The 55,473-nt window shown below is 72.9% G+C and carries 55 protein-coding genes and 1 tRNA gene (2 of these 56 only partly in view); 37 read left to right on the top strand and 19 right to left on the bottom strand.

Going from position 1 to position 55,473, the window contains the following annotated elements:
• The 9 genes from HDG68_RS02440 to HDG68_RS02400 form a co-directional block, all read left to right on the top strand.
• A protein-coding gene (locus tag HDG68_RS02440; RefSeq protein WP_343037392.1) for a PH domain-containing protein crosses the window boundary here: on the top strand, positions 1 to 295 show its 3' portion. It extends 1,346 nt beyond the left edge of the window; 295 of the gene's 1,641 nt are visible here — the last part of the coding sequence; the start codon falls outside the window, past its left edge; it ends in the stop codon at positions 293 to 295.
• Positions 292 to 1,275 (top strand): Rossmann-like and DUF2520 domain-containing protein, encoded by a 984-nt coding sequence (locus tag HDG68_RS02435; protein WP_172148877.1) that lies wholly within the window; start codon positions 292 to 294, stop codon positions 1,273 to 1,275. Before HDG68_RS02440 ends, HDG68_RS02435 begins: the two co-directional genes overlap by 4 nt.
• Positions 1,272 to 2,219 (top strand): pantoate--beta-alanine ligase, encoded by a 948-nt coding sequence (panC, locus tag HDG68_RS02430; RefSeq protein WP_172148876.1) that lies wholly within the window; start codon positions 1,272 to 1,274, stop codon positions 2,217 to 2,219. The genes HDG68_RS02435 and panC overlap by 4 nt, the downstream gene beginning before the upstream one ends.
• A gap of 97 nt (positions 2,220 to 2,316) precedes the next feature.
• Positions 2,317 to 2,829, top strand: a complete 513-nt coding sequence (gene panD / locus HDG68_RS02425; protein WP_246253528.1) for an aspartate 1-decarboxylase — start codon at positions 2,317 to 2,319, stop codon at positions 2,827 to 2,829.
• The gene (locus tag HDG68_RS02420; protein ID WP_172148875.1) at positions 2,826 to 4,496 is read left to right on the top strand and encodes an L-aspartate oxidase; all 1,671 of its coding nucleotides are present in this window, start codon (positions 2,826 to 2,828) and stop codon (positions 4,494 to 4,496) included. Before panD ends, HDG68_RS02420 begins: the two co-directional genes overlap by 4 nt.
• 163 nt (positions 4,497 to 4,659) lie before the next feature.
• Positions 4,660 to 5,187, top strand: a complete 528-nt coding sequence (locus HDG68_RS02415; RefSeq protein WP_172148874.1) for a toxin-antitoxin system HicB family antitoxin — start codon at positions 4,660 to 4,662, stop codon at positions 5,185 to 5,187.
• Between the two features lie 54 nt (positions 5,188 to 5,241).
• Positions 5,242 to 6,108 carry a DUF4097 family beta strand repeat-containing protein gene (locus HDG68_RS02410; RefSeq protein ID WP_172148873.1) on the top strand — a complete coding sequence of 289 codons (867 nt, stop codon included), beginning with the start codon at positions 5,242 to 5,244 and terminating at the stop codon, positions 6,106 to 6,108.
• Between the two features lie 23 nt (positions 6,109 to 6,131).
• Complete coding sequence (locus HDG68_RS02405; protein WP_172148872.1) at positions 6,132 to 6,905, top strand: ABC transporter ATP-binding protein; 774 nt, start codon at positions 6,132 to 6,134, stop codon at positions 6,903 to 6,905.
• On the top strand, positions 6,902 to 7,732 hold the full coding sequence (locus tag HDG68_RS02400) for an ABC transporter permease (RefSeq protein WP_172148870.1): 831 nt from the start codon (positions 6,902 to 6,904) through the stop codon (positions 7,730 to 7,732). The genes HDG68_RS02405 and HDG68_RS02400 overlap by 4 nt, the downstream gene beginning before the upstream one ends.
• Positions 7,733 to 7,783: 51 nt before the next feature.
• Here HDG68_RS02400 and nadC read toward each other — a convergent pair whose 3' ends face one another.
• Positions 7,784 to 8,722 (bottom strand): carboxylating nicotinate-nucleotide diphosphorylase, encoded by a 939-nt coding sequence (gene nadC / locus HDG68_RS02395; RefSeq protein ID WP_343037391.1) that lies wholly within the window; start codon positions 8,720 to 8,722, stop codon positions 7,784 to 7,786.
• Positions 8,723 to 8,781: 59 nt separating this feature from the next.
• Between nadC and lysS the strand changes: the two genes are divergently transcribed.
• From lysS to HDG68_RS02360, 7 genes are all read left to right on the top strand, one after another.
• Positions 8,782 to 10,308: a lysine--tRNA ligase gene (gene lysS / locus HDG68_RS02390; RefSeq protein ID WP_172148866.1), complete on the top strand. Its 1,527-nt coding sequence runs from the start codon at positions 8,782 to 8,784 to the stop codon at positions 10,306 to 10,308.
• 10 nt (positions 10,309 to 10,318) lie between these two features.
• The gene (locus HDG68_RS02385; protein WP_172148864.1) at positions 10,319 to 10,489 is read left to right on the top strand and encodes a hypothetical protein; all 171 of its coding nucleotides are present in this window, start codon (positions 10,319 to 10,321) and stop codon (positions 10,487 to 10,489) included.
• Between the two features lie 101 nt (positions 10,490 to 10,590).
• Positions 10,591 to 10,926 (top strand): Lsr2 dimerization domain-containing protein, encoded by a 336-nt coding sequence (locus tag HDG68_RS02380; protein WP_172148862.1) that lies wholly within the window; start codon positions 10,591 to 10,593, stop codon positions 10,924 to 10,926.
• 174 nt (positions 10,927 to 11,100) lie between these two features.
• Entirely contained in the window at positions 11,101 to 12,168 is a 1,068-nt protein-coding gene (locus HDG68_RS02375) for a lactonase family protein (RefSeq protein ID WP_172148860.1), read from the top strand.
• A gap of 29 nt (positions 12,169 to 12,197) precedes the next feature.
• On the top strand, positions 12,198 to 13,532 hold the full coding sequence (gene mshA / locus HDG68_RS02370) for a D-inositol-3-phosphate glycosyltransferase (RefSeq protein ID WP_172149149.1): 1,335 nt from the start codon (positions 12,198 to 12,200) through the stop codon (positions 13,530 to 13,532).
• 139 nt (positions 13,533 to 13,671) lie between these two features.
• A complete protein-coding gene (locus HDG68_RS02365) occupies positions 13,672 to 14,106 on the top strand; it encodes a nitroreductase family deazaflavin-dependent oxidoreductase (RefSeq protein WP_172148858.1) in 435 nt (144 codons plus the stop codon).
• Between the two features lie 95 nt (positions 14,107 to 14,201).
• Entirely contained in the window at positions 14,202 to 14,942 is a 741-nt protein-coding gene (locus HDG68_RS02360; RefSeq protein WP_172148856.1) for a phosphoglyceromutase, read from the top strand.
• 72 nt (positions 14,943 to 15,014) lie between these two features.
• Here the strand turns inward: HDG68_RS02360 and phoU are convergent, their stop codons facing one another.
• A complete protein-coding gene (phoU, locus tag HDG68_RS02355; protein ID WP_172148854.1) occupies positions 15,015 to 15,674 on the bottom strand; it encodes a phosphate signaling complex protein PhoU in 660 nt (219 codons plus the stop codon).
• Between the two features lie 156 nt (positions 15,675 to 15,830).
• Here phoU and HDG68_RS02350 point away from each other — a divergent pair, with 156 nt between their 5' ends.
• The 6 genes from HDG68_RS02350 to pstB all read left to right on the top strand — a co-directional run bounded on the left by HDG68_RS02350 (position 15,831) and on the right by pstB (position 22,064).
• Positions 15,831 to 17,132: an ATP-binding protein gene (locus HDG68_RS02350; protein WP_172148852.1), complete on the top strand. Its 1,302-nt coding sequence runs from the start codon at positions 15,831 to 15,833 to the stop codon at positions 17,130 to 17,132.
• A complete protein-coding gene (locus HDG68_RS02345; RefSeq protein ID WP_172148850.1) occupies positions 17,129 to 17,845 on the top strand; it encodes a response regulator in 717 nt (238 codons plus the stop codon). Before HDG68_RS02350 ends, HDG68_RS02345 begins: the two co-directional genes overlap by 4 nt.
• Before the next feature lie 172 nt (positions 17,846 to 18,017).
• On the top strand, positions 18,018 to 19,157 hold the full coding sequence (locus HDG68_RS02340) for a phosphate ABC transporter substrate-binding protein PstS (protein ID WP_172148848.1): 1,140 nt from the start codon (positions 18,018 to 18,020) through the stop codon (positions 19,155 to 19,157).
• 135 nt (positions 19,158 to 19,292) lie between these two features.
• Positions 19,293 to 20,279, top strand: coding sequence for a phosphate ABC transporter permease subunit PstC (pstC, locus tag HDG68_RS02335; RefSeq protein ID WP_172148846.1), 987 nt, complete (start codon positions 19,293 to 19,295; stop codon positions 20,277 to 20,279).
• Positions 20,279 to 21,238 carry a phosphate ABC transporter permease PstA gene (pstA, locus tag HDG68_RS02330; protein ID WP_172148844.1) on the top strand — a complete coding sequence of 320 codons (960 nt, stop codon included), beginning with the start codon at positions 20,279 to 20,281 and terminating at the stop codon, positions 21,236 to 21,238. The genes pstC and pstA overlap by 1 nt, the downstream gene beginning before the upstream one ends.
• A gap of 46 nt (positions 21,239 to 21,284) precedes the next feature.
• Positions 21,285 to 22,064, top strand: coding sequence for a phosphate ABC transporter ATP-binding protein PstB (gene pstB, locus HDG68_RS02325; protein ID WP_172148842.1), 780 nt, complete (start codon positions 21,285 to 21,287; stop codon positions 22,062 to 22,064).
• A gap of 341 nt (positions 22,065 to 22,405) precedes the next feature.
• Here the strand turns inward: pstB and HDG68_RS02320 are convergent, their stop codons facing one another.
• The gene (locus HDG68_RS02320; protein WP_172148840.1) at positions 22,406 to 22,876 is read right to left on the bottom strand and encodes a hypothetical protein; all 471 of its coding nucleotides are present in this window, start codon (positions 22,874 to 22,876) and stop codon (positions 22,406 to 22,408) included.
• 251 nt (positions 22,877 to 23,127) lie between these two features.
• Between HDG68_RS02320 and HDG68_RS02315 the strand changes: the two genes are divergently transcribed.
• The 3 genes from HDG68_RS02315 to ispF are packed head-to-tail and all read left to right on the top strand — an operon-like array spanning position 23,128 to position 24,805.
• Positions 23,128 to 23,610, top strand: coding sequence for a CarD family transcriptional regulator (locus HDG68_RS02315; protein WP_172148838.1), 483 nt, complete (start codon positions 23,128 to 23,130; stop codon positions 23,608 to 23,610).
• Positions 23,611 to 23,663: 53 nt separating this feature from the next.
• On the top strand, positions 23,664 to 24,326 hold the full coding sequence (locus tag HDG68_RS02310) for an IspD/TarI family cytidylyltransferase (RefSeq protein WP_343037389.1): 663 nt from the start codon (positions 23,664 to 23,666) through the stop codon (positions 24,324 to 24,326).
• Positions 24,323 to 24,805 carry a 2-C-methyl-D-erythritol 2,4-cyclodiphosphate synthase gene (gene ispF, locus HDG68_RS02305; protein WP_172148836.1) on the top strand — a complete coding sequence of 161 codons (483 nt, stop codon included), beginning with the start codon at positions 24,323 to 24,325 and terminating at the stop codon, positions 24,803 to 24,805. Before HDG68_RS02310 ends, ispF begins: the two co-directional genes overlap by 4 nt.
• Before the next feature lie 88 nt (positions 24,806 to 24,893).
• On the opposite strand, the gene HDG68_RS02300 is transcribed toward ispF, so the two are convergent.
• A complete protein-coding gene (locus tag HDG68_RS02300) occupies positions 24,894 to 26,252 on the bottom strand; it encodes a D-arabinono-1,4-lactone oxidase (protein ID WP_172148834.1) in 1,359 nt (452 codons plus the stop codon).
• Positions 26,253 to 26,297: 45 nt separating this feature from the next.
• Between HDG68_RS02300 and HDG68_RS02295 the strand changes: the two genes are divergently transcribed.
• The 3 genes from HDG68_RS02295 to rlmB all read left to right on the top strand — a co-directional run bounded on the left by HDG68_RS02295 (position 26,298) and on the right by rlmB (position 29,996).
• Entirely contained in the window at positions 26,298 to 27,518 is a 1,221-nt protein-coding gene (locus HDG68_RS02295) for an alanine racemase (protein ID WP_172148832.1), read from the top strand.
• 61 nt (positions 27,519 to 27,579) lie between these two features.
• Entirely contained in the window at positions 27,580 to 29,010 is a 1,431-nt protein-coding gene (cysS, locus tag HDG68_RS02290; protein ID WP_172148830.1) for a cysteine--tRNA ligase, read from the top strand.
• The gene (gene rlmB, locus HDG68_RS02285) at positions 29,010 to 29,996 is read left to right on the top strand and encodes a 23S rRNA (guanosine(2251)-2'-O)-methyltransferase RlmB (protein WP_172148828.1); all 987 of its coding nucleotides are present in this window, start codon (positions 29,010 to 29,012) and stop codon (positions 29,994 to 29,996) included. Before cysS ends, rlmB begins: the two co-directional genes overlap by 1 nt.
• A 163-nt stretch (positions 29,997 to 30,159) precedes the next feature.
• Here rlmB and HDG68_RS02280 read toward each other — a convergent pair whose 3' ends face one another.
• From HDG68_RS02280 to HDG68_RS02265, 4 genes are all read right to left on the bottom strand, one after another.
• On the bottom strand, positions 30,160 to 31,443 hold the full coding sequence (locus HDG68_RS02280) for a DUF4032 domain-containing protein (RefSeq protein ID WP_172148826.1): 1,284 nt from the start codon (positions 31,441 to 31,443) through the stop codon (positions 30,160 to 30,162).
• Between the two features lie 153 nt (positions 31,444 to 31,596).
• Positions 31,597 to 32,712 carry an ABC transporter ATP-binding protein gene (locus HDG68_RS02275; RefSeq protein ID WP_172148824.1) on the bottom strand — a complete coding sequence of 372 codons (1,116 nt, stop codon included), beginning with the start codon at positions 32,710 to 32,712 and terminating at the stop codon, positions 31,597 to 31,599.
• 178 nt (positions 32,713 to 32,890) lie between these two features.
• Positions 32,891 to 33,778, bottom strand: coding sequence for a trehalose-phosphatase (gene otsB / locus HDG68_RS02270; RefSeq protein WP_172148822.1), 888 nt, complete (start codon positions 33,776 to 33,778; stop codon positions 32,891 to 32,893).
• Positions 33,771 to 35,231, bottom strand: coding sequence for an alpha,alpha-trehalose-phosphate synthase (UDP-forming) (locus tag HDG68_RS02265; protein ID WP_172148820.1), 1,461 nt, complete (start codon positions 35,229 to 35,231; stop codon positions 33,771 to 33,773). The genes otsB and HDG68_RS02265 overlap by 8 nt, the downstream gene beginning before the upstream one ends.
• A gap of 178 nt (positions 35,232 to 35,409) precedes the next feature.
• Here HDG68_RS02265 and HDG68_RS02260 point away from each other — a divergent pair, with 178 nt between their 5' ends.
• The 3 genes from HDG68_RS02260 (at position 35,410) to HDG68_RS02250 (ending at position 38,540) form a co-directional block, all read left to right on the top strand.
• On the top strand, positions 35,410 to 37,377 hold the full coding sequence (locus HDG68_RS02260; RefSeq protein ID WP_172148818.1) for a protein kinase domain-containing protein: 1,968 nt from the start codon (positions 35,410 to 35,412) through the stop codon (positions 37,375 to 37,377).
• Positions 37,378 to 37,490: 113 nt separating this feature from the next.
• Complete coding sequence (locus HDG68_RS02255) at positions 37,491 to 38,348, top strand: DsbA family protein (RefSeq protein WP_172148816.1); 858 nt, start codon at positions 37,491 to 37,493, stop codon at positions 38,346 to 38,348.
• Between the two features lie 119 nt (positions 38,349 to 38,467).
• A tRNA-Thr gene (locus HDG68_RS02250) sits at positions 38,468 to 38,540 on the top strand.
• Positions 38,541 to 38,639: 99 nt separating this feature from the next.
• Here the strand turns inward: HDG68_RS02250 and HDG68_RS02245 are convergent.
• Together HDG68_RS02245 and HDG68_RS02240 are read right to left on the bottom strand one after the other, a co-directional pair.
• Positions 38,640 to 39,470 carry an SGNH/GDSL hydrolase family protein gene (locus HDG68_RS02245; protein ID WP_343037388.1) on the bottom strand — a complete coding sequence of 277 codons (831 nt, stop codon included), beginning with the start codon at positions 39,468 to 39,470 and terminating at the stop codon, positions 38,640 to 38,642.
• Between the two features lie 35 nt (positions 39,471 to 39,505).
• On the bottom strand, positions 39,506 to 40,156 hold the full coding sequence (locus tag HDG68_RS02240) for a uracil-DNA glycosylase (protein ID WP_172149145.1): 651 nt from the start codon (positions 40,154 to 40,156) through the stop codon (positions 39,506 to 39,508).
• Positions 40,157 to 40,366: 210 nt separating this feature from the next.
• Here HDG68_RS02240 and HDG68_RS02235 point away from each other — a divergent pair, with 210 nt between their 5' ends.
• The 4 genes from HDG68_RS02235 to groL all read left to right on the top strand — a co-directional run bounded on the left by HDG68_RS02235 (position 40,367) and on the right by groL (position 43,826).
• Positions 40,367 to 40,675 carry a DUF3263 domain-containing protein gene (locus tag HDG68_RS02235; RefSeq protein WP_246253524.1) on the top strand — a complete coding sequence of 103 codons (309 nt, stop codon included), beginning with the start codon at positions 40,367 to 40,369 and terminating at the stop codon, positions 40,673 to 40,675.
• A gap of 68 nt (positions 40,676 to 40,743) precedes the next feature.
• Positions 40,744 to 41,448: a LytR C-terminal domain-containing protein gene (locus tag HDG68_RS02230; protein ID WP_172148810.1), complete on the top strand. Its 705-nt coding sequence runs from the start codon at positions 40,744 to 40,746 to the stop codon at positions 41,446 to 41,448.
• Between the two features lie 124 nt (positions 41,449 to 41,572).
• Entirely contained in the window at positions 41,573 to 41,776 is a 204-nt protein-coding gene (gene cspE / locus HDG68_RS02225) for a transcription antiterminator/RNA stability regulator CspE (protein WP_172148808.1), read from the top strand.
• 418 nt (positions 41,777 to 42,194) lie between these two features.
• A complete protein-coding gene (groL, locus tag HDG68_RS02220; protein ID WP_172148806.1) occupies positions 42,195 to 43,826 on the top strand; it encodes a chaperonin GroEL in 1,632 nt (543 codons plus the stop codon).
• 98 nt (positions 43,827 to 43,924) lie between these two features.
• Here the strand turns inward: groL and HDG68_RS02215 are convergent, their stop codons facing one another.
• The 4 genes from HDG68_RS02215 to HDG68_RS02200 all read right to left on the bottom strand — a co-directional run bounded on the left by HDG68_RS02215 (position 43,925) and on the right by HDG68_RS02200 (position 47,646).
• A complete protein-coding gene (locus HDG68_RS02215; RefSeq protein WP_172148804.1) occupies positions 43,925 to 44,215 on the bottom strand; it encodes a WXG100 family type VII secretion target in 291 nt (96 codons plus the stop codon).
• Between the two features lie 250 nt (positions 44,216 to 44,465).
• Complete coding sequence (locus HDG68_RS02210) at positions 44,466 to 45,194, bottom strand: HD domain-containing protein (protein ID WP_172148802.1); 729 nt, start codon at positions 45,192 to 45,194, stop codon at positions 44,466 to 44,468.
• 101 nt (positions 45,195 to 45,295) lie between these two features.
• Positions 45,296 to 46,906: a sensor histidine kinase gene (locus tag HDG68_RS02205; RefSeq protein ID WP_172148800.1), complete on the bottom strand. Its 1,611-nt coding sequence runs from the start codon at positions 46,904 to 46,906 to the stop codon at positions 45,296 to 45,298.
• On the bottom strand, positions 46,903 to 47,646 hold the full coding sequence (locus HDG68_RS02200; RefSeq protein WP_172148798.1) for a response regulator transcription factor: 744 nt from the start codon (positions 47,644 to 47,646) through the stop codon (positions 46,903 to 46,905). Before HDG68_RS02200 ends, HDG68_RS02205 begins: the two co-directional genes overlap by 4 nt.
• A 117-nt stretch (positions 47,647 to 47,763) precedes the next feature.
• Here HDG68_RS02200 and HDG68_RS02195 point away from each other — a divergent pair, with 117 nt between their 5' ends.
• On the top strand, positions 47,764 to 49,194 hold the full coding sequence (locus HDG68_RS02195; protein ID WP_172148796.1) for a hypothetical protein: 1,431 nt from the start codon (positions 47,764 to 47,766) through the stop codon (positions 49,192 to 49,194).
• Positions 49,195 to 49,305: 111 nt separating this feature from the next.
• On the opposite strand, the gene HDG68_RS02190 is transcribed toward HDG68_RS02195, so the two are convergent.
• The 4 genes from HDG68_RS02190 to HDG68_RS17305 form a co-directional block, all read right to left on the bottom strand.
• Positions 49,306 to 49,908: an NYN domain-containing protein gene (locus tag HDG68_RS02190; RefSeq protein WP_172148794.1), complete on the bottom strand. Its 603-nt coding sequence runs from the start codon at positions 49,906 to 49,908 to the stop codon at positions 49,306 to 49,308.
• Positions 49,909 to 50,070: 162 nt separating this feature from the next.
• The gene (locus tag HDG68_RS02185; protein ID WP_343037387.1) at positions 50,071 to 50,868 is read right to left on the bottom strand and encodes a type 1 glutamine amidotransferase; all 798 of its coding nucleotides are present in this window, start codon (positions 50,866 to 50,868) and stop codon (positions 50,071 to 50,073) included.
• 146 nt (positions 50,869 to 51,014) lie between these two features.
• The gene (locus HDG68_RS02180) at positions 51,015 to 51,755 is read right to left on the bottom strand and encodes a PspA/IM30 family protein (protein WP_172148793.1); all 741 of its coding nucleotides are present in this window, start codon (positions 51,753 to 51,755) and stop codon (positions 51,015 to 51,017) included.
• Positions 51,756 to 51,862: 107 nt separating this feature from the next.
• Entirely contained in the window at positions 51,863 to 54,001 is a 2,139-nt protein-coding gene (locus HDG68_RS17305; RefSeq protein WP_172148792.1) for a TPM domain-containing protein, read from the bottom strand.
• A gap of 325 nt (positions 54,002 to 54,326) precedes the next feature.
• Here HDG68_RS17305 and HDG68_RS02170 point away from each other — a divergent pair, with 325 nt between their 5' ends.
• Positions 54,327 to 55,091, top strand: coding sequence for a hypothetical protein (locus HDG68_RS02170; RefSeq protein ID WP_172148791.1), 765 nt, complete (start codon positions 54,327 to 54,329; stop codon positions 55,089 to 55,091).
• A 50-nt stretch (positions 55,092 to 55,141) separates the two neighbouring features.
• On the opposite strand, the gene HDG68_RS02165 is transcribed toward HDG68_RS02170, so the two are convergent.
• Positions 55,142 to 55,473, bottom strand: partial view of an AI-2E family transporter gene (locus tag HDG68_RS02165; RefSeq protein WP_246253426.1) — the 3' end only. It continues 913 nt past the right edge of the window; the window shows 332 of its 1,245 coding nt (coding positions 914-1,245); its start codon lies beyond the right edge, outside the window; it ends in the stop codon at positions 55,142 to 55,144.

Genomic DNA, 55,473 nt, shown 5'->3' with positions numbered 1-55,473 from the left:
CACCGGGCGCCTGACCCGGAGCCTCGTCGTGGTGCCCCACGAGCGCACGCAGTCCCTCGGCGTCGAGCAGGGTCCGTGGCAGCGGCGTCGAGGCGTGGCCTCGTTCGCGGTGCACTCCACCCCCGGGCCCGTGGGTCCCCGCGTCCCGCACCTGGCCTCGGGCGTGGTCGCCGGTCTCCTCGACGAGCAGTCCGTGCGCGCCCGCACGGCCCGCGCCCACCAGCCGCCCGAGCGCTGGATGGAGCAGGTCACCGCGCTGCCCGAGGTGGCCGACGGCCGGGACGGCACGGCATGACCGCCGTGCCACCGGGAGGCCCCGGGGCTCCTGCGGGTGACCCCGCGGCCCGTCCCGGCCGGCTGGGTGTGGGCGTGGTCGGTGCCGGGCGGGTCGGTGCGGTGCTCGGCAACGCCCTGCGCTCGGCCGGGCACGCCGTCGTCGGCGCGTCGGGGGTGTCGGAGGACTCCCGCGAGCGCATCGCCACCCTGCTGCCCGGGGTGCCCAACCTGACCGTCCAGGAGGTGGTCGAGCGCGCGGAGCTGGTGCTGCTCGCCGTGCCCGACGACGCGCTGGCCGACCTGGTCGGGGGGCTCGCGGAGGTGGGGGCGTGGCAGCCGGGACAGCTCGTGGTGCACACCTCGGGCCGCTTCGGTGCCGTGGTGCTGGCGCCCGCGCAGGCGGCCGGGGCGATCCCGCTGGCGGTGCACCCGGCGATGACGTTCAGCGGCACCTCCCTGGACCTGGCGCGGCTGACGGGCTGCACGTTCGCCGTCACGGCGCCGGCGGCGGTGCTGCCCATCGGGCAGGCGCTCGTCGTCGAGGTCGGGGGCGAGCCCGTCGTCGTGGCCGAGGAGGCGCGCGACCTCTACCACGCGGCGCTGGCGCACGGCGCGAACCACCTGGTGGTGCTGGTCGCCCAGGCCGCCCAGGCGCTGGAGGCGGCCGGGATCGAGCGTCCCGGACGTGTGCTGGGCCCCTTGCTGGGTGCGGCGCTCGACGGCGCGACCCGGTCCGCGGACGTGCGTGACGGCGTCGGGCCGGGCGCGATCGCGGCGCTGACCGGCCCCGTATCGCGGGGGGACACCGGGACGGTGACCGCGCACCTGGGCGCGCTCGGCGATCTCGCCGCCCGCACCGGCGCCACCGACGTCCCCGCCGCCTACGCCGAGCTCGCCCGCGGGGCCACGCGCCGCGCGCTGGCGAGCCACCGGATCGAGGACGAGGCCGCGCGCCGGCTGCTCGACGTCCTCGACGCACCACCCGAGGAGCACGCATGAGCACCCCCGACGCGCCGACGCCTCCCGTCGTCGTGCGCACCCGCGACGAGCTGCGCGACGCCCTGACCGACTGGGCGCTCGGCGCGCCCGCCCCGACCGACCGCCGCGCCGTGGTGATGACCATGGGCGCCCTGCACGACGGGCACCTCGCGCTGGTGCGCCGCGCGCGCGAGGAGGCGGGGCCGGGCGGCCAGGTCGTGGTCACGATCTTCGTCAACCCGCTGCAGTTCGGCCAGGGCGAGGACCTGGACGCCTACCCGCGCGACCTGGACGCCGACCTGGCCCTGCTCGCCGGCGTCGGTGCCGATGTGGTCTTCGCCCCGACGCCGGACGTGGTGTACACCGACGGGGACCCGGTGGTGCGGGTGTCGGCCGGTCGCATCGGCGAGGTCCTCGAGGGTGCGTTCCGCCCGGGCCACCTGGACGGCGTGCTGACCGTGGTGCTCAAGCTGATCCAGCTCACCCGCCCGGACGTGGCGCTGTTCGGGCAGAAGGACGCCCAGCAGCTCCTGGCGGTGCGGCGCATGACGCGCGACCTCGACCTGCCGGTGCAGGTCGTCGGGGTACCGACGGTGCGGGACGACGACGGGATGGCGCTGTCGTCGCGCAACGCCTACCTGTCGGACGGCGAGCGGAGGGCCGCGCTGGCGCTCTCGCGGGCGCTGCAGACCGGATCGGCGGCCGCGGCGAGCGGAGACGGTGTCTCCGCCGTCCTGGCGAGCGCGTCGGGAATCCTCAACGAGGCCTCCGACGTTGTGGTGGACTACCTGGCACTCGTCGACCCGGATACCGTGGACGAGGTGCCCACCGGGCACACCGGCCCGGCGCTGCTGCTCGTGGCGGCGCGCGTGGGCACCACCCGACTGATCGACAACCAGGCCGTGGACGTCGTCGCGCCCGCAGCAGAGAACGAACCTGCAGGCCAGGAGGAGACCCGTGACTGACCAGACCTCGCCGCACACCGTCGGGGAGCCCGGGACGGGCGCCGCACCCGGCACCCACCGGGCGCCGGTGCGCCGGCCGGCGTCGCTGCAGCGGCCCATGATGATCGGCAAGATCCACCGCGCGACGGTCACCCAGGCCGACCTGCACTACGTGGGATCCATCACGGTCGACACCGACCTGCTGGACGCCGCGGACCTCATCCCGGGTCAGCAGGTCGACGTCGTGGACGTCACCAACGGGGCACGCCTGACCACCTACGTCATCCCCGGCGAGCCCGGCGCCGGCGAGATCAGCATCAACGGCGCCGCCGCGCACCTCGTCAGCCCCGGCGACACCGTGATCATCATCGCCTACGGCATGATGTCGGACCACGACGCGCGCACGTTCCTGCCGCACGTGGTGTTCGTCGACGGGGACAACAAGATCGTCGAGCTGCACGACGACCCGGGGCACGCCCCGGACGGGTACGGCCTGTACGACTCGGGCGTGCCCATCGAGCCGTACCAGTCCGCCGGGCTCGTGCGCACCGCCGCGGGCCGCGCCGTCGCCGGGGAGCCGGTGCCCGCCGAGGCCCCGGGCGCCGCCCCGGAACCCGCGCCGGCTCGGTGACGCCGACCCGTCTGGCCCGGACCCTCGCCGCACCCGAGCCGGGCTGGACGACCCGCGCGGACGCCGTCGTCGTCGGCTCCGGCATCGCCGGGCTGACCGCGGCGCTGGAGCTGCGCACGCGGGTGCCGCGCGTGCTGCTGGTGACCAAGGCCGAGCTGTCCTCCGGGTCGACGGTGTGGGCGCAGGGCGGCATCGCCGCCGCGCTGCACCCCGACGACACCCCGGCCGCCCACCTGCACGACACGCTGGTGGCCGGCGGCGGGCTCAGCGACCCGGCGGCAGTCGAGGTGCTGGTCACCGAGGGTCCGGACCGGGTGCGCGAGCTCGTCGCCCGCGGGGCGTCGTTCGACGTCGGTGACGACGGCGACATCGCCCTGACCCGCGAGGGCGGTCACCGCGCCGACCGGATCGCGCATGCCGGCGGGGACGCGACGGGGGCGGAGATCTCCCGTGCGCTGGTGGCCCAGATCGAGGCCGTGCAGGACGACCCGGGCATCGAGGTGATCGAGAACGCCCTGGTTCTCGACGTGCTGACCGGTGCGCCCTCGCCGTCCGGGCAGCGACCCGTCGCCGGGGTGACCCTGCACGTGCGCGGGGCCGGGTCCCGCGACGGCGTCGGGGCGGTGCTCGCCCCGGCCGTGGTGCTGGCCACCGGGGGAGTGGGGCAGGTGTTCCGCTCCTCGACCAACCCGCCCGGCGCCACCGCCGACGGCATGGCCGCCGCGCTGCGTGCCGGCGCCACGCTCGGCGACCTGGAGTTCGTCCAGTTCCACCCCACGGTGCTGTGGCTCGGGGCCGGCGCCCGCGGCCAGCTGCCCCTGATCAGCGAGGCGGTGCGCGGCGAGGGTGCGCTGCTGCTGGACGTCGACGGGCACCGCTTCATGCCGGCCGTGCACGAGCTGGCCGAGCTGGCTCCCCGCGACGTCGTCGCCCACGCCATCGTGCGGCAGATGGACGCCACAGCCGCGGACCACGTGCTGCTGGACGCGCGCTCGCTCGGCGCGGACTTCCTGCGCCGCCGGTTCCCGGGGATCACCGCGCGACTGCTGACGCAGGGCATCGACTGGACCGAGGAGCCGGTGCCGGTCGCGCCCGCCCAGCACTACCACTCCGGCGGCGTGGTGACCGACCTGCAGGGGCGCACCTCGGTGCCCGGGCTGTACGCCGTGGGCGAGGTCGCCTGCACCGGGGTGCACGGCGCCAACCGGCTCGCGTCGAACTCCCTGTTGGAGGGGCTCGTGTTCGCGCACCGTGCCGCGCACGACGTCGTGGCCCGGTATCCCGGAGCGGCGGGCGCGCCGGAACCGGTGGACCGCCCCGGGGACGCCGGGCTCGTGGCGGCCGCGGCCCGCTCGCGCGTGCAGCGGGTGACCTCCGAGGGGGCGGGGCCGCTGCGCTCGGCGCCGTCGCTGGAGCGCGCCGACGATCTGCTCGCCCGGGTGACGACGACGGCGCACCGGGACGGTGGTGTCGTCGCCGACCCGCAGGCCGCCGAGTGGGAGACGACGAACGTCCACCAGGTGGCCCGGGCCCTGGTGCGGGCCGCGTGGGTGCGGTCCGAGAGCCGCGGCGGACACTTCCGCACCGACTTCCCCGACCGGGATCCTGCCTGGGAGCGCCGGGTCACGGTGTCGCTCGACGACGACGGCACCCTCACCGCGACGTAGGCAACTCTCCCGCGACGTAGGCAACCCCTGCGCGAAGTAGGCAACTTTTCCGCGAGGTAGGCGCCCTTCCGTCCGCGCGAGCACCGCGTCGGGAGCGTCCGGTCCGACGGCGGTGCACGGCCGGATCTTGCGCCTGACGTCATCATGGTGTCATAGTGGTGTCATGGAACTGACGCCCTATGTCGAAGAGCTGCGTCGCCAGCTCGCCACCGCAGCCGCCGCCGGCGGGGACGAGGCGCGCGCGGTCGCCGACCGCCTGACCGCGCCCCTCGACGCCGCCGTCCGGCTCGTCCTGCTCGACGCCCTGTCCGCGGCGACCGGCGAGATCTCCGCCGAGCTGGCTCCCGGGTCCGTCGACGTCCGCCTGCGGGCGGGAACGCCGGAGTTCGTGGTGACGGCCGGCGACGTCGCCGCCGCCCGCGAGCACGACGCCCCTGAGCCGCCGTCGGCCCCTGCACCGCCGCCCCCGCCCGCCGAGGCCGACGCCGGTGGCAGCACCCGCACCACGCTGCGACTGCCCGAGCACCTCAAGTCCCAGGCCGAGGCCGCCGCCGCCCGCGACGGCGTCTCGGTCAACACGTGGCTCGTGCGGGCCGTCGCGGCCGCGCTCGAGCAGTCCACCGGCCGCCCCGCCCCGCAGGGTCGGCCGGCACCGCGCGGCAGCGGCCGCGTCACCGGCTGGGTGCGTTGACACCCCGCCCGCCCGTCGACGACACCATCGTGACACCACCACCGGAGCCCCGCCATGCCCACCTTCCCCGCACCGCACCCCGTCCTCGTCTCCGTGGACGTGCCCTTCGCCCACGTGCACGTCGTCGCCTCCGAGCGTGACGACGTCGTCGTGACCGTCCTGCCCACGGACGCCTCCAGGTCCGGCAGCGTCCGGGCCGCCGAGGAGGTCCGCGTCGACCGCACCGCGGACGCGATCGCGATCACCTACCCGGGTTCCTGGCGGCAGTGGGTCCTGCCCTTCGCCGCCGGCACGGTCGACGTCACCGTCGAGCTGCCCCGCGCCTCGCAGGTCCGGGGCAAGGCGGGGACCCTCTACGCCGAGGGCCTGCTCGCCGCCGTCGACATGGCCCTGTCCGCCGGGGACGTGCGCGTGGACGACGCCGGTCGGCTGGCCGTGAAGGTCTCGGCCGGGTCCGTGGTCGCGGGCCGGGTCGACGACGTGGACGTGTCCGTCGCCGCCGGCAGCGTGCGGCTCGGCGAGGTCACCGGGCACGGCCGCGTCCGCGCGACCAACGGGACCGTCGCCGTGTCGGCCGTGACCGGGACGCTCGACGTGCACGGCGCGCACGGCGACCTCGTCGTCGACCACGTGTCCGGCACGCTCTCCGCGCGGTCGGCGCACTCGGGGATGCGCGTCGGGGCGTTGGTGTCCGGCAGCGTCGACCTGACCACGTCGTTCGGGTCGATCGAGGTCGGGGTGCCGCAGGGCACCGCCGCCTACCTCGACCTGTCCTCCCAGCGTGGCGCGGTGCGCAACCAGCTCACGCCGACCGAGGGGCCCGTCGAGGACGAGTCCACCGCAGAGATCCACGCCAGCACCGGGTTCGGCGACGTCGTCGTGCGTCGCCCGCTCGCCGGTGCCGGCGACACCGCCGCCTGAGGGCCCGACGACCGGGAGCGCCCATGACCGCCGCCACCGGTCCCGCGATCGAGATCGCGGGACTGTGCAAGACCTACCGTTCGAGGTCGGGCGACCGCCCCGTGCTGGACGGCCTGGACCTGACCGTGCCCGCGGGCACGGTGACCGCCCTGCTCGGCCCCAACGGGGCGGGCAAGACCACCACCGTCGGTGTCCTGTCCACGCTGCTGGCCCCCGACGCCGGGACCGTGCGCGTCGCCGGCCACGACGTGACCACCGACGCCGGTGCGGTCCGTGCCGCCATCGGCGTGACCGGGCAGATCACCGCCGTCGACGAGCTGCTCACCGGCACCGAGAACCTGCGCCTCATGGCGGCGCTGCACCATCTCGGCCGGGCCGAGGGCCGGCGTCGGACGGCGGAGCTGCTGGACCGCCTCGCCCTCGCCGAGGCGGCCGACACCCCGGTCGCCACCTGGTCCGGCGGCATGAAGCGCAAGCTCGACCTGGCCATGACGCTCGTCGGCACGCCGTCGGTCGTGTTCCTCGACGAGCCGACCACCGGCCTCGACCCGCGCAGCCGCCGCGCGCTGTGGGACGAGGTGCGCCGGCTCGTCGCGGACGGCACCACCATCCTGCTCACGACGCAGTACCTCGAGGAGGCGGACCGGCTCGCCGACGACGTCGCGGTGCTGCACGAGGGCCGGATCGTCGCCCGGGGCGCGCCGGACGAGCTCAAGGCCGTGCACGACGCCGGCACGCTCGACGACGTCTTCCTCGCCCTGACCGCACCGCCCGCCGACCAGGAGGACCCCCGATGAGCGCCGTGACCGCCCCCGCGACCGCTTCCGCGGGCCCTCGCCCGCTGGCCGACGTCGCCACGATGCTGCGCCGCAGCCTCCTGCGGGCCGTGCGCTACCCCGGGCTGACCGTCTTCCTCGTGGCCGGACCGCTGGTGATGCTGCTGCTGTTCGTCCACGTTTTCGGCGGCGCGTTCGGCGCCGGCGTCGCACCCGGCGTCACCCCGGGCGCCGAGGGGCGCGCCGCCTACCTCGACTACATCACGCCGACCCTGCTGGTCCTGACGGTCGTCGGGGGCGCCACGTCCGTGGCCACGAGCGCTGCGATGGACGCCGCGGGCGGCATCATGGCGCGGTTCCGCACGATGGCCATCGCACCCGGGTCGGTCCTGTCCGGGCAGGTGCTGGGCTTCACCGTGCAGGCGCTGGCCGCCCTGGTGCTGCTGCTCGGCGCCGCGGTCGCGACGGGGTACCGGCCCGACGCGGGCGTGGCCGGGTGGTTCGCCGTCGTCGGCCTGCTGGTGCTGCTCAGCCTCGCGCTGAACTGGCTGTGCGTGGCGATGGGACTGCACGCCCGCAGCGTGGAGACCGCCAGCAACCTGCCCATGATCCTGCTGCTCCTGCCGTTCCTCGGCAGCGGGTTCGTGCCCGTCGACACCATGCCCGGCGCGGTGCGCTGGTTCGCCGAGCACCAGCCGTTCACCCCGGTCATCGAGACCCTGCGCGGGCTGCTGACCGGCACGGGGACCGAGACCGCCGTCGTCCAGGCCGTCGCCTGGTGCCTGGTGATCGGCGTCGCCGGATACCTCTGGGCGCGCTCGCTGTTCCGCCGCGAGCGCCGGCTCTGACGCCTGCCCCGCTGTCGTCGCGCGCGCCGGACCCGACGCGCGCGACGCGGCTCAGCGCAGGTCGAGCGCGAGGTCGAGGATCGGCGCCGAGTGCGTCAGCGCCCCGACGGACAGGTGGTCGACGCCGGTCAGCGCGACCTCCCGCGCCCGGTCGAGCGTGAGGGTGCCGGTGGCCTCGAGCTCCACGTGCGCCGGGACCCCGTCGCGGCCCTGGCGCTCGCGGACGGCGGCGACGGTCGCGGCGAGGACGTCGGTGGGCATGTTGTCGAGCAGCAGGAAGTCCGCGCCGGCGTCGAGGGCCTCCATGGCCTGGGCGGTGGTGTCGGCCTCGACCTGGACGAGCACGTCGGGGAAGGCCGCGCGGATGGCGTGGATCGCGGGGGCGACGCCGCCGGCGGCGACGACGTGGTTGTCCTTGACCATGGCGACGTCGTGCAGGCCCATGCGCTTGTTGGTGCCGCCGCCGGCGCGCACGGCGTACTTGTCGAGCGCGCGCAGGCCGGGCGTGGTCTTGCGGGTGTCGAGGACCTGTGCGCCGGTGCCGGCGAGCTCGCGGGTGAACGCGGCGGTGGCGGTGGCGACGCCGGAGGCGCGGGAGGCCAGGTTGAGCAGGGTGCGTTCGGCGACGAGCAGCACCTGCGTGCGGCCGGTGAGGGAGGCCAGCACCTGTCCCGGGACGACGGCGGACCCGTCCTGGGTGTGGAACGTCACCTCGGGCGCGGGCAGGGCGAGGCGGGTCGCCGTCTGGCGCAGGGTCTCGGCGACCACGACGAGTCCGGCGACGGTCCCTGCCGCGCGGGCGACGAGGTGGGCGGTGCGGGTGTCCGACGGCGGCACGGTGGCCTGTGTGGTCACGTCGCGGCCGGGTGCGGGGCCGAGGTCCTCGTCGAGGGCGGTCTGCACGGTGCGGGCGATCCAGCCGTCGTCGAGCGGGGGTTCGACGGCGGAGGGGGACGCGTGGACGGGCAGGTCGGGTGGGGGCGTGCTCACGGGCGTCACGGTACCGGGGGCGGGTCGGGGGGCCGCCGGCCGGATCGTAGAATCGACGGGTGACATCTCCCGAGAACGCCGACTCCGCCGTGCCCGACGTCCCCTCCGACGACCTGCCCGAGCAGCTGCGTGTCCGCCGGGAGAAGCGTGACCGCATCGTCGCCGCGGGTGGTGAGGCCTACCCGGTCGGGGTGCCGATCACCAGCACGATCGCGGCGGTGCGCGAGCAGTACGAGCACCTGGGCACCGGCGAGGAGACCGACGACGTCGTGGGCGTCGCCGGCCGGGTGGTGTTCCTGCGCAACACGGGCAAGCTCTGCTTCGTGGCGCTGCAGGACGGTGAGGGCAACCGTCTCCAGGCGATGCTGAGCCAGAAGGTCGTGGGGGAGGACGCCCTGGCGGCCTTCAAGGCGGACGTGGACCTCGGGGACCACGTGTTCGTCCGGGGTCGCGTGGGTGTCTCGCGCCGCGGCGAGCTGAGCATCTTCGCCGAGGAGTGGCAGCTCGCCTCGAAGGCGCTGCGTCCGCTGCCCGTGCTGCACAAGGACCTGTCGGAGGAGGCGCGGGTCCGGCAGCGGTACGTGGACCTGATCGCCCGCCCGGCCGCGCGCGACATGGTCCGCCGTCGTGCCGCCGTCGTGCGCTCGCTGCGGGAGAACTTCCACCGCCGCGACTTCGTCGAGGTGGAGACGCCGATGCTGCAGGCGGTCGCGTCGGGGGCTTCGGCACGTCCGTTCTCGACGCACATGAATGCCTACGACATGGATCTGTTCCTGCGGATCGCGCCGGAGCTGTTCCTGAAGAAGGCCGTCGTGGGCGGTGTGGAACGCGTCTTCGAGATCAACCGCAACTTCCGCAACGAAGGTGCCGACTCGTCGCACTCCCCGGAGTTCGCGATGCTGGAGGCCTATGAGGCCTACGGTGATTACGACACGATGGCGGAGCTGACGAAGGATCTGGTGCAGAAGGCCGCGCTGGACGCATTCGGCACCACGACCGTCACCCTGGCCGACGGCGAGGAGTACGACCTCGGCGGGGAATGGGCCGACATCACGATGTACGGGTCGCTCTCGGACGCCCTGGGGGAGCAGATCACGCCGGAGACGAGTGTCGATCATCTCGTCGTGCTCGCCGAGAAGGCGGAGATCTCGTTCGACCCGAAGAAGGTCAATCACGGCAAGCTCGTCGAGGAGCTGTGGGAGCACCACGTCGGCGACGGCCTGTACGCGCCGACGTTCGTGCGCGACTTCCCGGTCGAGACCTCGCCGCTGACCCGCGAGCACCGCACCACCCCGGGCATCGTGGAGAAGTGGGACCTGTACGTGCGCGGTTTCGAGCTCGCCACCGCCTACTCGGAGCTGGTCGACCCGGTGGTCCAGCGCGAGCGCTTCGCCGAGCAGGCGCGGCTCGCCGCGGCCGGCGACGACGAGGCGATGGCGCTCGACGAGGACTTCCTGACGGCCATGGAGTTCGCCATGCCACCGGCCGGTGGCATGGGAATGGGGCTCGACCGGTTGCTGATGGCGCTCACCGGAGCGGGAATCCGCGAGACGATTCTGTTCCCGCTCGTCAAGCCGTCCCACTGAGGAGCGTGAGATGGACACTTTCTGGGCGGTGATCGCGGGACTCGTCCCGTCGATCGGTGTGGGTCTGCTCTTCTGGTTCGCGATGCGCAAGATCATCCGGGCCGATCGCAACGAGCGTGCCGCCACCGAGCTGCACGAGGCGCAGGCGCGTGACCGGGTCAATGGGTCCCGGTCCGACTGAGGAATTCTTCGTGACGCGACCGAACAACTGAGTTGACATTTCATTGTGGTACGAGCATGCTCGTTTCGACGGTGAATGTGGAATCTCAGAAAGGTGGCAGCGTGGTTCAGAAGACCAAGGTCGTGCTGATCGACGACATCGACGGCAGCGACGGTGACGAGACGGTCACTTTCGGTCTCGACGGCGTCTCCTACGAGATCGACCTCACGGAGGCGCACGCCACCGAGCTGCGCGAGGCGCTCTCGACGTGGATCGGGCACGCCCGCAAGTCGGCCGGCCGGTCGGCGCCGCGTGCGACCGGCGGTGCACGCCGCGGGCGCACGGATCGTGAGCAGCTGCAGAAGATCCGTGAGTGGGCCCGCGAGAACGGGTACACGGTCAACGACCGTGGTCGTATCCCGGGCCGTGTCCTGGAGGCGTTCGAGGCCGCGCACTGAGCGGTCCTGCGAAGCAGCCTGCGCCCCGGTCGGATCAGCCCCGGCCGGGGCGCGGTGCTGTCCGGCCACCGCCACCCTTCCCGCGATGTAGGCAACTCTTCCGCGAGGTAGGCGACATTCTCGCGAGGTAGGCGACCGGCCGTCGCCGCACCCGGCGCCGCCTACCCTGGACCCATGACTGAGCAGCCCGTGCCCCTGTGGATCGGCACCTATCCGGCGGCCGGGTCGGCACCCGGAACCGGAGAGGGCGTCTGGCGGGTCACCGTCGATCCGGTCAGCGGCACATTCGGCGCTCCCGCCCTGGCCGCCGAGCTGACCTCCCCGTCCTTCCTGGCGCGCCATCCCCACGCCCCCGTCCTGTACGCCGTCGCGGAGACCCCCGGCGGGGCGCTGACCGCGCTGCGGGTGCACGACGGCGGGACGATCGAGCCGTCGTCGACCCTCTCCTCGGGCGGCGACGACCCCTGCCACGTCGCCGCGTCCGTCCGCGCTGTGTGGGTGACGAACTACGGGGACGGTGTCGCGTCGGTCGTGGCGGTGTCCGACGACGGCACCCCGGAGGCGGAGCATCGCGCGCTCTACGCCGGCGGCGGCTCCGGTCCGGTGACCGACCGCCAGGAGGGCCCGCACGCGCATCAGGTGACGGTGGTGGACGACCACGTGCTGGTGACCGACCTGGGTGCGGACGTGGTGCGACGCTACCCGCTGGACCCACCGGCGTCGGACGCCGCCACGAGCGACGGGGAGGTGGCCGCGCGGCTGCCCGCCGGCACCGGTCCGCGGCACCTGGTGGTGCTGCCCGGCGGCGCGCTGGTCGTCGCGGGCGAGCTGGATGCGCGGCTGCACGTCCTGGTGCCCGGCGGCGACGGCTGGGAGCACGCGGGCAGCGCGCCCGTCTCGCCGGGCGCGGCCGTGGGGGAGGCGTTCCCCGGCCACGTCACGCTGAGCGAGGACGGGCGGCGTGTGCACGTGGGCGTGCGCGGCCCGGACGTGCTGGCGGTGCACGAGGTGTCCGACGACGGTCCGCACCTGAAGCACGTCGGTGACGTCCCCCTGGGCGAGGGCGCCTGGCCGCGGCACCACGAGGTCGTGGCGGGTTCGCCGGACGGCGAGCTGGTCGTGGTCGCCCTGCAGGGTTCCGCCGAGCTCGTCACGGTCCACCTGGACGACGACGGGACGGGCACGGTGCTCGACCGTGCGGCCTGGGCGACACCGCCCGCGTGCGTGCTGGTGGCCTCGTGAGCGAGGACCGTCCCGCACCGCGGGTGGCGATGCTGTCGGTGCACACCTCGCCGCTGGACCAGCCGGGCACGGGCGACGCGGGCGGTATGAACGTCTACGTCCTGGAGCTGTCGCGGGCGCTGGCGCGTCGGGGCGCGGAGGTGGAGATCTACACGCGGGCCACCTCGTCGGCGCAGCCCAAGGTCGCCGACGCCGAGCCGGGCATCCGTGTCGTGCACGTGCCCGCCGGCCCGTTCGAGGGGCTGGACAAGAACGACCTGCCCGGGCAGCTGTGCGCGTTCACCGCGGGGGTGCTGCGGGCCGAGGCGCACCGCCCGGCCGGCTGGTACGACGTCGTGCACTCGCACTACTGGCTGTCCGGGGAGGTCGGCTGGCTGGCGGCGGAACGGTGGGACGTGCCGCTGGTGCACACCATGCACACCATGGCGCAGGTGAAGAACGCCGCCCTGGCTCCGGGGGACACCCCGGAGCCGCACGGGCGGATCATCGGCGAGGAGCAGGTGGTCGCCGAGTCCGACGCCCTGGTGGCCTCGACCCGCGAGGAGGCGGACGACCTGGTGCGGTTCTGCGGCGCGGACCCGGACCGGGTGCACGTCGTCGCGCCGGGGGTGGACCTGGCGGCGTTCGCGCCCCTGGAGCCCGCGGCAGGGGAGACGACGGCGCAGGCCCGGCAGGCGTTGCGCGAGCGGCTGGGGCTGCCGGTCGACCGCCCCGTGGTGCTGTTCGCCGGGCGGGTGCAGCTGCTCAAGGGCCCGGACGTGCTGGTGCGGGCGCTGGGCGTGCTGGCCGACCGCGCGCGGACTGCCGGCGACGACGCGGACGTGCCGACGCTGGTGGTGCTGGGCGGGGCCAGCGGGCGCCCGACGGCGGTGCGCGAGCTGGAGGCGCTCGCCCACCAGGAGGGTGTCACCGAGCACCTGGTGGTCCGCCCGCCGGTCTCACGGGCGGAGCTCGCGGACTGGTACCGGGCCGTGGACGCGGTCGCGGTGCCGTCGCACAGCGAGTCGTTCGGCCTGGTGGCCGCGGAGGCGCAGGCCTGCGGGACGCCGGTGGTGGCGGCCGCCGTCGGCGGGCTGTGCACCGTGGTGGTCGACGACGTCTCCGGGGTGCTGGTCATGGATCACGAGCCGGCCACGTGGGCCGAGGTGCTCGGCGACCTGCTCGCCGACCCGGCGCGTCGGGACCGGTTGGCGGCGGGAGCCCGGCGCGCGAGCGAGCGCTTCTCCTGGGACCGGGCGGCCGCGGCGATGCTGGACGTGTACGCCCAGGCCGCGAAGACCCGCCAGACCCGTGGCGCGGACGGTGGGGGCGAGGGTTCCTCAGGCACCGACGGGGCCGACGGGTCCGAAGGCTCCGCGAGGTAGGCCGGAACCCCGTGAGGTAGGCCAGAACCCCGTGAGGTAGGCCGGAACCCCGTGAGGTAGGCCGGAACCCCGCGACGGCGCGTACCGCCGTCGGGCAGCCGCGGGAATGCCGCCGTCGGGCAGCGACGTTGCCGCCGACATGGCGATCACCGGAGAGTACGTCCCCAGCCCGTCCGAGTTCGTGGCGAACCAGGTCGAGACCTTCGAGGCCTCGGCCGGCGCCGAGGGCAACACGATGCGCGGCAAGCCCGTCATCATCCTGACGACCGTCGGCGCCAGGTCCGGCAAGGTGCGCAAGATCCCGCTGATGCGGGTCGAGCACGACGGCGCCTACGCCGTCGTCGCCTCGATGGGCGGCGCGCCGACGCATCCCGTCTGGTACCACAACATCGTGGCGCACCCGCAGGTCGAGCTGCAGGACGGACCGGACAAGCACGCCTACGTGGCACGTGAGGTCACCGGCGACGAGAAGGCCGCCTGGTGGGAGCGGGCCGTGGCGGCCTGGCCCGACTACGCCGAGTACCAGAAGAAGACCGACCGCGAGATCCCGGTCTTCGTGCTCGAACGCGCCTGAGCCCCGCAGGGTGCCGGGCGCTCACGGATGAACATCGGGCGTCCGGCATCCGACCCTGCGTGCGCCGACCGTGCCCGGCAGGGCAGGATGGGGACATGACCTACACCCTCGTGCTGCTCCGCCACGGCGAGAGCGAGTGGAACGCGAAGAACCTCTTCACCGGCTGGGTCGACGTCCCGCTGTCCGAGAAGGGCACCGAGGAGGCCAAGCGCGGTGGCGCCCTCCTGACCGAGGCCGGCGTGTCGCCCGACGTCCTGCACACGTCGCTGCTGCGGCGTGCCATCACGACGGCGAACCTCGCCCTCGACGCGGCCGACCTGCACTGGATCCCGGTCAAGCGCAGCTGGCGCCTCAACGAGCGTCACTACGGCGACCTGCAGGGCAAGGACAAGAAGCAGGTGCGCGACCAGTACGGCGAGGAGCAGTTCATGCTCTGGCGTCGTTCCTACGACGTGCCGCCGCCGGAGATCGAGCTCGGCTCCGAGTACTCCCAGGACGCCGACCCGCGCTACGCCGGCGAGCCGATCCCGCGCTCCGAGGCCCTCAAGCAGGTGCTCGACCGGGCGCTGCCGTACTGGGAGTCGGAGATCGTCCCGGACCTGAAGGCGGGCAGGACCGTCCTCGTGGCCGCGCACGGCAACTCGCTGCGGGCGCTCGTCAAGCACCTCGACGGCGTCGACGACGAGACCATCGCCGGGCTCAACATCCCCACCGGCATCCCGCTCGTCTACGAGCTGGATGAGGAGACGCTGAAGCCCACCAACCCGGGCGGCACCTACCTCGACCCGGAGGCCGCCAAGGACGCCATCGCGGCCGTGGCCAACCAGGGCAAGTAGTCCCGCCCCGAGATCGCCGAAGGGCCCTTCCCGCCTGGTCGGGAAGGGCCCTTCGACGTGTCGCGGGTCGGGTCAGACCTCGGAGCGCTCCCCGACGAAGTCCCCCGTCACGAGGAACGTGATGCGCCGGGCCACGCCGACGCCGTGGTCGCCGAACCGCTCGTAGTAGCGGCCCAGCAGGGTGACGTCGATCGTCTCCTGGACGGTGCCGGTCCACTCCGGGTCCAGCGTCGCGGCGAACGTCGCCTGGTGCAGGTGGTCCAGCTCGTCGTCGCCCCGCTCGATCTCCGCGGCCAGCGCCACGTCACGGGTGCTGAGCAGCTCGGTGGTCCGGCGGGCCACGAGCGCCGCTGCGTCGTTCATCGTCACGAACGTGTCGCGGGCCGACGGCGGGACGGCCAGCGCCGGGTAGCGGCCCCGGGCCACCTCGGCGACGTGCCGGGCCAGGTCGCCCATCCGCTCCAGCGACGCGCTGATCCGCAGCGCGGTGATGACGACCCGCAGGTCGGTGGCCACGGGCGCCTGCTGGGCGAGCACGTGCACGCACCGTTCGTCCAGCTCGCTCTCGATCCGGTCGATCTCGTGGTCGGAGGCGATGACGTCCTGGGCGAGCTGGTGCTCGCCGTCGAGCAGCGCCGTGCCCGCCCTGGTGATCGCGGACTCGACGAGTCGGCTCATCTCGACGAGGCTGTCGCCGATCTGCCGCAGCTCGGACTCGAAGATCTCTCGCATGGTTGTCCTCTCGATTCTGGTGCCGGGCCAGCCTCGCAGCCGGCCCGGACCGCCAGGTGAACGGCGCGGAGTGCGCAGGTGAACAGTGGGCGACACGTCCGCGAGCAGTTGCCACCGTGGCACAGCGAGCGTTGCGGTGCGACCTAGGCTGGGGCTGTGGAAGGAATCATCCCGGGGGTCACGGCCGTCGTCGCCGGCGTGCTCGGTGTCGTGGTCGGCGTCGTGGCGACCCTCGCCTTCCGTCTGTCCGACCGGGCCCAGCACGACTCCGACGACAACCGTGCGTCCGAGCTCGACGAGGGCCTGGTGCGGGTGCTGTCCGTGCTGCGCTCGGCCGCGGTGGTGCTGGACGACGACGACGAGGTGATCCGAGCCTCCCCGCCCGCCTACGCCCTCGGTGTGGTGCGCAACGACGCCCTGGTGCACCCCGCGATCACCGACATGGTGGCCGAGGTGCGCCGTGACGGCGTCATCCGCGAGCAGGAGCTGGAGGTGCCGCGCGGGCCGGTGGGGTCCGGCACGGTGCTGCTGCAGGTGCGGGTCGCGGCCCTGGGCATGGACAAGCTGCTGGTGCTCGCCGAGGACCGCACCGAGGCGCGCCGGGTGGAGGCGATCCGCCGCGACTTCGTGGTCAACGTGTCCCACGAGCTGAAGACGCCGGTCGGCGCGCTGGCGCTGCTGGCCGAGACCGTCCAGGACGCCGCGGACGACCCGGTGGCCGTGCGGCGGTTCTCCGAACGGATGCAGTCCGAGGCGACGCGGCTCTCGGCGCTGGTGCACGAGATCATCGAGCTCTCCCGCCTGCAGGTGGCGGGCGCCCTGCAGCAGGTGCGCCCGATCGCGGTGCGCGACGTCGTCGAGGAGTCGGTGGACCGCGCGCGCACGACGGCGCAGGGCAAGAACATCACCATCACGGTCGGGGGGTCGTTGGACAGCGTCGTCTTCGGCGACCACAACCTGCTGGTGACGGCGGTGCGCAACCTGCTGGACAACGCCGTGTCGTACTCGGCGGAGAACACGCGCGTGGGCCTGGGGGTCCACGAGCGCGGCGGGCTCGTGGAGATCGACGTGGTCGACCAGGGGATCGGGATCTCGACCGAGGAGCAGATGCGCGTGTTCGAGCGGTTCTACCGCGTCGACCCGGCGCGCTCGCGCGACACGGGCGGCACGGGTCTCGGGCTCAGCATCGTCAAGCACGTCGCCGCCGACCACGGCGGTGACGTGCGCGTGTGGTCCGAGCCCGGCAAGGGCTCGACCTTCACGCTGCGCATCCCGGCCGCGGACCTGCCCGACGGCGGTCTGGTCGGGGACGCGTCGTCGGACAGTCCCGGGTGGGCCGGCGACGGCGTCCGTCCTGAGGGGCGCGAGCCCCACCAAGCGTCCGTGGCGCCCCGAGGAGGGCGCGACGGTGACCAGTGGCCCGGTGGCGGGCCGAGGAACGAGGAGGTAGGCGCGTGACGCGCATCCTGGTGGTCGAGGACGAGGAGTCCTACCGCGACCCGCTGACGTACCAGCTCACCCGCGAGGGGTACGACGTGGTGGCGACGTCGAACGGCAACGACGCCCTGACGCAGTACGACGACGGCGGGGCGGACCTGGTGCTGCTCGACCTGATGCTCCCGGGGCTGAGCGGCACCGAGGTGTGCCGCGAGCTGCGGCAGCGGGGCGAGGTGCCGATCATCATGCTGACGGCCAAGGACTCCGAGATCGACAAGGTCGTGGGCCTCGAGCTGGGGGCCGACGACTACGTCACGAAGCCGTACTCGTTCCGCGAGCTGCTGGCCCGCATGCGTGCCGTCATGCGCCGGCGGGGCGCCGCGTCCGCGGAGAGCGGGCCGAACGGGCACCTGGACGACGGCGAGTCCGTGCTCGAGGTGGGCCCGGTCCGGATGGACGTGGAGCGTCACACGGTGGCGGTGGGCGGCCAGACGGTGTCGTTGCCGCTCAAGGAGTTCGACCTGCTCGAGCTGCTGCTGCGCAACGCCGGCCGGGTGCTGACGCGCGGCCAGCTCATCGACCGGGTCTGGGGTGCGGACTACGTGGGGGACACCAAGACCCTCGACGTCCACGTCAAGCGCATCCGGTCCAAGATCGAGCCGGACCCGTCGTCGCCGAGCCTGCTGCTGACCGTGCGAGGGCTGGGCTACAAGCTCGCCGACGGCGAGTCGTAGGCACGACGACGGCGGTCGGGGTGCGCTGCCGGCGTCGCCCGGGGCACCTGCTCGCTTCTCGCCGCTGGCTGTTCATCCGTCGTTCACCTGCTCCTGGCAAACGGTCCACCTGCGGTCCCTAGCGTTCCCGACGAACGCCGGCACCCGCCGGTGCCACCAACGTGTGAACAGGATGGAACGACTCGTGAACCTCAGCCGATTCACCCGTGCCGGATCTGCAGTCGCCGTCGGCGTGCTGGCTCTCAGCCTCGCCGCGTGCGGTTCGGACCCCGAGCCCGCGGACGCCACGGGCGATGAGACCACCGAGGCGTCGGAGTCCGGCGACGACATGGAGGGCGGCCTGTCGGGCACGCTCTCCGGCGGCGGTGCCTCCTCGCAGGAGGCCGCCATGAACGCCTGGCGCGCCGGGTTCCAGCAGGCGAACCCCGAGGCGACCGTGAACTACGACCCCGTCGGTTCCGGCGGCGGCCGCACCGGCTTCGGCGACGGCTCCTACGCCTTCGCCGGCTCGGACGCCGCGCTGGACGACGAGGAGCTCGCCGCCGCCGAGGCGCAGTGCGGTGAGGGTGGCGTCATCGAGTTCCCGGGCTACGTCTCCCCGGTGGCCGTGGCCTTCAACCTCGAGGGCGTCGACAGCCTGAACATGTCCCCGGAGACCATCGCCAACGTGTTCCTCGGCGAGATCACCACCTGGGACGACGAGGCGATCGCCGCGGACAACCCCGACGCCGACCTGCCGAGCACCGCCATCACCGTCGTGCACCGCTCCGACGAGTCGGGCACCACCGAGAACTTCGAGGACTACCTCTACTCGGCCGCCGGTGACGTGTGGACCACCGAGCCGTCCGGCGTCTGGCCGGTCGACGGCCAGGAGTCGGCGCAGGGCACCTCCGGGGTCGTGGGCGCCGCCCAGGCCGGCGAGGGCACCATCACCTACGCCGACGCCTCGCAGATCGCCGACCTCGGCACCGTCGCGGTGGGCGTGGGCGGCGACTTCGTCGAGTACTCCGCCGAGGCCGCCGCCGAGGTCGTGGCCCAGTCGCCGCGCACCGAGGGCACCTCGGAGTACGTCTACACGATCGAGCTCGAGCGCGACATCGAGGGCACCTACCCGATCGTGCTGGTCTCCTACTCGCTCGCCTGCACCACCTACGCGGACGAGAACACCGCCGAGCTGGTCAAGGGCTTCCTCGGCTACCTCGCCAGCGAGGAGGGCCAGCAGGCCGCCGCGGACGCCGCCGGTTCCGCCCCGCTGTCCGACACGATCCGCCAGGCCGTCCTGCCCGGCATCGAGTCGATCTCCGTGGGCTGATCCGCTCGACCGCCTGATCGGCCACCGGCGGCCGGGCGGGGCGCTCACCGCAGCGTCCCGCCCGGCCGCCGGTACCGCCGTCGGGCACCCGAGGCCGAGCCGAGACCAGTGCCCAAGCACCAACGAGGGGTCCCCGTGAGTACCACCATCAGTCGCCCACCCGCCCGGGGTTCGCGGCGACGCCGCAGCAGCACCACCGACCGCGGCTTCAACCGGGTCTTCCGGTGGATCGCCGTCGGCGCCGGCGCGACGATCCTCGCCGTCCTGGCGGCGGTCGCGCTCTTCCTGATCTCCGAGGCGTGGCCCGCCATCATGGCCAGCCCCGAGGAGCTGGCCTCCGGGGTGCCGCGCTACCCCGAGGACACCTCGCTCCTCGGCTACCTCGGACCCCTCGTCTACGGCACGATCCTCGCCGCCGTGCTGGCGCTGGTGATCGCGGTCCCGGTGTCGATGGGCATCGCGCTGTTCATCTCGCACTACGCGCCGCGCCGGCTCTCGCAGCTCCTCGGTGCGCTCGTCGACCTGCTCGCCGCGATCCCCTCGGTCATCTACGGCCTGTGGGGCTTCTTCACCCTCGCGCCCGTGCTGACGCCGTTCTGGCTCTGGCTCAACGACAACCTCGGCTGGTTCCCCTTCTGGGGCGGGCAGGCATCCCCGACCGGCCGGTCGATGGCCACCGTGGGCATCGTGCTCGCGATCATGATCCTGCCGATCATCACCGCCGTGTCCCGCGAGGTGTTCCTGCAGACGCCGCGCCTGCACGAGGAGGCCGCGCTCGCCCTCGGCGCGACGCGGTGGGAGGTCGTGCGCACCGCCGTCCTCCCGTTCGGCCGGTCCGGCGTCATCTCCGCCTCCATGCTCGGCCTGGGCCGCGCCCTCGGCGAGACGATGGCGGTGCTGATGATCCTGTCGCCCGGGTTCACCTACAGCCTGGACATCCTCGCCGCCGGCCAGCACCAGACCATCGCGGCCTACATCGCCGCCGACTTCCCGGAGTCGACCGGGCTCGGTGTGAACACGCTGATCGCCGCGGGTCTCGCCCTGTTCGTGATCACGCTGGCCGTCAACATGGCAGCGCGCTGGGTCGTGGCCCGCCGCAAGGACTTCTCGGGAGCCAACTGATGAGTGTCGCTACGGAAAGCTCGAGCCCGGGCGGCAGCCCGGACACCGCCCGGCTGCTGGCCACCGTCGACCCGGCCCGCCGGCGCACCGACCGCACCATGCAGGTGCTGATCTACATCGCCTTCGCCCTGGCGATGATCCCGCTGATCTGGCTGATCTGGACCGTCGTGGCCCAGGGCGCCGACCGGATCAGCATCGACTTCCTCACGCAGTCGATGCGCAACATCTTCGGCGGGGACCCGCGCGGCGGCATCTACCACGCCATCGCCGGGACCGTGATCATCACGCTGCTCGCCACGGTCATCTCCGTGCCGATCGGCATCCTGACGGCCATCTACCTGGTCGAGTACGGCAAGGGCTGGCTGGCCCGCTCGGTCACGTTCTTCGTGGACGTCATGACCGGTATCCCGTCCATCGTGGCCGGCCTGTTCGCCTTCTCGCTCTTCGCGCTGATCTTCGGCCCGAGCGTGCGCATCGGCATCATGGGTGCGGTGGCGCTGTCGGTGCTGATGATCCCCGTCGTCGTCCGCTCGTGCGAGGAGATGCTCAAGCTCGTGCCGAACGAGCTGCGCGAGGCCTCCTACGCCCTGGGTGTGCCGAAGTGGCTGACCATCGTCAAGGTCGTCCTGCGGACCTCGGTGGCAGGCCTGACCACCGGCGTGCTCCTCGCCGTCGCCCGCGTCGTCGGGGAGACCGCCCCGCTGCTCGTCACGGTGGGCGTCACGGACTCGATCAACTTCAACCCGTTCGAGGGCCGCATGATGACGCTCCCGGTGTTCGCCTACCGGCAGTACTCGCAGGGCAACGCACCGTGCCCCGGCGGGGACTCCGCGACCTGCGTGGCGGACATCGCCTCCCAGAACGCCTGGGGCGCGGCACTCGTGCTGATCGCCATGGTCCTGGCACTCAACCTCATCGGGCGGCTGATCACCCGCTGGTTCGCCCCGAAGCTGGGCTGATGAGCAGCCGATGATCAGCCACAGCACTCACGAAGGAAGTCACACGATGGCACAGCGCATCGACACCAAAGACCTGAACATCTACTACAGCAGCTTTCTCGCCGTCGAGGCCGTCAACATGACGATCGAGCCGAAGTCGGTCACCGCGCTCATCGGCCCGTCCGGCTGCGGCAAGTCCACGTTCCTGCGGACGCTGAACCGCATGCACGAGGTCATCCCCGGCGCCCGCGTCGAGGGGCATGTCGAGATGGACGGCGTCGACCTGTACGGGCCGAACGTCGACCCGGTGGCCGTGCGCAAGAACGTCGGCATGGTGTTCCAGCGGCCGAACCCGTTCCCCACGATGTCCATCCGCGACAACGTGCTCGCCGGGGTCAAGCTGAACAACAAGCGCATCTCGAAGTCGGACGCGGACGACCTGGTCGAGTCCTCGCTGCACGGGGCGAACCTGTGGAACGAGGTCAAGGACCGGCTGGACCGGCCGGGATCCGGGCTCTCCGGCGGTCAGCAGCAGCGCCTGTGCATCGCCCGCGCGATCGCGATCAAGCCGCAGGTCCTGCTCATGGACGAGCCGTGCTCCGCGCTCGACCCGATCTCCACGATCGCCATCGAGGACCTCATCGGCGAGCTGAAGAACGACTACACGATCGTCATCGTCACGCACAACATGCAGCAGGCGGCGCGCGTGAGCGACCGGACCGGGTTCTTCAACATCGCCGGGACCGGCAAGCCGGGCAAGCTCATCGAGATGGACGACACGGCGACGATCTTCTCCTCGCCGGCCGAGAAGGCCACCGAGGACTACGTCTCCGGCCGTTTCGGGTGACCTGACAGCCTCCGTCCTCTGCGAGGTAGGCAATTTCTTCGCGAGGTAGGCAACTTCCGCGCCAGGTAGGCCACGTTCCCGCGAGGTAGGCAACGACGACAGCCCGGCCGCCGATGGATCGGCGGCCGGGCTGTCGTGCTGCACGGACCGGTGGTGGGACGCACCCTGCGGGACGACGGCGGCACCCCGGTGCGTCAGGACGTCCCGCGACGCTGCGGGCGCCAGGGATGCCTATGTCGCGCCGAGGTTGCCTACCTCGCGGGGCGTTCGCCTACCTCGCCGGAGAGTTGCCTATCTCGCGGGGATGTTGCCTACCTCGCGGGAGCGGCGAGGGGCACCGGTCACGGCACGTACTCGGCGTACTCCGGGAGCGTCGCGTCGAAGACGGGCAGGAAGAACGACTCGGACTCGCCGCCCGCCTCGAGGGTCGCGCCGAGGTTCGCCCCGGGGATGACCTCGACGTCGTCGAGGAGGATCTGCACGCCGTCCTCGACGCCGAGGTAGACGGTGTCGTGCGCGGCGACGGGGATCGTCACGGGGCTGGCGCCGGTGGGCGTCAGGGTGATGTCGAGGTCGTCGGCGGAGTCGTTCGTCAGTGCGCCGTACACCTCGCCCGTGGCGCCCTCGGACTCGGCGAGCACCATGAGGTTGAGCCCGCGGGCTCCGGCCTCGTCGAGGTCCACCCGGGAACCGTCGGACGGCGAGTAGTTGAGGGCCGTGGTCACGGGTGCGCAGGCGCCCAGCAGCAGCGCGCTCGCGGCGACACCGCCGGCGACGAGAGTGGGACGGGCGGGACGGGCGGTGCGAGCCACGGCTCTCCTTCGGCTGGAGCTGTGCGTGCCGACGGCAGGGATCCGCGCACGCGATGTGTCACTGAGTGTGGAGGGCGCAGACCGCCCTGCCCCATCCTAGTAGGCCAGACCGCTCGTTTCCCATCTCCGACAGCTCCAGCCCTGTGACCTGCGACGATGCTCGCGCAGCGCCAGCCGTGGAGGGCGCAGGGGCTGCCGGACGCGAGTCGCGCCGTGATAGACTTGCGCACTGGGAAAGGGGACATCTACAGATGACGTTCACAGTAGGCGAGACGGTTGTCTACCCGCACCACGGCGCCGCGCTGATCGAAGAGGTCAAGACGCGCAAGATCCGTGGCGAAGAGAAGATGTACCTCAAGCTCAAGGTCGCCCAGGGCGACCTGACGATCGAGGTCCCGGCCGACAACGTCGACCTCGTCGGAGTGCGCGACGTGGTCGACCAGGAGGGTCTCGACAAGGTCTTCGACGTGCTGCGCGCGCCGTACACCGAGGAGCCCACCAACTGGTCGCGCCGGTACAAGGCGAACCTCGAGAAGCTGGCCTCGGGCGACGTGATCAAGGTCGGCGAGGTCGTGCGCGACCTGTCGCGCCGTGACGCGGACCGCGGCCTGAGCGCCGGCGAGAAGCGGATGCTGGCCAAGGCCCGTCAGATCCTCGAGTCCGAGGTCGCGCTGGCCGAGGGCGTCGACGAGGAGCGCGCCGGCGCCATCATCGACGAGGTGCTCGCCTCCTGACGACCCTGGCGATCCTCACCGCCGCCGGTTCCGGCGTGCGGCTCGGTCGGGACGTGCCCAAGGCTCTCGTCGAGGTCGGCGGGACGCCGATGATCGCCGTGGCGGCGCGCCAGCTGCTCGCCTCCGGCGTGGTCGACGCACTCGTGGTGACCGCACCGCCGGGGCACGGCGACGACATGCGTCGGGCGCTCGGCACCGTGTCGGTCCCGTGCGAGGTCGTCGACGGCGGCACCACCCGTCAGGCGTCGGTCGCGGCCGGGCTGGCCACGGCCGACGGCGGGACCGACGTCGTCCTGGTGCACGACGCCGCCCGGCCGTTGACACCCCCGGCCCTCGTGGCGCGGGTGGTGGCTGCCGTGCGCGGCGGATTCCCCGCCGTCGTCCCGGGCCTGCCCGTGACGGACACCGTCAAGCAGGTCGCCCGCGAGGCGGACGAGGCTGCGGCGCCCCGCGTCGAGCGGGTGGTGAGCACCCCCGACCGGGCGGCGCTGCGTGCCGTGCAGACCCCGCAGGGCTTCGACCGTGCGCTGCTGCAGCGTGCCCACACCGAGGGTGCCGCGCGTGCGGCGACCGAGCACCTGGCCGCCACCGACGACGCCGGTCTCGTGGAGGCGCTGGGCGAGACGGTGCACATGGTCGCCGGCGACGCCGCGGCGATGAAGATCACGACGGCCCACGACCTGGCCGTCGCGGAGATGCTCCTGGAGGCCCGATGACCCTGCCGCGCACCGGGATCGGCACCGACGTGCACGCGTTCGCGCCGAAGGGGTCGGCCCGCGAGCTGTGGCTGGGCGGCCTGCGCTGGCCGGGCGAGAGGGGTCTCGACGGGCACTCCGACGCCGACGTGGCCGCGCACGCGGCTGCCGACGCGTTGTTCTCCGCGGCAGGTCTCGGGGGTCTGGGCACGCACTTCGGCACCAGCGAGCCCGAGTGGGCTGGGGCGAGCGGCGCCACCCTGCTCGCCGAGGCCGCGCGCCGCGTGCGCGAGGCCGGGTTCGAGATCGGCAACGTCGCGATCCAGGTGATCGGCAACCGCCCGAAGGTCGAGCCGCGCCGCGCCGAGGCGGAGGCCGCGCTCACCGCGGCGGCGGGGGCCCCGGTCTCGCTGAGCGCCACCACCACCGACGGCCTGGGGCTGACCGGTCGCGGCGAAGGTGTCGCGGCGATCGCGACGGCGCTCGTCGTCCCGCGCTGACCGCCTGACGCCGCGGTTGTGGGCGCACTTTCTGTGCCCGAGATGCGGACGGAACGGGCAATACGGGCCAGGAAGTGCGCCCACAGCATCAGCCGAGGACGCGGTCGGTGTAGTCGTTGCGCAGCACCCCGTCCGGGTCGACGGCGGCACGCACGCGGGCGACGTCGTCCAGCGGGTAGTGCTCCGCCAGGTCCGCCACCGTGCGGGTGTGCAGCTTGCCCCAGTGGGGCCGCCCGCCGGCCGCGACGAAGATCTTTTCCGCGGCGTCGAAGTACCGCTGCCGCGGCATCCGGTGGAACTGGTGCACCGCCACGTAGGCGGACTCGCGTCCGCGCGCCGTCGACAGCCAGACGTCGTCCGCTGCGGTGCAGCGCACCTCGACGGGGAACGCCACGGGCTCGCCGGAGGTCCGCAGCCACCCGTCCAGCTCGCGCAGCACGTCGGGCAGCACCGCGCGGGGCAGGGCGTACTCCATCTCGGCGAACCGGACCCGACGCCGGGTCACCATCACCTCGGCCGACGGCGCCACGTGGGTCCGGTCGCCGAGCGCGGCCGCGCAGACCGCGTTGAGCCGGGGCACGGTCCGCGGGGCGGCGGCCGCCACCTGCATGACGGCGCCCAGGACTCCGTTGGCGAGCACCTCGGAGTCGAGGAACGTCCGCGCCGCGGAACCGGCCGACCGCAACGCGCCGGCCGGACCGCGCCGGGAGGCCGCGTGCCGCTCGGACTCCGCCGCGGACAATCGGTCGTGGCTCCAGGTGAGCATCGAGTCGGTGCCCGGGAACCAGTAGGCGTCGAGGCGGTCGTGGGCGTCGAACAGCTCGTCGATGCCGTCCACCACCTCGGCCCAGGGCCGGACCCGCTCGGTGGAGCGCAGCAGGTAGGCGGGGACCACCTCGAGCGTCACCGCGGACAGCACCCCGACCGACCCCAGCCCCAGCCGGGCCACCTCGAACAGCTCGCGGTCCGCGCTGCCGGGCGCGTCGTCGTCGGACACGGCGCGCACCGAACCGTCCGGCAGCACCACGCGGACACCGCGCACCTGCGTGGCCAGGCCGCCGAGCCGCGACCCCGTGCCGTGGGTGCCCGTGGAGATCGCGCCCGCGATCGACTGCCGGTCGATGTCGCCCAGGTTGCGCAGCGCCAGCCCGAGCCCGGCCAGCAGCCGGTTCAGCGCGGCCAGCCGGATGCCCGCACCCACCGTCACCAGGGCGTTGCCGTCCGGCAGCCGCCGCAGCTCCTCGAGGCCCTGCAGCCGGTCCAGGGACAGCAGCAGGCCGTCGGTCACGGCCGCGTCGGTGAAGGAGTGCCCGGCCCCGACCGCGCGCACCCGCAGGCCGTCTGCGGCCGCCGCGGCGACGAGCGCCTGCAGCTCGGGCTCGTCGCGCGGGGTGGCGCGGCGTGCCGGGGTCGCGGTGTAGGTCCGTCCCCACGTGGTGAAGGTCACGGCGGACACTCTGCCATGCCCGGACACCTGTGTACGGTGTCCCCCATGACGCTGACCGACCGGCTCACCCGCGCGACGGCCGGTCGCAGCGCCCCGCTCGCCGTCGTCGACCTGGACACCTTCGACGCCAACGCCGCCGACCTGCTCCGCCGAGCCGCCGGCAGCCCCGTCCGCCTCGCCGCGAAGTCGGTCCGCGTCCCCGCCCTCATGGACCGTGCCCTGGAGGCCGGGTTCACCGGCGTGATGGCCTTCTCGCTCGCCGAGGCGCTCTGGCTGGTCGGACGCGGCACGCGCGACGTGCTCGTCGGCTACCCGACCGTCGACGACGCCGCCCTCGCGCGGTGGGCCGCCGACCCTGTCGCGCGGCGCGAGATCACCCTCATGGTCGACGACGCCGCCCAGGTCGCCCTGGTCCGCCGGGCGCTCGCGGTGCACGACGACGGTACGCACCCGCCGTCGGGCGGCCCCGGTGCCCGGCAGGTACCGGACGCCGCCGTCTGCCTGGACGTGGACTGCTCGCTGCGCCTCGGCGTCGGCTCCTGGCGGGCCCACCTCGGCACGCGGCGCTCGCCGCTGCGCACCCCGGAACAGGTCGTCCGGCTGGCCGAGGAGGTCGAACGCACGCCCGGCCTGCGCGTGCGTGGCCTGATGTTCTACGAGGCGCAGGTCGCCGGGATGCCCGACGCGAGCCCGGCCGTCCGGGCCGTCAAGCGCCTGTCCGTGCCCGACGTCGAACGGCGCCGCCGCGACATCCTCGCCGCGCTGCGCACCGCCGTCGGCCGCGACGTCGAGCTCGTCAACGCGGGCGGCACGGGCTCCCTGGAGTCGTCGGCCGCCGGCACCGGCGTCACCGAGGTGACCGCCGGGTCGGGGCTGTTCGTGCCCGGCACCTTCGACCGCTACCGGTCCTTCGAGCCGCGGCCGGCCGCGTTCTTCGGTCTCGACGTGGTGCGCCGGCCCGCCGACGGCTGGGCGACGGCGTTCGGTGGCGGCTACGTCGCCTCCGGGGCGGCCGGGCCCTCGCGCCTGCCCCGAGTCGTCACCCCCGGCTGGTCCCTGACGCGGCGCGAGGGTGCCGGCGAGGTGCAGACCCCCTTGCGCCTGCGACGGTCAGGGCGTGAGCTGCGGGTCGGTGACCGGGTGTGGTTCCGGCACGCCAAGGCAGGCGAGCTCATGGAGCGGTTCGCCGAGGTGCACCTGGTGCGCGGCGACGAGATCGTCGAGACCGTGCCCACCTACCGCGGCGCGGGGCAGACGTTCGGCTGAGGCGCGCCCCGTCCCGCATCGGTGGACGGCCCGCCCAGGTCGCGGCCGGTAGGCTGGACCGGTGACCTTGCAGCTCTTCGACACCGCTACGCGCTCCGTGCGCGAGCTCGCACCTCGGACACCCGGCAAGGTCGGCATCTACCTGTGCGGCGCCACGGTGCAGTCCGCCCCCCACGTGGGCCACCTGCGCCCCGCCGTCGCCTTCGACGTGCTGCGACGCTGGCTGACCCGACGCGGGTACGACGTCACGCTGATCCGCAACATCACCGACATCGACGACAAGATCCTCACCAAGGCCGAGGCCGCCGGCGTCGAGTGGTGGGCCCACGCCGCCATCTACGAGCGGGCGTTCACCTCCGCCTACGACGCGCTGGGGATCCTGCCGCCCACCTTCGAGCCGCGCGCCACCGGGCACGTGCCGCAGATGATCGACCTGATGCAGCGCCTCGTCGAGAAGGGCCACGCCTATTCGACGGGTCCCGGCAACGTCTGGTTCGACGTGCGCTCGTGGCCGCACTACGGCGAGCTCACCACCCAGCGCCTCGAGGACCTCAACCCCGAGGCCACCGACGACGTCGCCGCCTCCGAGAAGCGCGACCCCCACGACTTCGCGCTGTGGAAGGCGCCCCGGCCCGGCGAGCCCGAGACCGCCGCCTGGGACACCCCGTTCGGCCGCGGCCGGCCCGGCTGGCACCTCGAGTGCTCCGCCATGGCGCACCGCTACCTCGGCGAGGCCTTCGACATCCACGGCGGCGGCCTCGACCTGCGGTTCCCGCACCACGAGAACGAGCAGGCGCAGTCCCGCGCCGCCGGCTACGGGTTCGCCGACCGGTGGATGCACTCTGCCTGGGTCACCCAGCAGGGCGTCAAGATGAGCAAGTCGCTCGGCAACGGGCTGCTCGCGAGCGAGCTGCTCGCCCAGGTGCCGGCCGCCGTCGTGCGCTACGCCCTCACCGCCGTGCAGTACCGCTCCATGCTGGAGTGGGGGCCCGACACCCTCGACGAGGCCCGAGCCACCTGGGACCGGCTGACCGGGTTCGTGGCGCGTGCGAGCGAGCGCGTCGGGGCGGTGCCGCGCGAGGAGGTCCTCGCCGCCGAGCTGCCCGCCGGGTTCGCCGCCGCCATGGACGACGACCTCAACGTCCCGGCCGCGCTCGCCGTCGTGCACGAGACGCTCAAGGCCGGCAACTCCGCGCTCGCCGCGTCCGACGACGACGCCGCCCGCGTCGCGCTCGTCGCGCTGCGGGCCATGCTGGACGTGCTCGGCCTCGACCCCGCCGACCCGCAGTGGGCCTCCGCGGCCGACACCCGGGTCGCCGACGCGCTCGACGCCGTCGTGCAGGTGCAGCTCGACGCCCGGGCCGCCGCCCGGGCCGCCAAGGACTACGCCACCGGCGACGCCATCCGGGACCGCCTGGCCGCGGCCGGCGTCGTGGTGCAGGACTCTCCGGACGGCGCCCGCTGGGCGCTGGCCGACCCGAAGGGGGAATGATGGCCGGCAACTCGCAGCGACGGGGATCCCAGCGCAAGGGCGGGACCAAGAAGGGTGCGCAGGTCGGCACCGGCGGGCACGGGCGCAAGGCCCTGCAGGGCAAGGGCCCGACGCCGAAGGCCGAGGACCGTACCTACCACCCGGCCCACAAGCGCAAGGTCGCGGCCGAGAAGCGTGCCGCGTCCCAGGCCGGTGCCGGAGCCCGCAAGGGGCAGGCCAAGGGGACGCGCAAGGCGACCGGCGGGGCCGAGGTCGTCACCGGCCGCAACGCCGTGCTCGAGGCGCTGCGCACCGACATGCCCGTCACGGCGGTGCACCTCGCCGAGCGTATCGACCACGACGACCGCACGCGGGAGATCCTCGAGCTCGCGTCGATCCGCGGCGCCAGGCTGCTGGAGTCGTCCCGCGGGGCGCTGGACCAGCTCACCGAGGGTGCGGTGCACCAGGGTGTCGCGCTCGAGGTGCCGCCCTACGAGTACGCCTCCGTCGAGGACCTGCTCGACGCCGCGGCCGACGCCGACGAGCCGCCGCTCATCGTGGCGCTCGACTCGATCACGGACCCGCGCAACCTCGGTGCCGTGCTGCGTTCCGCCGGCGCCTTCGGTGCGCACGGCGTGCTCGTGCCGTCGCGCCGGTCGGCGTCGGTGACGGCGTCGGCGTGGAAGGTCTCGGCCGGAGCCGCGGCGCGCGTGCCCGTCGCCAAGGAGACCAACCTGGCCCGCACACTCACGGAGCTGAAGAAGTCCGGGGTGTTCGTCGTCGGGCTGGACGCGGGCGGGGACGCGTCGGTGCGGGATCTCGCGTTCGCGACCGATCCGCTGGTGATCGTCGTCGGCTCCGAGGGCAAGGGGCTGTCGCGGCTGGTGCGCGAGACGTGCGACGCCGTCGCGTCGATCCCGATGTCGTCCGACGTCGAGTCGCTGAACGCCGGGGTGGCCGCCGGCATCACCCTGTACGAGGTGGCTCAGGCCCGCGCCGGCCGCTGACCCCACCGCCGAGGTAGGCGACTCTCCCGCGAGGTAGGCAACTTCTCCGCGAAGTAGGCAGACCTGTGCGCGTCCTTGCCGTGAGGCGGCGCGCGATCCGGTGGACGGTTGCCTACGTGGCGGGAGAATTGCCTACCCCGGGATGAAGTTGCCTACGTCGCGGTCAGTCGGGGTCGGCCGCCGCGTAGTGGAAGTAGTCGGCCTCCGGCCCCTCCTCGGGCTCCTCGCCCGGCGCCAGCCCCAGGATGGCCTTCTCGTCCGGCCGGTGCTGCAGGACGTTCTCCACGTACGACTGCACGGTCTCGGACATCGGCACGTCGCGCCCGGCCTGCTCGGAGATGTACCACCGGTGGTCGAGGATCTCGTGGTAGAGCTGCGCCGGCTCGAGCTTGCGGCGCAGCTCGCGCGGGACGCCGCGCACGGTGGGGTAGAAGACGTTCTGCAGCCAGTCGTGGGCGACGAGCTGCGGGTCGTCCTCCTGACGCTCCGTCGCGGCCTGGAACGAGTCGAGGTCGTTGAGCAGCCGCCTGGCCTGGTTGTCCTGGACGTCGAGGCCCGTGAGCTTCAGCAGTCGGCGCGAGTGGTGCCCCGCGTCCACGACCTGCGGCTGGATCCGCACCGTGGTGCCGTCGATGTCGGTGGTGATCGACAGCTCGCCGACGTCGAAGCCCAGCTCGTTGAGGCGTTCGATGCGTGCGGCCACGCGCCACCGTTCGTCGGCGTGGAAGGCCTCGACACCGGTGAGGGCCTCCCACAGCTCGCCGTACCGCTCGACCAGCGAGTTGCCGATGGCGACCTCGTCCACCTCTTCGTCGAGGAGCTCGCCGGCGGCGAGGTCCATGAGCTCGCCGATGATGTTGACACGCGCCAGCTCGAGGTCGTACTCGCGCTGCCCGCGGGTGAGCTCGCGGTGCAGGGCGCCGGTCTCGGCGTCCACGAGGTAGGCGGCGAACTGCTCGGCGTCCCGCCGGAACAGCGTGTTCGACAGGGACACGTCGCCCCAGAAGAATCCGGCCAGGTGGAGGCGGACCAGCAGGACGGCGAGCGCGTCGATCAGGCGGTTGGCGGTCTCGTCGCGCAGGGCCTGGCTGAACACGGACCGGTACGGCAGGGAGAAGGCGAGATGCTCGGTGACGAGCGCTGCTTCCAGGTGGGTGCCGTCGTCGGACAGGCGACCCGTGACGACGCCGATGGGGCGCACGGACGGGATCTCGAGCTTGCGCAGCTGGCGCAGCAGCTCGTACTCGTCGAACGCGACGTGCTCGCTGATCTCCTTGATCGCGAGCACGCGCCCCTCGAGCCGCACGAACCGGACGACGTGCCGGGAGATGCCGCGGGGGAGCGCGGCGAGCACGTCGGAGGGCCACTGGGCCAGCGGCTGACGCCAGGGCAGGTCCAGCAGCGCCGCCGAGTTGGTCGTCGCCGAGGTGATCTGCAGCCGGTCCACGGCACCTCCAGGTCGGTTGTGGGTGGGAATCCTGCAGGACGACGTCGACGCAGACCTGCAGTTCTCATGCCCACAGCGTCGTCGTGGTCAGCGTAGACGACGACGGGGCGGACCCGGCCTCAGCCGGACCCGCCCCGTCGACCACCGATCGGGTCAGCTGCTCAGGCGAGCACCCGTGGCCGGGGAGAAGACGTGCTCCGCACCCTGCTTGATGGTGACGTGGATGGTGTCACCCTTCATCGGGACCTCGCGCGGGTCGATGCGCACGATGACCTGGTCCGAGGAACCGGAGTGCAGGTCGGCGTCGCTCGACTGCAGCTCGCCGTAGACGAACGCGTCGGAGCCGAGCTCCTCGACGAGGTTGACCTTCACCTGGAAGGCGTCCTGCGCGCCGTCGTGGGCGATGTCCAGCGACTCCGGGCGGAACCCGACGACGACCTTGCCGCCGTCGGCGTCCGTGAGCTGGCCGATGACGTCGCGCTCCAGCGGCACGGCGGCGTGACCGACGACGGCCTTGCCGTCCTTGACCTCGAACGTGCCGATGTTCATGGCGGGCGAGCCGATGAAGCCGGCGACGAAGGTGTTGGCCGGGGTGTCGTACATCTCGCGCGGGGTGCCGACCTGCTGCAGCAGACCGTCCTTGAGCACGGCGATGCGGTCACCCATGGTGAGCGCCTCGGTCTGGTCGTGCGTCACGTACACGGTGGTGACGCCGAGACGACGCTGCAGCGAGGCGATCTGCGTACGCGTCTGGACACGCAGCTTGGCGTCCAGGTTCGACAGCGGCTCGTCCATGAGGAACACCTGCGGCTGACGCACGATGGCGCGGCCCATGGCGACACGCTGACGCTGACCACCGGAGAGCGCCTTCGGCTTGCGGTCCAGGTACTCGGTGAGGTCGAGGATCTTGGCGGCCTCCTCGACGCGCTGCCGGATCTCCGCCTTCGGGGTGCCCGCGATCTTCAGGGCGAAGCCCATGTTGTCCGCGACGGACATGTGCGGGTACAGCGCGTAGTTCTGGAAGACCATCGCGATGTCGCGGTCCTTGGGCTGCACGTCGGTGACGTCGCGGTCGCCGATGTAGATGTGCCCGCCGTTGACGTCCTCGAGACCGGCCAGCATGCGCAGCGAGGTGGACTTGCCGCAGCCCGAGGGGCCGACGAGGACGAGGAACTCGCCGTCCTCGACCTGCAGGTTGAGCTGGTCCACGGCCGGGCGCTCCGTGCCCGGGTAGACGCGCGTCGCGTGGTCATAGGTGACCGAAGCCATGATGATTCCCTCCACCGGCAGGTACGTGCCGGACGATCCGTTGTGGTCGGGTGTGCTGCGTTCACGACTGGCGTGTCAGCGGCGACACATTGAGTTGTCCGCGGCAGCCAGGACCGTTCCGGGCGGCCGCGCGGATCGATAGTACATGGCCGTGAGCCGGATCACGCCATGGTGCAGGTCACGATCCTGCGGAGATCCCGTCGAGCAGCCGTTCGAGCACGTCAGCGACGTCGTCGGCCCCGTGCACGCGGTGCTCGGCGAGCGTCTCGCCGTCGCCGACCTTCAGCGTCAGGTCGTCCGCGCCGAGGACGGCGAACGCCTTCTCGTCGGTCGTGTCGTCCCCGGCGTACAGCACGCGGACGGCGGACGCCCCGGCGTCCTGCCCGACGACGGCGCGCAGCCGGTCCAGCGCCTCGCCCTTGGTGGTGTGCAGCACGGCGATCTCCACGACGTCCTTGCCGTGCATCGCCTCGAGACCGAGGCGCTCGGCGGCGGCGTCGGCGCCCTCGACGGCGGCGGTCGTGTCGTCCGGGCCGGCCAGCCGGGTGTGCAGGACGGCGGCGCTGGGCTTGTGCTGCACCCACGCCCCCTCGCGGCCGGCCACCGCGGCGTCCAGGGCGGTCCGCAGCTCGGACAGGGTCTCCGCCTGCTCCGCGCTGAGCTCCAGCGGCACGGACTCGAGACCCTCGGAGGTCACGTGCCCGGTCTGCGCCCCGTGGCTGCCCACCAGGTAGGAGCCGGCCGGCGGCTCGGCGCGGGCGGCCAGGTCCTCCAGGTCACGGCCGGACACGAACGCGAGGCGCGTCCGCGCACCCGGGCCCGGTCCGCCGTCGGACGCTCCGCTCCCGGACGCCCCGCCGTCGGACGCCTCGCCGTCGGACCGGTCGAGCGCGCCGAGGCGGTCGACGGCGGCCCGCACGCGGTCGGTCATGCGTGCGGCGGTCGGGTCGTCGACGAGCGGGGCGAGCGTGCCGTCGAAGTCGAGCGCCACGAGCAGCGCCGCGCCGTCGTCCGCGGTGAACCGCGTCAGCGCCTCGCTCAGTGCCGGGTCGAGCCCGTCAGACATACGAGTCCCGGGCGGGCACGGCCTTCAGCACGCCGAGGAACGACTCGGACCACTTGGCGACGTCGTCACCCATGACCTTGCGCCGCAGGTTGCGCATGCGTCGCCGCTTCTCCTTGGCACCCATCTGCGCCGCCTCGACGATCTTGTTCTTCATGCCGTCGATGTCGTGCGGGTTGACGAGGATCGGCCCGGGGGCGAGCTGGTCGGCGGCGCCGGTGAACTCGCTGAGCACCAGCACGCCGCCCAGGTCGGACCGTGCCGCGATGTACTCCTTGGCCACGAGGTTCATGCCGTCGCGCAGCGAGGTGACGAGCATGACGTCGGCCGCGAGGTACAGGGCCGCCATCTCGTCCGGCGGGTAGGAGTGGTGCAGGTAGTGGATCGCCGAGTGCCCCAGCTCGCCGTACTCGCCGTTGACGCGGCCGACCAGCACCTCCACGTGCTCGCGCAGCTCCTGGTAGGCGCCGACGTTCTCCCGGGACGGGCTGGCCACCTGGATGAGCGTGGTGCTCGCCGCCTCGATGCGGCCGTCCTGCAGGAGCTCGCCGTACGCCTTGATGCGGTGGCGGATGCCCTTGGTGTAGTCGAGGCGGTCGACGCCGAGCATCACCACCTCGGGGTCGCCCAGGTCCGCACGGATCTCCTTCGCACGGGCCTGGATCTCGGGCTTGCGGGCGAGCTCGTCGAAGTGCTGGGTGTCGATCGAGATGGGGAACGCGGCGGCCCGGACCCGGCGGCCGGGGTTGGGGTCGTCGGACCCCATGGACACGACGGACCCGCGCGTGGGGTGGTCGGTGAGCCGACGCACGGCACGCACGAAGTTCGAGGCGTCGCCGCCGCGCTGGAACCCGATGAGGTCGGCGCCCAGCAGCCCTTCGACGATGTTCTTGCGCCACGGGAGCTGCTGGAACAGCTCGACCGGGGGGAACGGGATGTGGTCGAAGAACCCGATGCGCAGGTCGGGGCGCAGCTCGCGCAGCATGCGGGGGACGAGCTGCAGCTGGTAGTCGTGCACCCAGACGACCGCGCCGCGCGCGGCCTGTGCGGCGGCGGCCTCGGCGAAGCGCTGGTTCACGCGCCGGTAGGCGTCCCACCACTGCCGGTGGTACGTCGGCGGGGCGATGACGTCGTGGTACAGCGGCCACAGGGTGTCGTTGGAGAAGCCCTCGTAGTAGCGCTCGATCTCGTCGGCGGAGAGCGTCACCGGCACGAGCAGCATGCCGTCGGCCTCGAACGGCTCGTGGGCCAGGTCGGGGGCGCCGGACCAGCCCACCCAGGCGCCGTCGGCCTCGCGCATGACGGGTTCGAGCGCGGTGACGAGTCCGCCGGGGGACCGCTTCCAGTCCACGTTGCCGTCGTCGTCGACCGCGAAGTCGACCGGGAGCCGGTTCGCCACGACCACGAGGTCGTACCCGGTGCTGCTCGAACTGCTGGACGTGCCCTGACCTGCCAAAGGTTTCTCCCTGAGTCGGTGGACGCCTGCCTGCCCGGACAGGGTAGCGGTGTGCCCAGAGCGACCTTACCGACCGGGACGCTTCCCTGCCCGGGCACGACGGCGGACCGCGGCCGGAGCGGGCCGGTCCCGGCGGGCCGGGACGCGACGAGGCGGCCCCGGCGCTACGGTGTGGGCCATGGGTGCGGGTGACGACACGCGGGTGCTTCCGACGCAGGGCTCCGACGAGGTCCCTGCCGCGAGCGCTGCCCGGGTGCCCGACGGCGCGCGCCGCGAGACGTACGACGCCGCGGCCGGCGGGACCCTGCCGCCCGGCACCGACATCGGCGGGTACACCGTCGTGGCCGTGCTCGGTCGTGGCGCCATGGGGGCGGTCTACGAGGCGCGCGACGGCGGTGGCGTGCGTGTCGCCCTGAAGGTGCTGCACGCGCACGTCGACGCCAACCCTGCCGGCCGGCAGCGGCTGCGCCGGGAGGTCGCGGCCCTGCAGCGCCTGCGGCACCCCGCCGTCGCGCAGGTGCTGGACGCGGAGTTCGAGGGGCCGCACGCGTTCGTCGTCACCGAGCTCGTCGAGGGGCTGACCCTCGAGGAGGAGGTCGACGCCCGCGGCCCGCTGGACCAGGCCGACCTGTTCTCCCTGGCCGACCAGCTCGCCGACGCTCTCGAGTCCGTGCACGGCGCGGGCGTGGTGCACCGTGACCTCAAGCCGTCCAACGTGATGGTGACCGGGCAGGGGCCGTCCCTCATCGACTTCGGGATCGCCCAGAGCCCGGGCGACCCGCGCACCACCATGGCGGGGTTCGTCATGGGCACGCCCGGATACATCGCTCCCGAGCTGCTCGACGGCGGCGACCCGGTGCCCGAGTCGGACTGGTGGAGCTGGGCGGCGCTGCTCGCCTTCGCGGCGACCGGACGTTCGCCGTTCGGGGTGCGGCCCACCGACCTGGTGCTGAAGCGGTCGCGGCAGGGCCGCGCGGACCTCGTCGGTGTGCCCGCCCGCACGGCGGCGGCGCTCGCGGGGGCCCTGCACGCCGACCCGACGCAGCGATGGGGGCCGACCGACGTCGTGCGGGCGATCCGTCGCGACCTGGACGACGAGGACGCCGCCGTCGTCGGGGTGCCGGCCGACCCGAACGCCACGCAGCGCATCGTCGTGGCCGCGGGGGCCGCGACCGCGGCGGTGGCCGGGGCAGGGGTCGCCGCGGACCGTTCCCCGGACGCCGTCACCAGCGGGGACGACGTCGGCAGCCCGGCGGACGACGAAGGCCCGGCTGCGGGGCGACCCGCCGCGACCCCGGCGGGTGCTGCGGCCGACGAGACCGCCGTCGTCGGACCTCCCGTACCCGACGCCGCCTCGACGATGACCGCGGACGAACGGGACCGCGTGGCGGCCAACGACGGCGGGACGCGCGCCATCCCGCTGGGGGACGCCCGCTACCGCACCTACGAGCAGATCGCCGAGGAGACGCCGGACACCGACCTGGAGCCGGAGGCGCCCCCCGAGCCGTACACGGCGCCGGCGCACCGGCGGCGGTGGGGCACGGTGCTCGCCCTGGGCGTGCCGTTCGCGATCCTCGCCGCCTTCTACCCGCTGATCGGGTTCGGGGTGTTCGTGGGCGTGACGGTGCTGTGCCGGATCGTCGGGACCTCGGCCTCCCGCTTCCACGAGCGGCGGGAGCGGCGCGGGGTGCGGCGCTCGGACGGGTGGCTGGCCGTGCTGCTCTTCCCGTACCACGCCGTCGTCGGGGCGCTCGGCATCATCCCGGCAGCCGTGGTCGGCGGGTGCGTCGGGCTGCTGGCGATCATGGGCGGGTACTGGCTGTTCGGGGACGGCAACCTGATCGTCATGCCGCTGGGCGACGTCGAGTCGCGCTCGGTGGGCGGGCGCAACGAACCCGTCGTGTTCACCGCCGTCCTCGCGGTCGCGATGGTGCTCGCGGTGCTGGCCACGTGGTTCGGGCCGGCCGGCCGCACGGCCCGGGACGGTGCGCGGCGGATCCTCAACAACCTCGCGCCGGGTCTGATCGGCGCGGCCGTCGTGGTCGTCGTCTGCCTGGTCGGGTCCGCGGTCCTCGGGTCGCAGCTGCTGGAGGGCGCGGCGGAGGTCGAGTGGTGGCCGATGGACGGACCGCCGTCGTTCATGTGACCTCCCAGGTTGCTCCCAGGTGGTGTCCCTAGGGTGGTCGGACCCGCGGTCCGACCGCGACGGTAGGCTGACCCGCGGATCCCGACCGTCCCACCGAAGGACTCCTACACACGATGTCGAACAAGCAGAACAAGGCCGACCGGCGCGAGGCGGCCCGGGCCGAGGCGCTGGCTCTCCAGCAGAAGCAGGTGTCCCGCGACAAGCGCAACCGCGTGATCATCTTCACCGTGCTCGGCGTCGCGATCGCCGCGCTGGTCGGTGTCGCGGCGTTCATCCTGGTCAACGAGGCCTCCAAGAAGGACGTCGAGGACGTCGCGCTGTCGGAGGTGGAGAACGTCCCCTCGACGGCGAACGCGGACGGCGGCATCCCGGTGGGGTCGGACCTCGTGGCCGGCACGGAGAACGCGGGCACCCCGACCGTCGACGTGTACCTGGACTACATGTGCCCCGTGTGCGGCCAGTTCGAGGACGTCAACGCCGCCGACGTCGAGACGATGGCGACCGAGGGTGACGCGACCGTCGTCTACTACCCGGTCTCCATCCTGGACCGCCTCTCGCGCAGCACGGAGTACTCGACGCGTGCCGCCGCGTCGGCCTACTGGGTGGCCGACCAGGCTCCCGAGGCGTTCTTCGCCTACAACGAGGCCCTGTTCGCCAACCAGCCCGACGAGAACACGCCCGGCCTGGACAACGAGGAGCTCGCCACGATCGCCGAGGAGGCGGGCGTCCCCGCCGACGTCGCCGCGGGGATCTCCGACGGCACGGCCCGGGCCACGTACGGGCAGTACGCCTACTCGCTGACGAACGCCGCCACGGAGAACCCGGACCTGCTCAACTCGAGCGGCAGCTTCGGGACCCCGACGGTGCTGGTCGACGGTGAGCGCTTCGAGCAGTGGGGCACCCCGGGTGCGCTGCTCGCGGCGGCCCAGGGCGGCACGGACGAGTCGTCGGAGGAGTCCTCCGAGGGCTGATCCCTCCTCCCGTCGCTGCGGGTATGAGATCTGCAGTCCTGGATCGCTCCGGGGCTGCAGATTTCATACCCGCAGCGGTTCGGCGGGGGCCGCACGGTCGGTACGATGGGCCCCGCCTCGCCGCCTTAGCTCAGCTGGTAGAGCTCCCGTCTTGTAAACGGAAGGTCGTCGGTTCGAACCCGACAGGCGGCTCCGACCAGCACGTTGTGGGCGCACTTCGTGGCCCGTTCGGCCCGGCAGAACGGGCGAAACGGGCCAGGGAGTGCGCCCACAGTGCGTTCGACGGCGGTCTCAGCGCTCCGAGGGCGGCCACGGCTTCGGCTCGGGCCACTTCGGCGTCCGGCCGTCGCCGCTCGACGTGCCCCGGATCCGGCGCTGCACCCACGGCAGCACGTGCGCCCGCGCCCACTGGGCGTCCTCGCGGGCCCGCTGGCGCAGCGGTGCTGCGGGTGCGGCCTCCAGCGGGGCGTCGAAGTCGGGGTCGTCCGGTGCCAGCCCCAGCCCGACGAGCGCGGCGTTCGCGATGCGCCGGTGCCCCTCGTCGGTGAGGTGGATCCGGTCGTCGGACCACATGCGCAGGTCGAACAGGGACCGCAGCCCCCAGGTGTCGAGCACGTGCGCGCCGTGGCGCCGCGCGATCGACCAGATGTTGGCGTTGTACTGACCCACCCGCCCGCTGGTGACGCTCAACGGGCCGCCGGCGCGGAACCCGGTGCCCATCAGGACGTCGGCGCCGGTCGCGCGGATCGCGGCGACCGCCTCCTCGAGGCGTCGGGAGATCCCGTTGATGTCCGCCTGGGGTCGCAGGATGTCGTTGCCGCCGCCGACCAGCGAGACCAGGTCGGGCTGCATCGCCAGGGCGATCTCGAGCTGCCGGTCCACGATCTGCGGCAGCTTGAGGCCGCGGATGGCGAGGTTGGCGTACTCGAAGGGCTCGTCGCCGCGACGTGCGGCGAGGTGGTCGGCGAGCCGGTCGGTCCAGCCGCGCTGCACCGCCGTCGTCTCGGTGCCGGCGGGGGCGCGCGTGCCGTCGTCGTACGGGTACGGGTCCCACAGGCCCTCGGAGAACGAGTCGCCGAGGGCGACGTAGCGGGACCAGCGCGGGGTGGGGTCAGAAGTCACCGACCCATTCTGCACCGGTTCCCACCTTTGGTTGCTCAGGGCAGCCGCCAGTCGACCGGGGTGCCGCCCTGCTGCTCGAGCAGGCTGTTGACGCGCGAGAACGGCTTGGACCCGAAGAACCCCCGGTACGCGGCCAGCGGGCTCGGGTGCGCGGACTCGACCGTCGGCGTTCCGCCCAGCCAGGGCTTCAGCGACATCGCGTCCCGCCCCCACAGGATGGCCACCAGCGGCCCGCCGCGCGCCACCAGCGCCTTGATCGCGGCCTCCGTGACCGGCTCCCAGCCCTTGCCCCGGTGCGACGCCGGCTGCCCCGGCTGCACCGTGAGCACGCGGTTGAGCATCATCACGCCCTGGTCCGCCCACGGGCTCAGGTCGCCGGAGCTCGGCGCCGGCGCGCCGACGTCGTCCGCGAGCTCGGTGAAGATGTTCACCAGCGACTTCGGCAGCGGGCGCACGTGCGGCTGCACCGAGAACGACAGCCCCATCGGGTGACCCGGCGTGGGGTAGGGGTCCTGGCCCACCACGAGCACCCGGACGTCCGCCAGGGGGCGCCGGAACGCCGCGAACACGTCGTCCGGCGCCGGCAGATACCGGCGGCCCGCCGCGACCTCGGCGCGCAGGAAGTCGCCCATCGCGTGGATCTGCGGCGCGACGTCCGCCAGCGCCGTCGCCCAGTCCGGGGCCATGACCCGGTCCAGCGCCGCGCGGCGGGGGCTGTCGGCGCCCGACGGCGGTGCGGCCTCGGGTGCGGGCGCTGCGGCAGGTGCGGGGTCCGGCGTCGTCTCCACGGCGGCGACGCTAGCAGCCGGTCCGGGCCGGCGGCAGAGGCTGCGACTCGCGGGCGCCGGTGCCCGGAGCGACGCCCGAAGTGCCCCATACTGGGCCGCATGAGCGAGATGCTGGTCCAGGAGGTCGACGTCGCGACGCAGGCTCCGTCGTCGGACGCCACCGAGGCGCTGTCCGACCGCGATCGCGAGATCCTCGCCTTCGAGAAGCAGTGGTGGAAGTACGCCGGCTCCAAGGAGCAGGCCGTGCGCGAGCTGTTCGACATGTCGGCCACGCGGTACTACCAGGTGCTCAACGCCCTCATCGACACACCCGAGGCGCTGGAGCACGACCCGATGCTCGTCAAGCGGCTTCGACGCATGCGATCCACCCGGCAGCGCGCCCGCAGCGCGCGCCGCGCCGACGGCACCCGGGGCTGAACAACGCTGACGCGACTTGTGACCAAGGTGGGTATGGCTCCGCCCGACGAACCGCTACCCTGTCCGGCGTGAGCAAGAGCCAGTACCCCTACCCGCCCGACGAGTTCGACGTCCGCGGCCCCGAGGGCGCGCCGGTCGGCGTGCACCGCGAGCCCCGCAGCGGGTGGAGCTCGGTCTGGCCGTTCCTGCTCGTCGCCGTCGTCTTCGGCGGTCTCGCGCTCGGCGTCATGACCTACCTGTCGGACAGCGACCCGAGCACCGAGAACCCGCCGACCGCCGCCGAGCAGTCCGCCTCCCCGGACGCCTCCGCCGACGAGGGTGGCGGTGAGGGCTCCGGTGAGGGCGACGCGGAAGGTTCCGGCGAGGGCGAGGGCGACGGCTCCGGCGAGGGCGACGGCTCAGGCGACGGGGAGTCGACCGAGGAGCCCAGCGAGGAGCCGTCCGAGGAGGCGACCGACGTGGCAGCGCTGCTCGAGGCTGCCGACACCAGCGCCTACGTCCGCGTCCTCAACGACGGGGGTCCTTCTGGCGAGGCCGGCCGGGGCTCGGACGCGCTCGGTGCGCAGGGGTTCACCAACGCTGTCGCCGACAACTACCCGACCGACGACTCGGGGCAGACGACGAACGTCGTCTGGTACACCGAAGGTCGGGCGGAGACCGCTGCCGCCGTCGCTGCGGTCCTCGGCGTCCCCGCGGAGGAGACCTCGGAGCAGGCGCTGTCCGACGGCGACGTCATCGTGGTCATCAAGCAGGAGCTCGACATCGCCGAGTGACCCACGGGTCCCGCGGCGTGGCGACATCCCGACGCGCGGTGCTTCCACCGTGTGATCTGGGCCACTAGTCTCCTGCTCATCGCAGGGTGAGCGCCCTGCGCCCCAGGACGACGAGGAGACACGCATGGCCCAGGGCACCGTCAAGTGGTTCAACGGCGAGAAGGGGTACGGGTTCATCACCCCCGACGACGGCGGGCAGGACCTGTTCGTGCACTACAGCTCGATCCAGTCGGACGGCTACCGGACCCTCGACGAGGGGCAGTCCGTGGAGTTCGAGGTCGGGCAGGGCCAGAAGGGGCCGCAGGCCGAGCAGGTCCAGCCGCTCTGACGGTCGCACCGGGAGGCCGGTGTCCGACGGCGCAGCGTCGCGTCGCGGACGCCGGCCTCCGTCGTGTCCGGGGTGCCGCCGTCGTCCCGCTCGCCGAGTCCCGGCGCGTCGTCCTCTCCCGCGAGCCCGTCGAGCGTGCCGGGTTGTTCCCCATAGCGGCGCGATGAGGACCATTCCGGCACGCTCGACGAGCTCGGGGCTGCGGTGGTCGTGCGCCGACGGCGAACGTCTTGCACTCGCGGGTCGAGAGTGCCAATAATGTGGTTAGCACTCTCGGCTGTCGAGTGACAGCCGCAGGGTGACCCACCTCGGTCGAACGGTGAGGCCCGGCCGCGTGCGTGACGTGAACGCCCGCGGAAGGGTCGTCCGTCGCGGGCACCGCCGACCACCGACACGCCACAGCGGAGGATCAATCCCCATGGCCAAGATCATCGCGTTCGACGAGGAAGCTCGTCGGAGCATGGAGCGCGGGCTCAACCAGCTCGCCGACACCGTCAAGGTCACGCTCGGCCCCAAGGGTCGCAACGTCGTCCTGGACAAGAAGTGGGGCGCCCCCACGATCACCAACGACGGTGTCTCCATCGCCAAGGAGATCGAGCTCGAGGACGCCTACGAGAAGATCGGCGCCGAGCTCGTCAAGGAGGTCGCCAAGAAGACGGACGACGTCGCGGGTGACGGCACCACCACCGCCACCGTGCTCGCCCAGGCGCTCGTGCGCGAGGGCCTGCGCGTCGTCGCCGCCGGCGCCAACCCGATCGCCGTCAAGCGCGGCATCGAGAAGGCCACCGACGCGGTCACCGAGCAGCTCCTCAACGCTGCCAAGGAGATCGAGACCAAGGAGCAGATCGCTGCGACCGCCGGCATCTCCGCGGGCGACCCGGCGATCGGCGAGCTCATCGCCGAGGCCCTCGACAAGGTCGGCAAGGAGGGCGTCGTCACCGTCGAGGAGTCGAACACCTTCGGCCTCGAGCTCGAGCTCACCGAGGGCATGCGCTTCGACAAGGGCTTCCTCGCCCGCTACTTCGAGACGGACCCGGAGCGCCAGGAGGCCGTCCTCGAGGACCCGTACGTCCTGATCGTCGAGTCGAAGATCTCGAACGTCAAGGACCTGCTGCCGGTCCTCGACCAGGTCATGAAGACCAACCGCTCGCTGCTGATCATCGCCGAGGACGTCGAGGGCGAGGCCCTGGCGACCCTGGTGCTGAACAAGATCCGCGGCACCTTCAAGTCCGTCGCCGTCAAGGCCCCGGGCTTCGGCGACCGCCGCAAGGCCATGCTGCAGGACATCGCGATCCTGACCGGTGGCCAGGTCATCACCGAGACGGTCGGCCTCACGCTGGAGAACGCCACGCTCGAGGAGCTCGGCCAGGCGCGCAAGGTCGTCGTCACCAAGGACGAGACCACGATCGTCGAGGGTGCCGGCGACGCCGACCTCATCGAGGGTCGCGTGCAGCAGATCCGCTCCGAGATCGACAAGTCCGACTCGGACTACGACCGCGAGAAGCTCCAGGAGCGCCTCGCCAAGCTGGCCGGCGGCGTGGCCGTCATCAAGGCCGGCGCGGCGACCGAGGTCGAGCTCAAGGAGCGCAAGCACCGCATCGAGGACGCCGTGCGCAACGCGAAGGCCGCCGTCGAGGAGGGCATCGTCGCCGGTGGTGGCGTCGCGCTCCTGCAGGCCGGTGCCGCCGCGTTCGCCAAGCTCGAGCTCGACGGTGACGAGGCGACCGGTGCGCAGATCGTCAACGCGGCGATCTCGGCCCCGCTCAAGCAGATCGCGATCAACGCCGGCCTCGAGGGCGGCGTCGTGGCGGAGAAGGTCAAGGACCTCACCCCCGGCTGGGGCCTGAACGCCGCCACGGGCGTGTACGAGGACCTGCTGGCCGCCGGCGTCAACGACCCGGTCAAGGTCACGCGCTCCGCGCTGCAGAACGCCGCGTCGATCGCCGCGCTGTTCCTCACCACCGAGGCGGTCGTCGCCGACAAGCCGGAGCCCGCCGCGGCCCCGGCCGGTGACGGCGGCATGGGCGACATGGGCGGCATGGGCTTCTGATCCCTGCCGGTCCGGCGCGGCCCTGACCGCGTCAGCCTGTACGACGACGGCCGGTCACCTCTGCGGAGGTGGCCGGCCGTCGTCGTGGCGGGTGGTGGTCAGCGGGTGGCGAAGAGCCGCGTCGCCTGGCTCTCGGCCTCGGCGTAGGTGGTCGACGCCGACTGCAGCGCCGTCGTCACGGAGTCCAGGGCCGCCTCCACCTGCGTCTGGGTGGACTGCCACTGCGTCATCACACCGGCGAACGACGTCGCCGCGCTGCCGTGCCAGCTCGCCTGCAGGTCCTGCAGATGGCGCATCATCGCCGCGACCTCCGACCGGATCGCCCCGACCGAACCGTTGACCGCAGCGCTCGCCTGAGCCACCCGGTCGCTGTCGACCTCGTACCGCACGTTCGTCTCCCTCGTCGTCGTTCCCGGGTCAACCGGGCTGCCGCCGACGTTAGGGGCTCGGGGCGCTGCACCGCCGCCGTCGTCCACAGCCTGTGGACAGCGTGCTACCTCGCGGGAAGTTTGCCTACCTCGCGGAGGGGTTGCCTACCCCACCGGAACGTTGCCTACCTCGCGGAAAGGTCGCCTATGTGGGGTGAACGTTGCCTACCTCGCGGGTGCGGGTGCGGGCAGCGGGGGGCGACCAGGGGGGTCAGCGGGGAGCCGGACCCGCCGGCGCCTGCGCGGCGAGCTGCTTGCGCTCCTTGACCAGCCGGTGCAGCTCGGCGTCGAGGTTCTGCCGCGCCGGCTCCTCCCACGTGGCTCCGAGCGGGCTCGCGTAGAGCCGCGAGCGTCCCAGGAGCTTGGTGAGCACCTTGATCCGGGCGTCCAGGTAGTCGCCGAGCGGGATGTGGGCGTACTCGGCGCGGATGGAGCGCACGTACTCCTTGTAGCGCTGCGGCTCGGCGGCGAGCATGCCCAGGTCGGCGTCGTTGAGCACCGCGGAGTCGAAGTCCCCGGACTGCGGCTTGTGCCGCGCCAGGGTGTCGACGAGCTCGGCCACGCGGTCCGCGGACTCGGCGGACAGGCCGAGCGCCTCGAGCTGGGTGCGGGCCAGCTCGCCGCTGAGCGTCGTCTGCTCACCGCCGGTGGTCGCGTAGGCCACCTTGCGGTCGGCGTCGAACACGGCGCCGTGGTACCAGGCCGCGAGGCGGACCAGGTCGGGTTCGTGCGTCTCGTGCGCCAGCTCGTCGACGCGGTGCAGCACCGCGGCGAGGTGGCGCAGGTTGTGGAAGTGCCGGTCGGGCTCGGACCAGCGGTTGATCAGCTCTTCACCGACCGTGCGGATCGCGTCCTCCGAGGCGGTCGCCCCGGCTCCGAGGCACGAGCGGACGAACGCAGAGAGGAACCACTGCGGTGCGTCGGCGTTGACCACGCCCATCGCTATCAAGACCTTCGTCGTGAGGTATCGGACGGCTCAAGTCCAGGTTACGACCGTCCACCGACACTCACGTCGGCGACCCGCGCAACCGGAATGGGCCGTCACGCATCGTAGCGGTCCGAGCGCGGCAACTGAACCCGCACGGTCATGCCGCCACCGGAGGTCTCGGTCACCGTGGCGCGGCCGCCGTGGGCGCCCAGGATCGCGGCCACGATGGCCAGTCCCAGCCCGGATCCGCCGGACTCCCGGTTCCGTGAGGAGTCGGCGCGGTAGAAGCGCTCGAAGATCCGTTCGCCCTGCTCGGCCGAGACGCCCGGCCCGTGGTCGCGGACCTCGACGACCGCTCCGCCGTCGGCCGACGGCCCGAGCGCGAGCTCGGCCGGCGTCCCGGCAGGGGTGTGCCGGGCGACGTTGCCGACCAGGTTGGTCAGCACCTGGCGCAGGCGGTCGTGGTCGCCGGTGACGACCAGGGACGACGGCGGTGCCTCGCCCGGTCGCAGGCCGGTCACCGCGACGTCGCGGGTCGGGTCGAGGGCGTGCAGGTCCTGGGCCGTGTCCTGTGCCAGCTCGGCCAGGTCCACGGGCTCGTGCCGCATCGGCCGGCCCTCGTCGAGGCGGGCGAGCACCAGCAGGTCGTTGACGAGCGTGCCCATGCGCCGCGCGGAGTCCTCGATGCGGACCATCGTGTCCTCGACCTTGTCGGCGGTGTCCAGGGCACCCATCCGGTAGAGCTCGCCGTACCCCTTGACGGTGGCCAGCGGGGTGCGCAGCTCGTGGCTCGCGTCCGAGACGAACCGGCGCATCCGCTGCTCGGAGGCCTCCTGCGCGGCGAACGCCGCCTCGATCTGCGTGAGCATCGCGTTGAGCGAGTGGGAGAGGGACCCCACCTCCGTCGTCGGCGGCTGGTCGGGCACGCGGCGGGACAGGTCGCCCTCGGCGATGGCCGCGGCGGTGGTCTCGATCTGGCGCAGCGGGCGCAGCGAGTGCTGCACGAGCCAGAACGCGAGCCCGCCGCCGAGCACCACGATGCCCAGGCCGATCCACAGCAGGGCGTTGCCGAGGTAGTCGCTGGTCTGCTCGACGCCGGCCAGGGGCAACGCGACGTAGGCTGCGCCCTCGATGTTCGCGGGGTCGGTGCCGCAGGGGATCGACACGACCCGCCACTGGGACGGGTCGGTGCCCCCGCCGGAGTCCACGGTGAACGGGTCGAGTCCGCGCTCGACGACGGTGTCCACCGATTCGTCGGGGATCTGCGGCGTCCCGAACTTCGCGAGGTTCTGCGGCCAGCCGAGCCCGTCGGAGTCGACGCCGTTGCACTCGTGGAGCACGACGGCGTACTCGCTGGGGATGCGGGGCCCGGTGTTGCCCGGGTTGCGCACCGTCAGCTGCGCCACGCTCTGCGCCGACTGCTGGAGCTGGGTGTCGACCTCGTCGATGAGGTAGTTCGACACGACCGTGCGCGTGGAGATGCCGGCCGCGACCAGCCCGGCACCCAGCAGCAGCACGATGATGGTCACGAGCCGTGCGCGCAGCGGGATGCGCGCCAACCAGCCCCAGCGGCGCTCGCCGTCGTCGCCGGCCGGTGTCTCCGTCGTCGTACCGGGACCGTCCGTCGTCGTGCCCGACGGCGGTCCCTGCGTGCCGGGGGTCGCTGCGGTGCCGCCGTCGTCGGGCGCCGCGAACCGCGGCTCGCCGCCAGGGCCGGCCGTCATCGCTGCGGGACGCGCAGCAGGTACCCGACGCCCCGCTTGGTGTGGATCAGGGCGGGCAGCTCCACGTCCGTGCCGTCCGGACCGGGCACGCTGAGGTGGTCGATCTTGCGGCGCAGGTAGGAGATGTAGGACTCGACGATGTTGGCGTCGCCGCCCCAGTCGTACTGCCACACGTGGTCCAGGATCTGCGCCTTGGACAGCACCCGACCGGCGTTGAGCATCAGGTAGCGCAGCAGCTTGAACTCGGTGGGGGACAGCTCGATCTCGACGCCGGCGCGGCGCACCTCGTGGGAGTCCTCGTCCATCTCGAGGTCGCCGACGCGCAGCACGGCGTCGTCCTCGGGCTCGCCGCCGGCCGTGCGGCGCAGCACGGCACGGATGCGGGCCACGACCTCCTCGAGGCTGAACGGTTTGGTGACGTAGTCGTCGCCGCCGACCGTCAGCCCCTGGATCTTGTCCTGGGTGTCGTCCCGGGCCGTCAGGAACAGCACCGGGGTGTGCTTGCCCGTGGCGCGCATCCGCCGGGTGACGGTGAACCCGTCCATGTCCGGCAGCATGACGTCGAGGACCACCAGGTCCGGCTCGGTGTCCCGCACGAGCTGCAGGGCGTTCGCACCGTCGGCGGCCGCGTGGACCTCGAACCCGGCGAAGCGCAGGGAGGTGGACAGCAGCTCGCGGATGTTCGGTTCGTCGTCGACGACGACGAGCCGCGCCTCGGGGGTGTCGGTCGTGGTGGCCATGGATCCAGTGTGCGACGCGATGCTGGAGGTTTCCTGGACGACGGCGGGTGATTCGCGGCGCGCCGCGGCCCCGGTGCCGATACGCTCGCGGCGACGTCCGCGACCAGGAGGAACCCCGTGACGCAGCAGCAGGCCGACACCCCCGGCGCCGGCGACCCGGACGGTCCGGCGACCCGCACGTCGGGCCGCGGCGCCACCGTCCGGCGCTGGACCGCCGGTGTGCTCGTGGTGATCACCACCCTCATGGTGGTGGCCTCCAGCGTCGCCGTGTGGGCGCACCGGACCGTGCTGGACACCGACCAGTTCATGGATGCCGTCGGGCCCGCCGTCGAGGACCCCGCGTTCTACGAGGCGCTCGCCGACAACGTCAGCGAACAGGCGCTGCTCGCCCTCGACCTGGACTCCCGCGTCTCGGAGCGGCTCGCCGAGGCCGACGAGGCGCTCGCCGCCGCGCTGGTGGCACGCCTCGACGTCGAGCCCGGGCCGCTGACCGACGCCCTGCTCGACCGCGTCGACCGCCCCACCCTGGCCTCCCTGACCCCGGTCGTCGCGGGGTGGCTGGAGGAGCGCGTCGACACGGTGGTGCACCGGCTGATCACGTCCGAGCAGTTCAGGGACCGGCTGCCGCAGCTCGTCGAGCGCGCTCACGGGGCCGCGATCGGTCTCGCCCGGGCCGAGGTCGAGGACTACCCGAACGTCTACCTCACCGACGACGCCGTGGTGCTCAACACGATCCCGATCGTCACCGAGGCGCTGCGCGAGGCGCTCGGCGGGCTCGGCGACATGCTGCCCGACGTCACGCTGCCCGACGCCGTGTCCGAGCGAGCGCCCGAGGCGCGGGCCCAGCTCGGCGAGGCGCTCGGCCGCGAGCTGCCCGAGGAGTTCGGCCAGGTCGCCCTCATGGACCGGGAGACGTTCGAGCTGGTGCAGGGGACCGTCGTGACCGTGGACCGCGCCGTGTGGGCGCTGGTGGCGATCACGCTGCTGCTGATCGTGGCGACCGTCATGGTGGCGCCCGACCGGCGGCGCGGCACGGTGCAGCTCGGCCTCGGCGTCGTGGCGGGCGTCGTGATCGTCGTGGCGCTCGTGTCCCAGCTGCGCGGCGTCGTCGTCGACGTGGCGCGGTCACCGGACGGCGTCCGGGTGGCCGGGGTGCTCTACGACGCGGTCACCACCGGGGTGCGGGACATCTTCTGGCTGGTCGGCGCGGTGGCCCTGATCGGTGCTGTCGGCGGGCTGCTCCTGGGCCGGCCGGCGTGGCTGCGCCGGGCGGGGGAGCGCCGGCCGTGGGTGCGGACAGTCTCCGGGCAGGACGGCCGGCTCGCGCGATGGGTCGGTGAGCACGCGGACGGGCTGCGGATCGCCGTGCTGGCCCTCGTGGTGCTGGTCGTCGTGGTCACCGGCTTCCACTGGGTGGCTCTCGTGCTCGCCCTGCTGCTGGGCGCTGCTGCCCTGTGGGGGATCGCCGTGGCGCAGCGTGGCGAGCACCTGCCCGGGGAGCGCGGGGCGGACCCGTTGGGCGCGGACGGCGTCGAGCCGCCCCGCTGACCTCCGTCGCCGCTCCGATCAGCTGTGGGCGCAGAAGTTGGCCCGTTTCGCCCTTTTTGCCGGGCGGAACGGGCCAACTTCTGCGCCCACAGCGGCGAGCGAGAGGGCCGGTCAGAGGAAGCGGACCGGGTCGAACTCCTCGATCGGGATGATCCGCACCCGCGGCAGCGCGCTCGTGAAGGCGTCCGCGTCGCCCTCCAGGTCGAAGATCTCCAGCCCCTCCTCGGTCAGCGCGGTGAGCTGACCGTTCACGAACTCCCGGAACGCCAGCAGGCCGACGCGCCGGTCCTCGTCCAGCAGGTGCTGGATCTGCGGCAGGAAGTCGCCGTCGTGGCTGGCCAGCAGCACGTCCGCGTCGCGGTCGGCGATCGCGTCCAGCGTCAGCTGGATACCTACGTCGACCACCTTCTCGTCGGCGCTCGCCGACAGCGGGATCGGCCGGTAGCCCATGGCGAGCAGCGCCTGCACGAACGACATGGGCATCTGCCCGCTGGTCGCGTTGAGGAAGAACAGCGGCACGACGTCCTGGTCCCAGACCTTGCGCGCGAACGTGGTGATGCGGTCCCAGCGGGGCCGCTCCTCCGGGTTCGGGCGCCGGTTGAGCACGTTCATGCCCAGGGTCGCGTCGATGTTCTCCCCGTCGACGAGCAGGTACGTGGTGCGCGGGCTGCGCTGCACCGGGGCGTCGGACGGGTCGGGGAAGGGGGCGGCCATGAGCACAGCGTACGCGCGCACGGCGGCCGTGGCCGGGGACGACGGCGGACGGGCGCCCCGGGTGCGGGTTCCAGCGCGACGCGTGTGCCGCCGTCGTCCGCGACGTAGGCAACTCCGTCGCGAGGTAGGCGACCTTCCCGTCAGGTAGGCGGGGAGCGCGGCTCAGGCGGCGACGTCGTCCGTGCCCGCCGGCTGCCGGTGCTGCTCGACGGCGGCACGCACCTGGTCGAGGAACGCCCCCGCGAGCAGCGCGCCGGTCGTGGCCAGCCCGTCGTCGTGCGCGGTCACCTGGGCGTGCACGACCGCGGTGTCGACGTCGGTGCACCCCAGCGCCCAGCGCACGGCCAACGACGGGCTCGCCTCCGGGTGGAACTGCACGCCGAGCGCCGACCCCCACCGGAACGCCTGGTAGGGGTACGTGTCCGACCAGCCGAGCCACTGCGCGCCCCGGGGCGGTTCGATGACGGCGTCCGCGTGCATCGAGACGACAGGCGTGGCGCACGCCGGGTCCTCCAGCTCGTCGGCGTCCGTCGCGCCGGTCGCCCGCACCACCGGTCCGAGCACCGGATCCTGCAGCGCCTCGGGCCGCCAGTGCACACCGACGACGCCGGCCTCCCGCCCGGGTGGCGCCGCGACCGCCACGCTGCCCCCGCCGGCGGCCGCCATGAGCTGCGCTCCCAGGCAGATGCCGAGCGTCGGCAGTCCCGCTGCCACCGCCTCGACCAGCAGTGCGCGGACGGCGGGCAGCCAGGGCGCCTCGTCGTCGGCGTAGGCGTTCATCTGGCCGCCGAGGACGACGAGGCCGTCGCCGCACTCCGCCGGGGTCGGCACGGGATCGCCGTCGTGGAGCCGCACGAGGTGCACGTCACCGAGCAGGCCCGTGAACCGGTCCAGCGGCACGTCCGAGGAGTGCTGCAGCACCGTCACGCGGGGAGTCCAGAAGTCGTGGTACTGGTTCACGGCGCCTCACAGTAGACCGTCGGCCGGACATGGTCCATGCCCGGCCGACGGAACCCTCGCATTGCCTACCTCGGCGAGACGTTGCCTACCTCGCGGGGAGGTCGCCTACGTCGCGAGGATCGGGCCTACCTCGCGGCGGTGGCCGGTCAGGACTCGATCTGGTTCGGAGGCGTCGAACCGGACTTGAGCGCCGCGAGCCGCGCCTCGAGCTCGATGTCCTCCATCGAACCCTCCAGCTCGGCGAACTGCGATTCCAGCGACGACGCCGCGATCTCCGCCTGGCCCATCGCCTGCGCCTCCTCGCGCCGCACGGCCTCCTCGTAGCGGTTGAGCTCGCTGGTCGGGTCCATGACGTTGATCGAGCTGATGGCGCCCTGGACGGTCTGCTGGGCCTCGGCGGCCTTCTGGCGGGCGACGAGCTGGTCGCGCTTGGACTTGAGGTCGACCAGCTTGTCCTTCATCTGCGTCAGCCCGGTCTTGAGCTTGTCGACGGTGACGCGCTGCTGCTCGATCATGGGCTGGGCGGTCTTGACCTCGCTCTCGGCGTCGAGCTGCTTGCGCAGCGCCACCTTGGCGAGCTGGTCGAACTTGTCGGCATTGGTGGTGTCGCCGGCGGCCCGCTGCTGGTCGGCCTTGCGCGAGGCGGCGAGCGCCTTGGCGCCCCACTCCTGCACGGCCTGGGTGTCCTCGTGGTAGTCCTGCTCGGCCATGCGCAGGTTGCCGATGGTCTGCGCGATGGCCTGCTCGGCCTCGGCGATGTTGTTCGTGTAGTCGCGGATGAGCTGGTCGAGCATCTTCTGCGGGTCCTCGGCGCGGTCGATCAGCGCGTTGATGTTCGCCTTCGCGAGCTGGCCGATGCGGCCGAGGATGCTCTGCTTCTGGTTCATGCCGTGCCTCTTTCGCTGCTGAGCTGCTGCCTGCGGTGTTGTCGTTGTGTAGGACGACGACGGCGGTCGCCCGGTTCCCGTCGGCGTCCGGTCGGGTGGAGGTCCGGTCAGAACCGGCCGCCGCCACCTCCGCGTCCGCCGCCGAAGCTGCCACCGAAACCGCCCCGGCCGCCGCCGAAACCGCCGCGACCGCCCCCGAATCCGCCGCCGCCGAACCCGCCGCCGATCCGGACGGTGGGCCGCCGTCGGCCCATGCGCCGGCGTCGGTGCCGTCCGCCGCCGAGCGCGGTGTCGAGGAGGATCCCTCCCAGGATCATGCCGCCGACGTTCGATTGCCCGCCGGGGCCTCCGGCGAACCCGCCGGGGGCGTTCCATCCGGCGGTGTCGGACTGGGCCATCTGCTGGGCCTGCTGGGCGTAGCGTTCGGCCTGCTGGGCGGCGGCGAGGCCGGCGTGCGGGTCGGTGCTCTGCTGGGCGCGTGCCTGGGCGAGGAGTCGTTCGGCCTCGGTGAGCCGGGTGCGGGCGTCCGGGCCGACGGCGCCGCGCCGGGTGTCGATGTAGCTGCGGGTCGCGCGGATCTGGGAGTCGACGCGTCCGGCGATCTCGCGCAGGAGTGCGCGTGCCCGGGTGTCGGACTCGGCCTGCTGGCGCCGGGGGGCCAGGGCGGCGTCGAGGACGGACTCGGCGGTGGTGAGGCGGGTCAGGGCGGCGAGCGGGTCGCCGCCGTCCTGGGCGGCGCGTGCCTGGTCGGCGGCGGCGCGGGCCTCGGCGACGGCCGCCTGCACGTCGGGGTCGGTGGGGGCGAGCTTGTCGGCGTCGGCGATGTCCTGGGTGATGGACACGAGTCCCTTGCCGAGGTCGGTGCCCACGGTGGCGAGGTCGGAGCCGGCCGAGTCGACGGCGTCGAGGAGGGCGGCCGCCTGGCCGAGGGCGTTCTGCGCGGCGCGGGCCTCGGCGACGGCGAGGGAGCGCTTGTGCTTGGCGACGGCGGTGCGGCCGTCGGCGACGGCCTGGCGGGCGTCGGCGATCAGCCGTGCCGCCTGGTCGGGGTTGTCCGCGACGGAGACGAGCACCTCGGGCGGGTAGGCGGCCGTCAGGCCGTCCAGGGTGGTCCGCGCGACCTCGATGCGCTCGACGAGCTCGCCGGCGCGCTGCTCGGTCTCGTCGAGGACCTCGGGGGCACGGGCGTGCAGCCGCCGCAGCTCGTCGAAGGCCTTCGCCTGCGCGTCGAGGGTGTCGGCAGCGGCGTCGCACCGGTGCACGACGGCGGTGAGCAGCTCGGTGGTCTCGTCGGGTGCGGTGTCGGCGATCCGCTGGCTGGTCGTGAACGCCTCGGTGACCTGTTCCCGGGCCTCGGCGAGCGCGGCGGAGAACTCGCGTGTGGCGTCCACGCCGAACTCGGCCTCGGCGAACCCGAGCTCCTGCTCGGAGGTCCGGATGGCATCGTCGACGGCCACGAGGGTGCTGCCGGCACGGCGGCGCAGCTCCTCGAGCGGCAGCTCCGCGAGGGGGTCGGGTGCCTCGCCGCGCCGTGCCCGGCGTCGGGCCGCCGCGGCCGCGGCCCCGCGGGCGGCCAGCTCGGTGTCCTTCTTGCGAGCCCTGCTCACCAGGACGGCGCCACCGACGACGACGAGCACCACGATGCCCCCGACCGCGACGACGCCGGGGATGCCCGACCCGCCGGACGTGCCGCCGTCGGACCCCCCGAACGGTGAGCTGGCCCCGCCGGAGGCCGTCACCGCGAGCAGGGAGTCCACCGCGGCGACCGTCGCCGCACCCCACTCGTCGTTGCGCAGCTCGTCCTCGGTGGCGTCGCGGACGGCGTCGAGCTGGTCCTCGGACAGCTCGATGTTGTTGTCCCAGCTCATGCCGTAGAGGCGGTCCTCGACGGCGACGGCGAGCAGGAGGTCGTCGGTGCCGAGGCGGGCGTTGTTCGCCGTGGAGTCGGCCCAGGTGCGTCCGTCCATGCCGTCGAACCGGTCGACGTAGACCACGAACAGCTGGTACGGCGTGGTCTCGGCGAGCTCGTCGAGCGACTCCTGCACCTCGGCGACGTCGCCGTCGCTGAGCACTCCTGCGGTGTCGGTCACCTCGCCGTCGAGCTCGGTCAGCGGCGGCTCGGCGGCGGCGGGGGAGGCCAGGAGCAGGGGCAGGGCCGCCAGGGCCGACGCGAGCAGCAGCGCGGCGACGGGCGTTGCGGCCGGGCGTCGCCGCCCGGCCGGGAGGGACGGGATCACGGTCTGCATCGTTCCGCGCCCGTGCGGGCGGCGCAATCTCGGACCGGGTGATGTGCAGTACTGGTCTCCAGGTCGGTCCTGGGGGCGGGTGTGTGCCTAAGGAATCATCATTGCCTGACGGTTCTGTGTCCTGATCGTGACCTTCCGCTGGTTGGATCCTGGTAGAGGGCACCCGGGCTGCCACAGGTTGAGATAAGAAGAAGGGATGGATGTGTTGAGGAGTCGAACGAAGACCCTGGTCATCGCCGCGGTCCTGGGCCTGACCCTCACAGCGTGCGGGGGACTCGATGCGACCACGCTCAGGGACGACGGTACGAGAGCGAGTGCTGGCACCGTGAGTTCCGATTCCTCCGATGTCGCCGATAAGCAGCGGGACCTGATCGCCGGCGACGTCATCCATCTCTCCGAGATGATGGCAAGAGCTCAAGAGAGCTACGCAACTGTGCACCTTGAGTCGAGCATGGACGGTGAGGGCCTCGAGAACGAAGGGCTCTCTGCGATAGTGCAGTCGGGAGACGTCGTTCTGGGCGCAAGTTCTGCCGATCGGCGTATAGACATGACGATGGAAATCATGGACGAACCGATCGAGATGATTCTGGTGGACTCCACGATGTACATGGATCTTGGTGAGTTCGGCGTGGGGGAGGGCGCCTTGCTTTCCCTTCCACTAGATGACCTAGCCGAGGAACCAGGTCTCCTGCGGGCGCTCGACCTGGTGGTCGGCGCCGACCCTGCACTACAGATCAGGCAGTTGTCCGAAGCTGTCATCGGCTTTGAGTACGACGGGCCAGAGGTGATCGACGGAATCGAGCTCGACGTCTACCGGGCGACGCTTGACCCCCGCCGCGTGTCCGATCCCGCACCACTCGTCATGGGCGACGCTGAGCTTGCGCACGTGAGCGCGGCACCGATCTACATGGTGTTCCGCATCGATGCCGATAATTTGCCGGTGGCGATCGATACCGTCTCAGAGGCGGCGGGTCACAAGACTGTGAAGGCTACCCGCTACTCCGACTGGGGCAAGAACGTCTCGATTGAGGCGCCGCCGGCCGAACAGGTCATCCCCTTCGACGAGGTGGTGGCCGAGTGGAACGGTTAAGTTCCGTACCTCCGTCCAGGACCTCGGTGGGGCCGCCGTCGGGCGGACGGCTACTCGATGCCGTCGGCCCGGCGCTCGGCGACCGTGCGGGCCGCCTCGCGCGCGGCGCGCAGGTTCCGGGCGCGGCGTCCGCCCTTGGGGGCGGGGCCGGACGGGTCGCGCAGCATGTCGGAGTCGACCAGCTCGTGGCGGGTCAGGTAGGTGTTGGCGACGGCCTGGATGGTGGCGGCGATCGGCAGCGCGAGGAACGCCCCGAGCGCGCCGAACACCGCGCCGAACGCGAGGACGACGACGAAGCTCACGGCGGGGTTCATCTCCAGCGCGCGGGCGGACACCTTGGGGGAGAAGTACAGGTTCTCGAGCTGCTGGTAGGCGATGATGA

Origin of the sequence: Isoptericola chiayiensis, from assembly GCF_013149805.1 — a bacterium.
In the GTDB taxonomy this organism is placed as follows: Bacteria; Actinomycetota; Actinomycetes; order Actinomycetales; family Cellulomonadaceae; genus Isoptericola; species Isoptericola chiayiensis.
Note: the sequence above shows the minus strand (reverse complement) of the source record. Positions and strands in the feature narration are given on the sequence as shown.

What these genes read in the sequence shown, in the direction of transcription:
- HDG68_RS02435 (WP_172148877.1), top strand. Translation starts at nt 292, where the DNA reads ATGACCGCCGTGCCACCGGGAGGCCCCGGGGCTCCTGCGGGTGACCCC.
- panC (WP_172148876.1), top strand. Translation starts at nt 1,272, where the DNA reads ATGAGCACCCCCGACGCGCCGACGCCTCCCGTCGTCGTGCGCACCCGC.
- panD (WP_246253528.1), top strand. Translation starts at nt 2,317, where the DNA reads ATGATGATCGGCAAGATCCACCGCGCGACGGTCACCCAGGCCGACCTG.
- HDG68_RS02415 (WP_172148874.1), top strand. Translation starts at nt 4,660, where the DNA reads ATGGAACTGACGCCCTATGTCGAAGAGCTGCGTCGCCAGCTCGCCACC.
- HDG68_RS02410 (WP_172148873.1), top strand. Translation starts at nt 5,242, where the DNA reads ATGCCCACCTTCCCCGCACCGCACCCCGTCCTCGTCTCCGTGGACGTG.
- HDG68_RS02405 (WP_172148872.1), top strand. Translation starts at nt 6,132, where the DNA reads ATGACCGCCGCCACCGGTCCCGCGATCGAGATCGCGGGACTGTGCAAG.
- HDG68_RS02400 (WP_172148870.1), top strand. Translation starts at nt 6,902, where the DNA reads ATGAGCGCCGTGACCGCCCCCGCGACCGCTTCCGCGGGCCCTCGCCCG.
- HDG68_RS02385 (WP_172148864.1), top strand. Translation starts at nt 10,319, where the DNA reads ATGGACACTTTCTGGGCGGTGATCGCGGGACTCGTCCCGTCGATCGGT.
- HDG68_RS02375 (WP_172148860.1), top strand. Translation starts at nt 11,101, where the DNA reads ATGACTGAGCAGCCCGTGCCCCTGTGGATCGGCACCTATCCGGCGGCC.
- mshA (WP_172149149.1), top strand. Translation starts at nt 12,198, where the DNA reads ATGCTGTCGGTGCACACCTCGCCGCTGGACCAGCCGGGCACGGGCGAC.
- HDG68_RS02365 (WP_172148858.1), top strand. Translation starts at nt 13,672, where the DNA reads ATGGCGATCACCGGAGAGTACGTCCCCAGCCCGTCCGAGTTCGTGGCG.
- HDG68_RS02360 (WP_172148856.1), top strand. Translation starts at nt 14,202, where the DNA reads ATGACCTACACCCTCGTGCTGCTCCGCCACGGCGAGAGCGAGTGGAAC.
- phoU (WP_172148854.1), bottom strand. Translation starts at nt 15,674, where the DNA reads ATGCGAGAGATCTTCGAGTCCGAGCTGCGGCAGATCGGCGACAGCCTC.
- HDG68_RS02340 (WP_172148848.1), top strand. Translation starts at nt 18,018, where the DNA reads ATGGAACGACTCGTGAACCTCAGCCGATTCACCCGTGCCGGATCTGCA.
- pstA (WP_172148844.1), top strand. Translation starts at nt 20,279, where the DNA reads ATGAGTGTCGCTACGGAAAGCTCGAGCCCGGGCGGCAGCCCGGACACC.
- pstB (WP_172148842.1), top strand. Translation starts at nt 21,285, where the DNA reads ATGGCACAGCGCATCGACACCAAAGACCTGAACATCTACTACAGCAGC.
- HDG68_RS02315 (WP_172148838.1), top strand. Translation starts at nt 23,128, where the DNA reads ATGACGTTCACAGTAGGCGAGACGGTTGTCTACCCGCACCACGGCGCC.
- ispF (WP_172148836.1), top strand. Translation starts at nt 24,323, where the DNA reads ATGACCCTGCCGCGCACCGGGATCGGCACCGACGTGCACGCGTTCGCG.
- HDG68_RS02295 (WP_172148832.1), top strand. Translation starts at nt 26,298, where the DNA reads ATGACGCTGACCGACCGGCTCACCCGCGCGACGGCCGGTCGCAGCGCC.
- rlmB (WP_172148828.1), top strand. Translation starts at nt 29,010, where the DNA reads ATGGCCGGCAACTCGCAGCGACGGGGATCCCAGCGCAAGGGCGGGACC.
- HDG68_RS02275 (WP_172148824.1), bottom strand. Translation starts at nt 32,712, where the DNA reads ATGGCTTCGGTCACCTATGACCACGCGACGCGCGTCTACCCGGGCACG.
- otsB (WP_172148822.1), bottom strand. Translation starts at nt 33,778, where the DNA reads ATGTCTGACGGGCTCGACCCGGCACTGAGCGAGGCGCTGACGCGGTTC.
- HDG68_RS02260 (WP_172148818.1), top strand. Translation starts at nt 35,410, where the DNA reads ATGGGTGCGGGTGACGACACGCGGGTGCTTCCGACGCAGGGCTCCGAC.
- HDG68_RS02255 (WP_172148816.1), top strand. Translation starts at nt 37,491, where the DNA reads ATGTCGAACAAGCAGAACAAGGCCGACCGGCGCGAGGCGGCCCGGGCC.
- HDG68_RS02240 (WP_172149145.1), bottom strand. Translation starts at nt 40,156, where the DNA reads ATGGCCCCGGACTGGGCGACGGCGCTGGCGGACGTCGCGCCGCAGATC.
- HDG68_RS02235 (WP_246253524.1), top strand. Translation starts at nt 40,367, where the DNA reads ATGCTGGTCCAGGAGGTCGACGTCGCGACGCAGGCTCCGTCGTCGGAC.
- cspE (WP_172148808.1), top strand. Translation starts at nt 41,573, where the DNA reads ATGGCCCAGGGCACCGTCAAGTGGTTCAACGGCGAGAAGGGGTACGGG.
- groL (WP_172148806.1), top strand. Translation starts at nt 42,195, where the DNA reads ATGGCCAAGATCATCGCGTTCGACGAGGAAGCTCGTCGGAGCATGGAG.
- HDG68_RS02210 (WP_172148802.1), bottom strand. Translation starts at nt 45,194, where the DNA reads ATGGGCGTGGTCAACGCCGACGCACCGCAGTGGTTCCTCTCTGCGTTC.
- HDG68_RS02205 (WP_172148800.1), bottom strand. Translation starts at nt 46,906, where the DNA reads ATGACGGCCGGCCCTGGCGGCGAGCCGCGGTTCGCGGCGCCCGACGAC.
- HDG68_RS02200 (WP_172148798.1), bottom strand. Translation starts at nt 47,646, where the DNA reads ATGGCCACCACGACCGACACCCCCGAGGCGCGGCTCGTCGTCGTCGAC.
- HDG68_RS02190 (WP_172148794.1), bottom strand. Translation starts at nt 49,908, where the DNA reads ATGGCCGCCCCCTTCCCCGACCCGTCCGACGCCCCGGTGCAGCGCAGC.
- HDG68_RS02180 (WP_172148793.1), bottom strand. Translation starts at nt 51,755, where the DNA reads ATGAACCAGAAGCAGAGCATCCTCGGCCGCATCGGCCAGCTCGCGAAG.
- HDG68_RS17305 (WP_172148792.1), bottom strand. Translation starts at nt 54,001, where the DNA reads ATGCAGACCGTGATCCCGTCCCTCCCGGCCGGGCGGCGACGCCCGGCC.